Source organism: Micromonospora sp. KC723 (assembly GCF_004348595.1).
In the GTDB taxonomy this organism is placed as follows: Bacteria; Actinomycetota; Actinomycetes; order Mycobacteriales; family Micromonosporaceae; genus Micromonospora.
In genome coordinates this window covers 1-56812 of record NZ_SMKD01000013.1, presented here as the reverse complement: position 1 = coordinate 56812, position 56812 = coordinate 1, and the positions used below count along the sequence as shown (strand labels likewise).

Below are 56812 nucleotides of genomic sequence, written 5' to 3'. Positions count from 1 at the left end.
CCAGGCGATCGAGCAGCTCACCGTGACGACGTTGCGTAACGTGATCGGCTCGCTGGACCTGGAGCGGGCGCTGACCAGCCGCGAGGAGATCAACCGGCACCTCTCCGGGGTGCTGGACGAGACCACCGGCCGGTGGGGCATCAAGGTGACCCGGGTGGAGATCAAGGCGATCGAGCCGCCGCCGAGCATCCGCGACTCGATGGAGAAGCAGATGCGCGCCGAGCGGGACCGTCGGGCCGCCATCCTCAACGCCGAGGGGCACAAGCAGTCGCAGATCCTCACCGCCGAGGGTGAGAAGCAGGCCGCGGTGCTGCGCGCCGACGGTGACCGGCAGGCCCGGATTCTCCAGGCCGAGGGTCAGGCCAAGGCGATCCGGACGGTCTTCGACGCGATCCACCAGGCCAACCCGAGCCAGAAGGTGCTCGCCTACCAGTACCTCCAGGCGCTGCCGCAGATCGCCAACGGCTCGGCCAACAAGGTCTGGATCGTCCCGGCCGAGTTGACCAAGGCCCTGGAGGGGATGGGCGGCGCGCTGGGCGGGCTGAGCCGGATGGTCGGTGACGAGCCGTCGCCGGAGGCCTCCGACACCGCCAGCGAGGTCGAGCGGGAGGCCGCCGAGGCGGCCCGGGCCGCGGCCAACGCCGCGCAGGAGATCCACAACGAGGTACGCGTCGCGGAGGCGCAGGCCACCGGCGGCAAGACCCCGCAGGGGCTGCCGGCCCCGGAGCCGGTCTCCCCGGAGAGCCTGCTGGACGACCGGCCGGACCAGCGCGAGCGGGGCTGACCGGCGTCGTCCCCGACGGCGGGACGACAAATGCGAGAAACGCTCATGCGGTGCCCCGGCGCCTGCCACGATCGGTCCTGAGGACGGGTGGTGGCGAGGAGCCGGGGCACCGGTGCGTTCCCCGCCGCTCGTCGACGACCGAGCGAGGTGAGGCATGCAGGATCCGGCGAAGCGGCTGGTGCCCCGTACCCCCGTGCGTGGCGCCCACGATCCCACCGGTCCGCTGGGCAGCCGGCGAACCGGCGGCGGTTTCGCAGTGCTGCCCTTCGTCGGCGACCCCCCGCCCGCCGCCCCGGCCACCGACGCCAGTTGGGCCTGGTCGCTGCGACGGTTCGCCCGCGCCGCGGTGTGGCTCCTGCCGGCGTACGCGGTCCTCTACGGCGTGGTGGCGATGGCCAGCGACGGCGGCGTGGGCAACGACCCGTACCCGGCCGACGGTCGGCCGCTGTACCTGCTGGGATGGGTGGCGGCGGTCTGGCTGGGCCTACTCGCGCTGCTCGCCCTGACCGGGCTGCTCGCCGCCACCCGGGTCCGGCGGATCGCCGTGGCCGGCCTGCTGGTCAGCATCGCCGGTACGGTGCTGATGCTGCCGTTCGCGGGCTTCGAGGAGCAGACCCCGGTCTTCGGCACCACCGCCCGGATGCTGGTGCTGGCCGGCGCCAGCTGCTACAGCGCCGGCTGGCTGCTCACCGGCTGGTCGGTCGCCCGCTCCGGGACCTTCGCCATCGGCGACGGGACCATGCTCATGATCGCCGCCCCGCTGCTCGGCCTCGGTGGGGCGCTGGTCGGTAGCCTGCAGACCTTCGGCGCGATCTTCGTACTGATCGCCGGCATCGGCATCGGCTACCGTTCCGGCCGGTTGGTGCCCGCCACCATCGCCCGTGACGCCGCCGCCGCGAGCGTCTCCACGCCCGTCGCCACCGCCGACCCCCAGGGTCCGCTGCCCGCCGCCTGACCACCGGGCCCCTCCGTCCCACGTCGCTTCCGTGCGCGAACCTGCCGATCCATCCGGTGGGGGACGGCGGGGAGCCGAGGAGGAAAGGGGGAGAAACCAGACGGTGAGGCCGTGTGGCAAGGAAGTCGCTGGCAGGCGGCCGTGAGTTGGCTGACAATCGCGGTTCCGAGTGGCCTACTCCTCGCCGACCTGGTCATTCTGGGGTCCATGTCCCGCCCCCGGACGCCGCTGTCGCGGCTCTTCACCGTGCTGCTCGCCGGCGTGCTGGCCGGTCTCGCCCTGGCGGTCGCCGCGCTGCCGGGCAACCTGCTCGCCGGGTACGCCGCCAAGGCGGCGCTCGGGGCCTACGACGACCTGCCGGCGGCGCTGAGCACCCCGGCCACCCCGCAGCGCTCGTACGTCTACGCCAACGACGGCAGGACGCTGCTCACCACCTTCTACGACGTCAACCGCACCGACGTGCCGCTGGCCGAGATCGCCCCGGCGATGCGCCAGGCGATCGTGGCGGCGGAGGACCGGCGCTTCTACTCGCACGGCGGGGCCGACCTGCGCGGTATCGTCCGTGCCCTGGTCGCCAACGTGACCGGCGGAGACACGCAGGGCGGCTCCACGCTGACCATGCAGTACGTCCGCAACGTGCTCAAGAGCGACCCCCACCGCAGCGCCCAGGAGCAGCAGGCGGCCACCGAACAGACCATCGGCCGCAAGCTCCAGGAGATCCGGTACGCCACCGCGCTGGAGCACAAGCTCAGCAAGGACGAGATCCTCAACCGGTACCTGAACATCGCGTACTTCGGCTCCGGGGCGTACGGGATCGCGGCGGCCAGCCAGCGCTACTTCGGCAAGACACCGGCCGACCTGACCCTCGGCGAGGCCGCCCTGCTCGCCGGCCTGGTCCAGTCCCCGGACGCGTACAGCCCGATCGACGGCGACGCCAAGGCGGCACTGGCCCGGCGCGGGTACGTGCTGAACGCCATGGTCGGCACCGGCGCGATCACCCAGGCGCAGGCCGACCGAGCCAACACCGAGAAGCTGGTCCTGCACCCCACCGCCCAACCCAACGGCTGTGTGGCCACCCGACCCGCCGACGACGGCTTCTTCTGCGACTACCTGCGCCGCTGGTGGCTGGAGCAGCCCGCGTTCGGCGCCACCGGGCAGGAGCGGGAGCAGGCGCTGCGCCGGGGCGGCTACACGGTGGTCACCTCTCTCGACCCGCGGGTGCAGGCCACCGCCGTCGAGCAGGCCCGCAAGGTGTACGCCCCCGGCGACCGGCGGGCGCTGCCGATCGCGGCCGTCGAGCCGGGCACCGGAAAGATCCTCGCCATGGCGGTCAACCGCCAGTACGGCGTCGGGCCCGGCCAGACCGTCAACCCGTTGGTTTCCGGCGGCGGCAGCATCGAGGGCTACCAGGCCGGATCCACGTTCAAGCTCTTCACCATGCTCGCCGCGCTGGAGTCGGGGCGTACCCTCTCGACCGGCTTCGACGCCCCCAGCCGGTTGCCGACCCGCTACCCGGCCGAGGGCGAGGGCAGCTGCGACGGCAAGTGGTGCCCGGCCAACGCCAACCCGGAGCGGATGGACGGCTACCGCATGATGTGGGACGCCTTCGGCCGCTCGGTGAACACCTACTTCGTCTGGCTGGCCGAGCAGGTCGGCGAGGACAAGGTGGTGGAGATGGCGCAGCGTCTCGGCATCACCTTCCGGGCCGGGTCCGACGCGGCCTTCGCGGAGCACGACGCGGCGAACTGGGGCGCGTTCACCCTCGGCGTGGCCGCCACCACCCCGCTCGACCTGGCCAACGCGTACGCCACCGTGGCCGCCGAGGGCATGTACTGCACCCCGACGCCGGTGGTGTCGGTGACCGCGCCGGACGGTCGGAAGGTGCCGGTCGGTGCGCCGTCCTGCAAGCGGGTGCTGAGCCAGGACGTGGCCCGCGCCGCCACCGACGCCGCGCGCTGCCCGGTGGGGCAGCAGTCCGCGTACGGGCAGTGCAACGGCGGGACGGCCAGCGGGGTGGACGGGATCGTCAGCCGGCCGGTGGCCGGCAAGACCGGCAGTTCGGAGCAGAACGCCACGGAGACCTTCGTCGGGTTCACCCCGCAGGTCGCGGTGGCCGGTATCGCCGCCAACCCGGACAACCCGAGCGACGCGGTCGGCGCGGCCGTGCAGTCGCAGGTGATCGCGGCGGTCGCCCGGGTCATCCGTACGGCGGTCGACGGCCAGCCGGTGCGCGACTTCACCGCGCCGAGCCCCGAACTGGCCGGTGACATGCGCCGCCCGGAGCCGCCCGCGCCGTCGCCGTCTCCGTCGCCGTCGGCGACGATGCCGGGCATCCCGCCGGACCTGCTGCGCTGGCTCCAGGGCCGCCGCGGCTGAGCCGCCGTTCGACCAGCTGACACCCCGCGAGCGGGACATCCTGCGGCACCTCGCGGCCGGCGAGACCAACGCCCGCATCGCCCGGCGCTTCGGGCTCAGCGAGAAGACGGTACGCAACCAGCTTCCCGCGGTCTTCGCCCAGCTCGGAATGACCGACCGGGCGGTCGTAAGCTCCGGCACACCGCATTCGCGTTCATCCTCGGGCCCTGGCCCAGTTGAGGAAGCGGTCGGTCAGGTCCACGCGTCGGTCGGGGTTGAGTTGGGCGAACTGGTCGTTGGCCTCGGCCATCAGCGTGCCGAGGTAGATGATCAGCGCCGTCCGGTTCCCCCGATACTCGGAGAGTAGGGACAGCTTGGCCGGCTGGCAGGGCCACTCCCTCCCGCAGTTGCGGCACCGCCACAGCGGGCGCATGGCGACGTGTGGGACCAGTTGGCGGGCCGTCATCGCAGCCTCAACGCGATGGCTCTGGCCTCGTCGTCGCTCAGCGGCAGGAACCACACGAATCGCTGCACGATCTCCGGCGGTTCCGGCCCTTCGGGGCGTCCGCGCAGATCCTTGATGGCGCGGCTCAGCAGGAACGCCATGACGGGGATGAGGGTCGACGTGGTGAGCCGGTCTGGCGGGATCGTCTGGAAGTTCGGGCAGGGCCAGGGCTCACCGCACGCCTCGCAGTCCCAGCTCGGGGGGTAGCCGATGTGGCCGGTGACCGTGCGGATGCCGTCGAGAACGGTCACCAGCGGCCCCCGTTCGCGCGCCACTCCTGGCCCGGGGTCAGTCCGCCGGCGCGGCCGGGCCCCTGCTGGGGGTAGGGCTGCGTCGGTAGGCGCATCCACTCCGGCAGGTTGGTTCCGCGTACTCGACGCGGCAGCGTCGGTTGCTCCTTGGCCCGGCACCGGAAGAACGGGATACGCACGTCGACCTCCTTGCGACTGTGGAAGGGATCGCCCCCGCGACGGGGGAGGCGGGGGCGACCCACGGGCAGGACCCACCCCGGCTACGCTCAGCGAGGAGCAGGTCCGCATGAGTGACAGTCTGGTGAGGATCGGTCCGACTTCGACAGGCGCTCATGCCGACTGAGCTGGTGATACGCCAACAGTGAGCGCCGCCGGACAGCACAGAGAGACACGCCGCGGAGATTGGGCAGGAGTTGGGCATTCGATGGGCAGCGTGATGGATTACGTGGTGATGGAGCTTCGCCTGCTTCGAGCCACCCTTGGCCTCAGCCAGGAGGACTTCGGCAGGACCATCGGCTACTCGGCCTCGCACGTCAGCTCGGTGGAGACCGGCGGTCGTCCACCGACCATCGACTACGTCATGGCCGTCGACCGAGCGCACGACCCGGCATCCGACCGGCAGAAGGGCGGCCGATTCACGCGGATGCTGCGAGAGCTGTCCAAGGTCGACCCCGAGTGGCTGCGCGAGTGGATCGGGCTGGAGCGTGAGGCGACCCTGCTGCGCTGGTACGAGCCCGCCTACGTACCCGGCCTTCTGCAGACCGAGGCGTACGCGCGAGCGACGCTCGCGGACGGTTTACTGCTGCCAAACGAGATTGAGCAGCGGGTGGCGTCCCGGCTGGAGCGGCAGGCGATCGTGACGCGGGACGCGCCCACGCCGCTGGTGGCCGTCCTTGACGTGATGGTTCTTCGTCGGCAGATCAACGGACATGCCAGCGTCATGCGGGAACAGATCGATCACCTCGTCAAGATGGCCGAGCTTCCGCACGTGCAGATCCTCGTGGTGACGGACGACGCGGGGGTCTACCCTGGCTTGCAGGGAGGATTCATCCTGGCCACCCTGGGCGACGGATCGGTGGCTGCGCATCTCGACCACCAGGTGCGAGCACAGGTAGTGAACGGGGCCGATGACCTTGCTACTCTCCAGCGAACGTGGGAGTCGATCAGAGGCGAAGCTCTCCCCCGCAGGCAGTCCCTCGATCTGATCAAGGAAGCGGCGCAGACATGGACATGAGCGGTGCCAGGTGGCACAAGTCGACTCGCTCCGGCTCGAACGGCGGGTCGTGTGTAGAGGTGGCCGACAACCTGCCCGGCGTGGTGCTCGTGCGCGACACCAAGGACCGCGAGGGCGGCACGCTCCAGTTCGACCCGCAGGTCTGGCAGAGCTTCGTCAACTTCGCCAAGGCCCGCTGACGTCCCGTATGCCGCCTCGGCGGTTGATCTGCGGTCGGTGAGCGCCTCGCCGATGGTCGTGCGCGGTCGCACGCCGAGTGCGACCCCGACGGGTCCTCGGCTGTTCGCCGAGGCGAGTGGCACGTCGGGTATGCGTTGGGCGGGTGGGCAACCACCGATGTTTGGATCCTGCCTGGCGTCGAACACGGCGTCCGCGTGCGATTTCCCGATCCCTTGGCCAGTGCGGAGGTCTGGCGTTCGATGTGGGTGGGACCGGGCCGGCGTCGGACACAAGCCGGGCCCGCCGCCTCTGCTGATGACCGCGCACAACGCGCAGCCGGCAGGTGCTCCCGTTCGTGGGGCGCCACCGGCCCACTCGTACGCGCGTCCGATGTAGACCGCGATCGGTGGCTGGAGCGGTAGCCACTTCGCCGGTCCCGGCGGTGGTGGCCCTTCACTAGTGTGGGAGGCATGACATCGGCGAGGCGGCGTGGCGGTGTGCCACCGGTATCACCGGAAGATGTCCGGTTCCGCGTCTGGGTGGCGATCATATCCGGCATGATCGCCGCCGTCCTTTTGGCCTACTTCGCACACCGCGTGTACGTGGAAACGGCAGCGTACTCCGCGTATCGCGCGGGCGCCCTCGCGCCGGCGTCGGCGGCGGTCGTGGAGGTCAGCTACGCCAGTGCCGAGGGCGGCTTCGGCGGCAACGGCACCTCGCAAGAGGTCCGGTTCCGCCTGCCCAGCGGCGACGAAGGGGCGTCCTTGGCGCGGGAGCGAGAGGCGTTCCTCGATGTCGACGAGGGGCAGATCGTTCGGGTGGGCATGTGGCACGGGCACCTCGTCACCGTCGAGGGCCAGTACGTGCGCGCGCCGTGGACGCCGGGAGCCGCGTTGGTGTTCACGCTGCTGCCGCCGACGTTCGTACTCATGGTGCTGCAGCTTTACCGGCTGTGGCGGCTGCGCAAGGAGCGCCCGAACTCCCTCATCGGCGACAACTCCAGCGGTACGTACACGGTGGCGGCCGCTCTGCTGGCCTTCGGGACCAGCTTGGTCGCGTCGCTCGTTGACGGTGTTCCGTGGGTGCCGGTGCCGGCGTTCGTGGTGAGCGCCCTGGGGCCGCTGGCGTTGTTCACGCTTCGGGAGAACCTCGAACGCCGCGCCGCTCGACGTCGGTAGGCACAGGTCGGGGTACTAGCCCCGTTCCACCACGCCACTCGCCGCCGGGCCACGGCGAGCCTGGGCGACCCTCTCGTCCTGGCTTGACGCCCCAGCCGGCCGTCCGGTCCCGGCCACCGGGCAGAATCGGGCGGTGCCCGTCCACCAGATCACCGACCCCGACGACGCCCGAATCGCCGACTACCGCGCGCTGACCGACGTCGAGCTGCGTACCCGATGGGAACCGCCGCACGGCCTGTTCATCGCCGAGGGGGAGCTGGTGCTGCGGCGGGCGCTGCGGGCCGGCTACCCGGCCCGGTCGTTCCTGGTCGACGCCAAGCGGACCGACCAGCTCGCCGACCTCGACACCGGCGACGCCCCGGTGTACGCGGCGATTCCGGACGTGCTGGAGAAGGCCACCGGCTTCCACGTGCACCGGGGGGTGCTCGCCTCGTTCCACCGCAAGCCGCTGCCGGGCGCGGACGAGGTGCTGGCCGCCGCCCGACGCGTGGTGATCCTGGAGGACGTCAACAACCACACCAACCTCGGGGCTGTCTTCCGGGGTGCCGCCGCGCTCGGCATCGACGCGGTGCTGCTGTCGCCGTCCTGCGCCGACCCGCTCTACCGGCGCAGCGTGCGGGTCAGCATGGGGGAGGTCTTCGCGGTGCCGTACGCCAAGCTCGACCGCTGGCCCGTGGGCCTGGACCAGGTGCGGGAGGCGGGCTTCACCGTGCTCGCCATGACGCCGGCTCCGGACGCCGTACCGATCCAGCGGTTGACCGCGGCGCAGCGCGAGCGGGCGGCGTTGCTGCTGGGAGCGGAGGGCCCCGGTCTCACCGCGGCGGCCCAGTCCGCCAGCGACGTGCGGGTGGTCATCCCGATGCGGCGCGGGGTGGACTCGCTGAACGTGGCCGCCGCGGCGGCGGTGGCGTTCTGGGAACTGGGTCGCGACGATCCACCGTTCGGCGGCGGGTAGCCGCCCGTCCGTCGGACACTTCGGCTTGCATGACCATGCGTCCTGATGAATAATCTTTCCCGTGTCCAAGGTTCTGACCTCCCTGCCCATCGGTGAACGTGTCGGCATCGCCTTCTCCGGCGGCCTCGACACCTCGGTCGCGGTCGCGTGGATGCGCGACAAGGGCGCCGTCCCCTGCGCCTACACCGCCGACATCGGCCAGTACGACGAGCCCGACATCGCCTCGGTGCCCGGTCGCGCGCTCAGCTACGGCGCCGAGGTCGCCCGACTGGTCGACTGCCGCGCCGCCCTGGTCGAGGAGGGCCTGGCCGCGTTGACCTGCGGGGCGTTCCACATCCGCTCGGGCGGGCGGGCGTACTTCAACACCACCCCGCTGGGCCGGGCCGTGACCGGGACCCTGCTGGTGCGGGCGATGATCGCCGACGACGTCCAGATCTGGGGCGACGGGTCGACCTTCAAGGGCAACGACATCGAGCGGTTCTACCGGTACGGCCTGCTGGCCAACCCGCAGCTGCGCATCTACAAGCCGTGGCTCGACACCGACTTCGTCACCGAACTGGGTGGGCGTAAGGAGATGTCGGAGTGGCTGCTCGAACGCAACCTGCCGTACCGGGACAGCACCGAGAAGGCGTACTCGACCGACGCCAACATCTGGGGCGCCACGCACGAGGCGAAGACCCTCGAACACCTCGACACCGGCATCGAGACGGTCAACCCGATCATGGGGGTCCGGTTCTGGGACCCGTCGGTGGAGATCCCGACCGAGGACGTCACGATCGGCTTCGAGCAGGGGCGCCCGGTGACGATCAACGGCAAGGAGTTCGGCAGCCCCGTCGACCTGGTGCTGGAGGCCAACGCCATCGGCGGCCGGCACGGCATGGGCATGTCGGACCAGATCGAGAACCGGATCATCGAGGCCAAGAGCCGGGGCATCTACGAGGCGCCCGGCATGGCGCTGCTGCACGCCGCGTACGAACGGCTGGTCAACGCCATCCACAACGAGGACACCCTGGCGAACTACCACAACGAGGGTCGCCGCCTCGGTCGGCTGATGTACGAGGGTCGCTGGCTGGACCCGCAGGCGCTGATGCTGCGCGAGTCGTTGCAGCGTTGGGTCGGCACGGCGGTCACCGGCGAGGTGACGTTGCGGCTGCGCCGGGGCGAGGACTACTCGATCCTGGACACCACCGGCCCGGCGTTCAGCTACCACCCCGACAAGCTGTCGATGGAGCGTACCGAGGACTCGGCGTTCGGTCCGTCGGACCGGATCGGCCAGCTCACCATGCGCAACCTGGACATCGCCGACTCGCGGGCGAAGCTGGAGCAGTACGCCACCCTCGGCATGGTCGGCGGCGCGGCCCCCCAGCGGGTGATCGGCGCCGCGCAGGCAGCCTCGACCGGGCTGATCGGCGCGATGCCGCAGGGCGGCGCGGAAGCCATCGCGTCGCGGGGCGTCTCCTCCGCCGACGACGAGGCACTCGACCGCGCCGCGATGGAGTTCGGCGTCGACTGAGCGGCCTGCTGCCGCTCACCAGCAGGCTCGGGGATGTCTCAGGGTGATGCAGTACGGTCGGAGGTCGCCACGATCCGGCCTGTCGCTTCCGGCCGTAGTGCCGCATTCACCAGAATGTCAGGTACGCGGTTCGCTCTCGCCGGGCGGGGCCGTGCCCGGGTCGCGTCCTGAGCGGCCCCGTCCCGCCGAAGGAGGCCGACGTGCGTATCCCCTGGTACCGGTGCCCGATCACGGTCCTGCCGGTCCTGCCGAGGCGCGAGCCGGGGACCCACCTGCCGGAGTGGCTGCGCCAGCCGACCCGGCCGGCGCCGGCGCCGGCAGCGGACCTGCCCGGTCGGCTGACCCTGGCCCGGCAGTGGTGGACCGGCCGGCGGTCCGGGTGAGCGGCACCTGACCGGCTCCGCGCGGGGGGTCGGTCAGGTCAGGGTTTCGAGGACCTTGTGGTAGGCGGGGGGGACGTGGTTCGGGCCGCCGGGGGTGAAGACGTCGGAGTCGGCGGCCGTCGACCAGGCGCTCCCGGGCACCGCGTCGACGAGGGCGCGCACGACCGGGGCGTCGCGCCACTGGTCCTGGTCGGCCAGCAGCTTGAGCGCCACCACCGACTCCTCGACCTCCCCGACGCACTCGAACGGCTTGTGCCCGTCCACGCCGAGCAGCTCCCGGTAGCCCGGGATCTGGGCGGTGTCGGCCAGCAGGTCGCCGCCGAAGATGCGCACCACCCGTTCCCGGGGCATGAACGGCGCCATGGCCAGGAAGACGAACCGGCACTTCGGGCAGTCGCGGCACCACCGCTCGCTGGCGTCGCGCAGCCTGAACGCGGCATTGCAGCTGGTGACCACCGCGTCGTACCGGTCGATGGTGGCGAAGAGCCGGGCGATGTGCAGCTCCGACAGCGACCGCAGCAGGCTGAAGTACGGCTCGGTGAGGCCGGCGTGCTCCGCCAGCGCCGCCCGCAACAGGCCCTCCGCCTCGACCCCCTTGGACCACTGGTGGTTGATCTCGTGCCCGTTCCAGACCAGGTTCGGGTCGGAGGCCGAGCGCTCGTTGGACATCACCACCGGACCGAGGCCGTGCAGCACGGCGGTGGCGACCGCGATCAGCGAGTTGATCGCGGTGACCGGGATGTGGCCGTTGCGGGCGCCGGCGGCGTTCAGGTCGAACAGCGCCGGGTCGAGCCGCCGCCGGGCCGCCAGCGCGGGCAGACCGGACGCCTCGTTCACCGAGACGATCACGTGGTTCGGGTTGACCGAGAACGGCACCGGCTCGAACCCGGCGCGGCGCAGTGCCTCCAGGGTGACGATGGAGTCCTTGCCGCCGCCGACGGCCGACAGCGGCCGGCGGTCGGAGTCGTCGTACACCCGGGGCGGGGCGACCTCGCCGGCCGGCACCTCGGGCCGCAGCTGGAGCACGTGCGGCAGCTGGTTGCGGTAGGCGTACTCGGCCAGGCCCCTGGTGTAGACGGCGGTGACCAGCTCGGCGGCGGCCGTGCCCAGCGGCGCCGGCAGCACCAGCCGGGGTGGCGCCGCGGCCTTGTAGTAGCTGACCCCGGCGACGACGTGCAGCAGTTCCAGCACCCGGCCCAGGGTCGCCACGGTCTCGTCCGACGGCGGGTCGGCCGGCAACGGCAGCGTGATCACCTCGGTGAACCGCTGCTCGCCGTCCGGGCCGGTGAGCGCGTAGTCGAACAACGCCTCGCCGGTGGCGAGATCGATCGAGTAGGACGGGAAGGTGAAGGCGTCCATCCGCCGGAGCTGCTCGTTGGGCACACGCCATACTAGGCCCTGGTTCGTCCGGCCGTGCCCGGCTGCGCCGGACCGTGCCCACCACGGAAGTCGAAACGCCCTGAGGAGAGCCAGTGCGCCTGTCTGACCTGCGCGGACGTAGAGTCGCCGTCTGGGGGGCCGGCCGGGAGGGCCGGGCCGCCGTGACCGCCGTCGCCGCGCACGGCCCGGCCGACCTGGTCGCCGTCGACGACAGCGCCAACTTCCTCAGCCTGCCCTGGGAGGGGCCGCTCGCCGAGGCCGCGCCGCTGGTCACCGGCGAGGAGGGCTTCGCCCGGCTGCTCGCCGCCGACGTCGTGGTCCGCTCTCCGGGTGTGCCGTCCACCCACCCGTGGATGGTCGAGCTGCGCCGGCGCGGGACCACCGTCACCCAGGGCACCGCGCTGTGGATGGCCGACCACGCCGACCGGACCGTCGGGGTCACCGGCAGCAAGGGCAAGAGCACCACCTCCAGCCTGATCAGCCACTTGCTGGCGGCAGTCGACCGGCCCAACGTCCTCGGCGGCAACATCGGGGTGCCCACCCTCGACCTGCCCGAGGCGGACCTGTACGTGCTGGAACTCTCCAGCTACCAGTGCAGCGACCTAACCGACTCACCGCGGGTCGCGGCGGTCACCGCCCTGTTCCCCGAGCACCTGGACGCGCACGGCGGCGAGGCGGAGTACTACCGGGACAAGCTGAACCTCCTCGCGTACGGGCCGCGGACCGTGGTGGTCAACGGCCACGACCCGCGGCTGGCCGTGGAGCTGGGCGACCGGCCGGCGGTACGCGCCGGGCTGCCGGGCAGCGCGCACGTGACCGCCGGTCCCGACGGCACCCCCTGGTTCCACCTGGCCGACCGGCCGCTGTTCCCGCGTGCCGTGTTGCCGTTGGTCGGCCGGCACAACGAGGGCAACCTCTGTGTGGCGCTCGCCGTGCTCGACGCGCTCGACATCGACGTGGTGGCCCGGAAGGACACCCTGGCCGTCGCGGTCGCCGAGTTCCGGGGGCTGGCGCACCGGCTCACCGAGATCGTCGACCCGTCCGGGCTGACCTTCGTCGACGACACCCTCGCCACCAGCCCGTACGCGGCCATGCACGCGATCGACGCGTACGACGGCCGGCCGTTGACGGTGATCGTCGGCGGTGCCGACCGGGGCCTGGACTACGCGCCACTGGCCGAGCACCTCGTCGAGCGGGAGATCACCGTGATCGGCGTCCCGGACAGCGGCCCCCGCATCGTCGAGGCGTTGGCCGGGCTGCCGAAGGTACGCACCGAGACGGTGGACGACCTGGTCGACGCCGTACGGCTGGCCCGGGAGGTGACTCCGGCCGGCGGGGTGGTGTTACTGTCGCCGGCCGCGCCCAGCTACGGCCGGTTCCGCAACTTCGAGCACCGCTCGGAGGTCTTCGCCCGGGCGGTCCGGGACACCGCCGCCGGCTGAGCCGTCCAGAGCTGGTCCCGTACGCCCGGCGCGCCGGGACGAGGCCGGACCGCGCGTCAAGCCGGGGCGCGATGCTGGCCGGCGGGCCGGTCGGTGTGCTCACGTTCCGGGGTGGCCGGCGGGTCGGTCTGGTCCCGCCGGACGATGGCCAGCCCGTCGTCGCTCTCGGTGTCGGGCGCCGGTGCCGGGGGGCGGGGGCCGGGCGGTCTCTTGGCCGGCGTCCAGGCGAACGCGAGGCTGCCTCCGACCAGCGCCAGCAGCATGCCGACCACGAAGCCGCCGAGGTTGGAGGTCAGCCAGGAGGCCAGGGCGAGCACCAGGGTGAGCAGGGCGTAGAAGACCCGCTGCTGCGGGGTGGCCAGCAGCAGCACCCCGCAGAGCACCAGGACGGTGGGGACCAGGTACGCGGCCAGGCCCTGCGGCCCGACCTTCAGCACCACGCCCAGCGGGGCGCGCAGCGTCACCAGCATCTCCACCCCGGCGACGGTGATCAGCACGCCGGCGGTGAAGGGGCGGCTGCGCCGCCAGTCGCGCCAGCGGGCCCGGCGGGTGCCCGTCGGGCCCGGCATCGGTCCGTGGCTGGTCATCTCAGCAGCCGTCGGGGGTGAAACGCATCCGCAGGTCCGGCAGTGTGAAGACGGCGGCGGTGGTGGCGTAGTTGTTCTGCCGCAGGTTGGTGATGGTCACCGTCTCGGACTGCTGGGAGAAGACGCCCGGGGCGCCGGTCACGCCGGGCACCCGGGTGAGGGTGCTGGCGTCCTGGCCGACGTCGATGTTCTTGAACGAGGCGTTGCCGGCGACCTCGTCGCCGTCGACGATCAGGGTACGGGCGGTGACCGGGGTGCCCTTGGCGCCGGCGGTGATCTTCAGGTACGTGCCGCCGAGGTTGATGCTCTGGCAGAGGTTGGTCAGCTCGGCCTTGTCGATCGCCGACACCATGACCAGGACCTGACCGCCGGTGTCGCCCTGGTTGGGGCTGTCCGGGATCATCTCGTCGATGGTGGCGAACTGTTCGAAGCCGGTGCCGGTGAGCTTGTCCGCGGTGACCGTGAAGGGCATGCCGGAGATCGCGAACTGTACGCCGAGCGCACCCTGGGCGGTGGCCAGCACCATGCCGATGGCGCCCGCCCCGGTGACGCCGAGTGTGGCGGCGAAGCGGCGCCAGCGTACCCCGCTGCGGGGGACCGGTCCGGTGTCCACAGTCTCCTCCGGCATGGCTGCTCCCTCTTCGAGATCGATTCAGCGGCGACGATGCGATCGCTTCTTCCGGAAGTGTCGCGAAGAAGCGATCCGGGTGTGCCGACGTCAATGTCCGAGTCGACGTACGCCGAAGTTACCGCCGGGTAAAGGGGTGGTCAACGTCCTGTCGCCGGCTCCTGTTACGCGTAGTCTGCGAAACTCCGCAAAGGTTAGAAACCGCAGCGGTTTCCGACCCCGGTCAGGGGTGTGGACGCTCCGCCGCCGCGCACGGTGCGGTCACGCCCGCGCCTTCGCTGGCCCCGGTGGCCCGCGCGGCCCGCGCCGCGGCCTCTGGGCCGACGAACGGGGCGGTTACCGCGTAGGTCAGCACCGGCAGCAGTTCCGGCAGTCGCGCGGTGCGTTCCTGCGCCACCGCGGCCCGGATGGTGGCCTGCACGCCGCCGACCACCATGGTCACCAGCAGGTCGCGCTCGCTCGGGCTGAGGGTCGGGCCGGGGCCGTCGGCGGGGAAGAACCGGCGGAAACTCTCCGGTAGCCGGTCGCGCTCCTTCCGGGCGGCGGGGCCGGCCGCCTCGATTTCCACCAGCGCCATCCGGGCGAACGCGGGCACGCTGGCCAGCACCTCCAGCAGCGTGCGCAGCGCCGCGCGGGCCGCGTCGGCCCACTGCGGGCCGGCGTCGGCGTAGGCGTCCTCCATCAGGCGCAGCACCACGGCGATGCCGTGCCGGTAGGTGGCGAGGAAGGCGTCCTCCTTGCCGGCGAACAGCTCGTAGAAGGCCGGCCGGGTGACCCCGGCCGCCCGGCAGATGTCGGTCACCCGGGCGCTGTCGTACCCCTTCGACGCCACCTCGTGGACCAGGCCGTCGAAGAGGCGGTCGCGCTGGGTGGCGGCGACCGCCTCGGCGGGAACCCGGCGCGGCCCGCGCTTGATGGCGCGATCCGGGTCGCGTCCGGGGCGCGCTCCGGGCAGCGGGGTGGACGCCGGGCGGGGTGCGTGCGACAGGGCCAACCTATTTACCTTTCTGGATGCGTTGACTTTACGACTCTCCGGGGTTTATAACTTTCCCACGTTCAGTCCAGGGTCGGTCACCAGTCGTCGTCCAGCGGGACGGCCTGGTCGGGTGTCGCCGAAGGAGGGCTCGATGGTTGTCATTATGGCCGACCGCCGCCCGCTCCAGGCCGGAAGGTCGCAGGTGACGCGGCATCGCCGCAGGGCCACACCCGGCCCCTGACCGACCGGCCGGGTCGACGCTGACCCGTCCGCCGTCCACCACGGCACGCACGGTCGATCCCGGTCGTGCCCACCCCGGTCCGCCACCACCACGCCGGTCCGGGCGATCCATCCCCACACCGCTCCGGGAAGGAACCACCATGCCCAGGCTCCGCCGCCGCAGCGTGGCCGTTGTCGCCACCGCCCTGCTGGTCAGCCTCGCCGGCACGTCCCCCGTCGCCGCCGCGTCCCTCGACGACACCGTCCTCACCCACGGTGCCGTCGGCGGCGCCGCCGTCGCCGTCGGCGACGTCATCGAGTCCAACCTCGCCACCGGGACCACCGCCAACTTCTACTCCACCGCCACCGGCACCACCGGCGTCAAGTGTGCCGCCTCCAAGTTCAGCGCCACCGTGCTGACCAACCCCGCCGCGCCGGGCGTCGCCACGGAGAGCCTCGACGCGCAGAGCTTCAGCAGCTGCACCAGTAACGTGTTCGGCACCCTGCGCGTGAACCGGGTGAGCGTCGACAACCTGCCCTACAGCACCAGTGTGGACAGCGCCGGCACGGTGACCATCAGCGGTGGCGCGGCCGGCCCCATCCAGAGCACCGTCGTGCTCGCCACCCTGCTCGGCACGGTCACCTGCGTCTACCAGACCGCCGGCAACAGCCTCAGCGGGGTCTCCTCGAACGCCACCACCTCGATCAGCTTCGTCAACCAGCCGTTCACCAAGGTCGCCGGGCCGGCCACCTGCTTCAGCTCCGCGTACTTCTCCGCGACGTACGCGCCGGTGCAGGACGTCAGCCAGGCGGGCAGCCCGACCGTCTACGTCAACTGATCCCTCCCCCCGAGGCCGGTGCCGGGCGGTCCGCCCGGCACCGGCTCGACCACGCCGACCGTGGGCCGGAACCCGGGGCCCCACCGGGGGTGCGGCGGCGGGAAGCCCACCCCGGGCCCGTACGCCCGCCGCGAGCCGCGCCCCGGTCGCGCCGGTCGGCGGCGGGCTGCTCCGTCAACCTCGGCTTCCCCAGCCTGACCTGAGCAGCCGCAGCACACCCGCTCCGGCCAGGTACGCCACCAGGGCGGCCACCGGCACCCCGAGGGGTTCCGGGGCCTCCTTCGGGGTCACGGCGTTGTGCACCAGGGCGTACACCACGGCGGCGAAACCGGCGACGGCGAGCGCGCCACGGACGCCGGAGCGTCCGGTGCGGTCCGGACGCCGTCCGGTGCGTGCCTCGATCGGCCCGAAGAGGGCGACCAGCACGGCCAGCACGACCGTGAGCAGCAGCACCCAGGGCAGCCGCCAGGCCAGCCACGCGGCCGAGCCCACCGGTGGGGTGGGCAGCAGCCCGACGGCGTCGAGCGCGCCGACGAGCAGGACGGCGGCGGTCAGGTGCCAGAGGAAGACGGTGAGCACCACGGCGTTCACCGCGATCACCACCAGCCACGGGCGGCGGCGGTGCAGCCACCGCTCGACCGGGCGGCGTAGCAGCACGATCAACCCGAGCTGGGCGGTGGTCAGGGTGAGCAGCGCCAGGCTCGGCGGGGCGGCGTTGTCCAGTCGCTCGCCGGGCACGTTGAGCATCGCCACCGGGTACGGCCCGACACTGGTCAGCAGCACGGTCGCGGCCAGTCCGGCGAGCAGCATGGTCCACCCGGCGCGGCGGGACAGCGGCAGGCGGGTGGCGCGTGGGCCGCTGCGTGCCGGCGCTGCGGTGGACCGCGCACCATCCGCCGTGGCCGACGAGCGGGCGTCGTACCAGGCGAAGCCGAGTTGGTGCACGGCGAGCCAACCGAAGAGGTAGTTGCCCAGCGCGTACCGCTCGGGGCCCAGGGCCCGCCCGACATCCCCCGCCGCGACCAGCACCGTCAGCGCCACCGGCACGAGCAGGCCGAAGCGCCGGTGCAGCGCGTACGTCACCGGGGTCAGCGGCACCACCAGCAGGTAGGCGGCGAGGAACCACAGCGGGATGGTGGCGAACCAGACCACGGTGCGGACCTGGGTTGCCGGCACGCCGGCCAGCGAGGCGACCGCGGCCCCGCCGCAGAGCACCAGCAGCAGTGCGCTGGTGGGACGTAGCAGCCGGGCGGCCCGGTCCAGCAGCCAGCCGGTGGCGTCTCCGCCCCGGTCCCGTCGGGCGGTCAACGAGGCCGCGTTGGCGAACCCGCCCACCAGGAAGAAGATGGGCATCACCTGGGCCACCCAGGTCAGTGGGTACGCCCAGGGCAGGTCGGGCAGGGCCGACCGCCCGGTGGGTCGCCCGGCGGCGTCCGCGCCGATGACGCTCACGGCCCAGTGCCCGAGCACGACGACGGTGATCGCCAGCGCGCGCAGCAGGTCGACGTGACGCTCCCGGCCCGCCGGGGTGCGCTCGGCGAGCTGACCCAGGCGGCGCATGAGGTCAGGCTATGCCAGGCCGGCGGTCTCCGGGCGTCGGTCGGCTCCGGCCACCGGGACGTGTGCGGTCGGGTGAGGCGGATCCGGTGGCCGTTCCCGTCACCACACGCGCCAGGTAACAGTTTGAAAACTTCGTCCACGCCCTTGACAGCGGAGGCCCTTCAGTAAGAACTTTTACCACTAACAGTAAACACTCTTTTCCGAAAGGCGTTCGCCGATGACCGAGCACGAGGTGGAGACCGCCGCGAGGACCGCGGGGGTCGACGCCGACCCGGTCGACCACCGCGGCGTCGACGGTGTGCTGGCCCGGGTCCGGGCAGGCGCGGCGGAGCTGACCGGTGCGTTGCGTCGGGTCGCCGAGCAGGTGCTCAGCGACCCGGAAGCGGCGGCCCGGGCGACCATCGTGGAGCTGGCCGAACGCAGCGGCACCTCACCGGCCACCATCACCCGGTTCTGCCGGGCGATGGGCTTCGACGGCTACGCCGACCTGCGGCTGGGCATCGCCGTGGAGACCGGCCGGGCCCGCTCGGCCGGCTGGACCGTCGACATCGGACGAGAGATCCAGCCCAACGATCCCCTCGAACGGGTGCTCGGCCAGATCATCGCCGCCGACACCCGGGCCATGCACGACACCGCGGCCCTGCTCGACCTCGCCGAGGTGGAACGCGCCGCGGTCGCCGTCGCCGGCGCCGGCCGGGTCAACATCTTCGGCGCCAGCGGCAGCGCCCTCGTCGGCGCGGAGATGCAGTTCAGCCTGCACCGCATCGGGGTGGCCGCCTGGGCCTGGAGCGACGTGCACGGCGGGCTGGCCAGCGCCGCCCTGCTCGGCCCCGGGGACGTCGCGCTGGCCGTCTCGCACAGCGGCCAGACCCGGGAGACCATCGAGATGCTCGCCGAGGCGGGCAGCCGGGGTGCGACCACCGTCGCGGTGACCGGCTTCCCCCGCTCACCCCTGGCCGAACTGGCCGAGATCGTGCTGCTCACCGCCAGCCAGGCCACCACCTTCCGGCCCGACGCGCTCTCCGCCCGGCACCCCCAGCTCGTCGTGCTCGACCTGCTCTACATCGCCGTGGCGCAGCGCACCCACCACCGCGCCCACGCGGCCTTCCGGCGTACCGCCCAGGCCGTCGACGGGCACAAGGCCGCCAGGAGCACCCCATGACCGGCCCGGGGCACCGCCCCATCCGGCAGACACGAGGAGAGACGACGATGTCCGTTACCCCCGACAACCCGGCGGAGCTGAGCCGCCGTACGCTGCTCGGTCGCGCCGCCGCCGCGGGCCTGCTCGCCACCCCGGCGGTAGGCCTGCTCGGCGCCTGCGCCACCAGCGGCTCCGACCAGGGCTCCAGCACGCGGGCGGAGGGCACGAAGAGCGCCGGCAACCCGCTGGGTGTCGCCGAGGACGCACCGCTGGAGGTGGTCATCTTCAACGGCGGCTACGGCGAGAAGTACGCCACCGACGTGCACCAGCCGCTGTACCGCAAGGCGTTCCCGAAGGCGGAGATCAAGCACCAGTCCACCCAGGCGGTCTCCACCGTGCTCCAGCCCCGGTTCGCCTCGGGCAACCCGCCGGAGTTCGTCAACAACTCGGGCGAGAAGCTGATCGACTTCGGCTCGCTGGTCGCCGACGGTCAGCTCATGGACCTCACCGAGATGTGGGACGCCCCGTCGGTCGGCGACCCGACCAGGAAGGTGCGCGACACCGTCGTCCCCGGCACCGTCGAGGCCGGCTCGTTCAACGGCAAGCCGTACGTCCTGTACTACGTCTCCACGGTCTTCGGCATCTGGTACTCGGGCAAGTTGTTCCGGGACAACGGCTGGGCGCCGGCGAAGACCTGGTCGGAGTTCACCGCCCTGCTCGACAAGATCAAGGCCAGGGGCATCACCCCGTACGGCTACGCCGGCGCGAACGCCGCCTACTACCAGTGGAACGTCATCCTCACCCACGCCGCGAAGATCGGCGGCACCGACGTGCTCAAGAACATCGACAACCTCGAGGACGGCGCCTGGCAGCAGGACGCCGTCAGACAGGCCGCCGAGGCGTGGGCCGAGATCGGCGCCAAGTACGTCGACAAGAGCTTCGAGGGGCTCAAGCACACCGACGTGCAGCTCCGGCAGAACCAGTACAAGCTGGCCTTCTACCCCAGCGGCGACTGGCTGGAGGGCGAGCAGGAGAAGGACACCCCGCCCGGTTTCGAGTACCAGCTCATGCCGGTGCCGAGCCTGACCAGCTCGGACAGGCTGCCGGCCACGGCGCTGCGCGCCACCGCCGGTGAGGGCTACTTCGTCTCCGCCAAGTCGAAGAACCCACGCGGCGGCCTGGAGTACATGCGCCAGATGCTGTCGGTGGCCGGCGCGAAGGGCTTCACCGAGGTGGTCAAGGCCCCGACCGTGGTCACCGCCGGCAGCGAGGGCTTCGCCTTCCCGCCGGGCGTGGCCAGCTCGCAGGCCGCGCTGAAGGCAGCCGGCCAGGACGTGTTCAACCTGTACTTCGACGGCTGGTACAAGGAGCTCGACACGGAGGCACGCACCGCCACCAACGAGCTGATGTTCGGCCGGATCAGCGCCGACGCCTTCTGCGAGCGCCTCCAGAAGCGCGCCGACGCGATCGCCAAGGACAACTCCGTCGCCAAGTTCACGCGCTGACCGATCGGAGCGTGGATCATGCGGCACGGCAGGTATCCGTTCGTGGTGGGGTTCCTCGTCGCCCCGGTCACGCTGTACGTGGTCTTCGTCATCGCGCCGTACGCGCAGGCGTTCCAGATCTCGATGACCAACTGGCGGGGGCTGTCGGCCCCGCGGTGGGTGGGCTTCGACAACTACCGGCGGCTGCTCGACGACGGCAGCTTCTGGAAGGCCGTCCAGCACCACGGCGTACTCCTGCTCGCTCTGCCGCTGATCACCATCGCCATCGCGCTCTTCTTCGCCTTCCTGCTCAACGTCGGTGGAAAGAGCAGCGGCGGGCAACGGCAGGGCGTCCGGGGGGCGGGGTTCTACCGGGTGGTGTTCTTCTTCCCCCAGGTCCTCGCGGTGGCGATCATCGCGGTGCTGTTCCAGATGGTGTACCGGCCGAACGAGTCCGGCCTGGTCAACGGCGTGCTGATGAAGCTCGGTCTCGACCCGGTGCTCTTCCTGATCCGGCCCAACCTGGCGCTGTGGTCGATCATCGCGGTGCTGGTCTGGCAGGCGGTCGGCTTCTACGTGGTGCTCTTCTCTGCCGGGATGGCCGCCATCCCGGGCGAGATCTACGAGGCCGCCGAGATGGACGGGGCGAGCCGGGTGACCCTGTTCTTCCGGGTCACCCTGCCGCTGCTCTGGGACACCCTCCAGGTGGCCTGGGTCTACCTCGGCATCGCCGCGTTCGACGCGTTCGCCATCGTCGCGGTCCTGTCGGTGGACAGCGGCGGCCCCGACGGCGCGACCACCGTGCTGGCGATGGAGATCTACCGCAACGCCTTCGTCTACTCGAAGTACGGCTACGCCTCGGCGATGGGCGTGGCGCTGTTCTTCCTCACCATCACGTTCGCGGCGCTGACGCTGCGGCTGACCAAGCGGGAAAGCGTGGAGTACTGACATGACGTCGCAGACGCTGCCGCCGACCCCGGCGGCGCCTCCGCCGGCCCGGACCGCCGGGGCCGGCCGGTCTCGCCGGGCCACCGCCCACCGGGAGGTACGGCTGTTCGCCGGTCTCGGGCAGGTGGCGCTCGCCGGCTGGGCGGTGATCGTCATCGTGCCGATCCTGTGGACGTTTCTGGCCGCGTTCAAGGACACCGGCGAGATCTTCGGCAGCCCGTGGACGCTCCCGGCCGAGCTGCGCTGGCAGAACTTCAGCCGAGCCTGGACCAGGGCGAACGTCGGCCGGTACTTCCTCAACAGCGTGTTCGTCGTCTCGTGCGGCACCCTCGGCACCATGCTGCTCGGGTCGATGGCGGCGTACGTGCTGGCCCGGTACCGGTTCGTCGGCAACCGGGCGATCTACTACCTGTTCGTCTCCGGGCTGGCGTTCCCGGTCTTCCTGGCCCTGGTGCCGCTCTTCTTCGTGGTGCGGAACCTGGGGCTGCTGGACACCCACACCGGCGTGATCCTGGTCTACATCGCGTACTCGCTGCCGTTCACCGTCTTCTTCCTGGCGGCGTTCTTCCGGACGCTGCCGAACTCGGTCGCCGAGGCGGGGATGATCGACGGCTGCTCGCACACCCGGCTGTTCTTCCAGGTGATGCTGCCGATGGCGAAGCCCGGGCTGATCAGCGTGGCCATCTTCAACGTCATCGGCCAGTGGGCGCAGTACCAGCTTCCGCTGGTGCTGCTCTCCAACGCCAAGGACAAGTGGGTGCTCACCCAGGGCATCGCCGACATCTCGGTCAACGCCGGCTACCAGGCCGACTGGTCCGGCCTGTTCGCCGCCCTGACCATCGCCATCCTGCCGATGATCGTCGTGTACGCGGTCTTCCAGCGCCAGATCCAGTCCGGCCTCACCTCGGGCGCGGTGAAGTAGCCCGGGGCCCCGGGGCCCCGCCGCGCCGCTCGGCGTGCCACGAGCGCCAGAGGTAGGCGTACGCCCCACCGGCCCGCAGCAGGTCGTCGTGGCTGCCGATCTCGGTGATCCGCCCGCCCTCCAGCACCGCCACCCGGTCGGCGTCGTGCGCGGTGTTGAGCCGGTGCGCGATCGCGATCACGGTACGCCCGGCGAGCAGCGTCGCGAGCGCCCGCTCGGTACGCCGGGCGGTGGTCGGGTCGAGGGCGGCGGTGGCCTCGTCGAGGATCAGCGTGTGTGGGTCGGCGAGCACCAGCCGGGCGAGCGCGAGCTGCTGGGCCTCGGCCGGATCGAGCTGCCGGGCGCCGTCGCCGAGCGGGGTGTCCAGCCCGTCCGGCAGCCGGGCCGACCAGTCGGCGCCCACCGTGGCCAGCGCCGAGCGCATCCGCTCGTCGGAGGCGTCCGGCGCGGCGAAGGCGAGGTTGTCGCGCAGCGAGCCGATGAACACGTGGTGCTCCTGGGTGACCAGGGCGATCCGCCGCCGCCGCTCGGCCGGGTCCAGATCGGTGACAGGGCAACCGCCGATACTCACCACGCCGCGCCGTGGCCGGTCGATCCCGGCGAGCAGCCGAGCCAGGGTGGACTTGCCGGCACCCGACGGACCGACCACCGCCAGCCGCTCACCGGGGCTCACCTCCAGGTCGATGCCGTGCAGGACGTCCGGCCCGTCGACGTACGAGAAGCGGGCGTCGCGGACCACCAGCCGCTCGCCGCCGGGCGGGGACGCCCGGCCGGGCGGCTCCGGCGGCACCAGGCCGACGCCGAGCACCCGGGCGAACGAGGCGAAGCCCCGCTGCGCCTGCTCCGTCCACTGCAACAGCCGGTCCAGCGGCTCGATCGCCTGTTGCAGGTAGAGCGCGGCGGCGACCACCGCGCCGAGCGGAACCGACCCCGCGTGCAGCAGGTACCCGCCGACGAGCAGCACCGCGGCGACCGGCAGCGGGTAACTGGCCTCCACGACCGTGAAGAAGACGGTGCGCAGCGCCAGGGTCGCCCGTCGGGCCCGCCACACCCGGTCTATCCGGGCGGTGCCGTGCGCGATCCGGTCGTCGGCGAGGCGCAGCGCCTCGACCGTACGCGCGCCCTCGGCCGTGCTGGTCAGCGCCTCGGTCAGGTCGGCGGCCGCCGCGCCCTCGGCCAGGTAGGCGGGGCTCGCCCGGCGCAGGTACCAGCGGGTCACCAGCCAGATCGACGGCAGCCCGGCCAGCGCCGCCAGGCCGAGCAGTGGATGCAGCAGGAAGATCGCCCCGAACAGCAGCGCCAACTGCACCGAGGAGATGACGATGGTGGGCACCACGTCCCGCACGGTGGTCCCGACCGTCGACACGTCGACCGAGCTGCGGGTGGCCAGGTCCCCGGCGCCGGCCCGTTCGACGACGGAGACGGGCAGCCGCAGCGTGGACCGGACGAACTCCTCGCGCAGCTCCGCGACGGCCCGTTCGCCGAACCGGTGGCCGGCGTACTGCGCGTACCGGGAGAGCAACGCCTGCGCCACGACGGCGCCGCCGATGGCCAGGGCCAGCCGGTCGACGGTGGCGACCCCGGCGCCCGCGCCGACCCGGTCGATGATGACGCCGAGCAGCCACGGTGGGGCGAGCCGGGCGATCGCGGCGGCGCCGTGCAGCGCCAGCAGGAGAGCCACCGTACGCCGGTCCCGGCGCAGCAGGCCGCGCAGCGCCCGGCGCACCGTGCCGCGGTCGGCCACCGGCAGGCCGTTCACGGGTGGACCCCCTGCGGCTCGGCGGGTTCGTCGGCGCTGTCCCGGTCGACCAGGGCCCGGTAGCCCGGGTCGCGGTCGAGCAGCTCGAGGTGGGTGCCGGTGGCGACGACGCGGCCGGAGCGCAGGTGGGCGACCGTGTCGGCCCGGCCGAGCAGCAGCGGCGAGGTGGCGAGCAGCACGGTGGTCCGTCCAACCCGGGCGGCGCGCAGCCGCTCGGCGACCCGTGCCTCGGTGTGCGCGTCCACCGCCGAGGTCGGGTCGACGAGGATCAGCACCTCCGGTTCGGCCAGCAGCGCCCGCGCCAGGCGTACCCGCTGCCGCTGGCCGCCGGAGAGCGTCCGGGCCCGGACGTCGACCGGGGAGTCCAGACCTGCCGGCAGGGAGTCGGTGACGTCTTCGGCCGACGCGACCCGCAGGGCCTCGGTGATCTGCTCGTCGCCGGTTTCCGGGCCGGTACGCAGGATCTCCCGCAGCGTTCCGGCGAAGAGGTACGAGTCGTGCTCGGCGACCAGGATCCGGTCGCGGACCTCGTCCAACGGGCGCGCGGAGAGTGGCCGGCCGCCCCAGGTGACGTCGCTGACGACGTACCGGCCGAGCCGGTCGGCCAGCGCGACGGCGTCCGCCGGGTCGTCGGCGGCGACAGCGGTCAGCCGGCCGGCGTGGACGGTCAGCCCGGTGACCGGGTCGTGCAGGTCGGCGGGGTGCGCCGGAGGGGGTTCGGGCCGGCGGGCGTCGGGGATCGCGCCGGGAGCGTTCGCCCCGGCCAGGCCGCCGCGCGGCGACGACGGACCGCCGTCACGCGGCCCGCCGACGTCGTCGGGGGCCAGGACGAGCAGGGCGATGATCCGGCGGGCGGCGACCCGGCCCCGGATGAACTGGTGGCTGCCCTCCAGCAGGAACCAGACCGGCACGATGAGGGCCGCCACGTAGCCGTACACGGCGACCAGCTCCCCGACACTGATCTGGCCGGTCACCGTCATCCGGGCCCCCAGCCACACCACGGCCGCGAGGAACAGCCCCGGCACCGCGATCGTCGCCGCGTCGATCCAGCTGTAGACCGCGCCGACCCGGTACCCCTCGGTGAGCAGGTCCCGGGAGCGGGCGGCGTACCGGCGGGCGAACAGGTCGCGGCCACCGACCCCGGCGAGCACCCGCAGCCCGGCGACGATGTCGCCGGAGCGGGCGGTGAGTGCGCCCTGGTGCTGCCGGTAGACCGACTCCGCCCCGTCGAGCCGGCGCAGCAGCGGACCGACGACCAGCCCGACCGCCGGCACCCCGACCAGCACGCAGAGCGCGAGGAGGGGGGAGATCGACCAGAGCACGCCGGCGACGACCGCGTACGCGACGACCGCGCCGACGCCCGGGCCGGTCAGGGTGAGCACCTGGGCCGTCCAGTCGATGTCGGAGCCGCCGACGGTGGCCACCTCGCCGGCGGCGACCCGGCGTCGCAGCACCGCGCCGATCCGGGCGAGCTGTCGCAGCACCAGCGCGGCCGAGCGGGCCTTCGCGTCCTCCCGGATGTACGTCATCGTGCGGTGCCGCATGATGCCGAGCCAGGACAGCCCGAGGCCCGCGGCGACGATGGCCGCGACCCAGGCGGTCAGGGCCCGGATGTCGCCGGCCCGCAGCCCGTCGTCCACCGCCCGGGAGATCAGGTACGGCCGGACCGACAGCCCGACCATCCAGGCGGTGCCGAGCAGGCTGCCGCGCAGGGCCCGCCAGGGCTGGCAGCGGACCAGCCACCACAGGTAGCGCAGGGGTCCGCCGAGGTCCGGTGTGCCGGGGTCGGGATGCGGGATCTGCGGGGGCATCCGGCCCACGCTACCGACTCGATCCGTGCCTCACTGCCCTGTTTTCCGCCGCGGAACGGTGATGCCGGCCAGCTTGCCGCCGGAGCCTGCCGGCGGGCGGGCCGGTGTGTCACAGGGGCGGGGCAGAATCGCAGCCGTGCTGGTGGCGGTGGTGGCGGACGAGCGGGGCGGGGGCGTGCTCCAGTCGCTCGACGGCGCCGGCCGCCCCGCCGGGCCGGCCGAGCCGGTCGCCGACCTGGTCGCCGCCGTCGCCGCCCGCGAGGCCGCCGGGCGTCCGCGCTGGGTCCTCGCTTCGGCGGCGGCACTCTACCCGGTGCTGCTGCGCGCCGGGGTGCGGCTGGAGCGCTGCCACGACGTCGAGCTGACCGAGGCGCTGCTGCTCGGTCACGCCGGCCGTTGGGGTGAGCCCCGGTCGCTGGCCGCCGCTTACGCCCGGCTGGTCGGGTCCGCTGTCCCCGTCGATCCACCGCCCCGGCCGCCGGCCCCGCCCGGGCACGGCCAGGGCGCGCTCTTCGACGCCGTTTCCGGGCCGCCGGGCCCGGGCGGCGCGGCGCTGGCCCGGGTGTACGCCGACCAACTGGCCCGGATCGCGGCCACCGCGCATCCCGGCCGGTTCCGGCTGCTGGTGGCCGCCGAGTCGGCCGGCGCGCTGATCGCGGTGGAGATGGGCGCGGCCGGGCTGCCCTGGCGGGCCGACGTGCACGACGCGATCCTCGCCGAGCTGCTCGGCGAGGTGTCCCCGGTGGGCGGGCCGCCCCGCCGGCTGGCCGAGTTGGCCGCCCGGATCGCCGACGCGTTCGGCGTACGGCAGGTGCACGCCGACTCGCCGGCGGAGCTGTTGCGGGCGTTCGCCCGGGCCGGGGTGGAGCTGCCGAACACCCGGGCCTGGGTGCTGCGCGGCGTCGACCATCCGGCGGTGCCGCTGGTGCTGGAATACAAGGAGCTCTACCGGATCTGGACGGCGCACGGCCGGGCCTGGCGGGATGCCTGGGTCCGCGACGGCCGCTTCCATCCCGAGTACGTCCCGGGCGGGGTCGTGTCCGGCCGGTGGGCGACCCGGGGCGGGGGAGCGTTGCAGATCCCGAAGGTGATCCGCCGGGCGGTGGTGGCCGACCAGGGCTGGCGGTTCGTGGTCGCCGACGCCGGCCAGCTGGAGCCGAGGGTGCTCGCCGCGGTCTCCGGTGACGCCCGGCTCGCCACGGCGGGCGCGGCGGGTGACCTCTACGCCGCCCTGGCCCGGGACGCCTTCGGCGGTGACCGGGCCCGAGCCAAGCTGGCGCTGCTGGGGGCGATGTACGGGCAGACCGGTGGGATGGCCGTGCCCGCCCTGGCGGTGCTGCGGCGTCACTACCCGACGGCCTTCGCCTACGTGGAGGCGGCGGCCCGCACCGGTGAGGCGGGCGGCCTGGTGCGGTCCTGGTTGGGGCGTACCTGCCCGCCGGGGACGGTGGGCCTGGCCGACGGTGAGGCCGTCGACCAGGTGCCCGGCGGCGACGACCGGCAGTCGCCGCGGGCCCGGGCGGCCCGGTCCCGGGGCCGGTTCACCCGCAACTTCGTCATCCAGGCCACCGCCGCCGAGTGGGCCTCGACGCTGCTCGCCACGCTCCGTGGGGAGCTGGCCGGCACCGGGGCGGAGCTGGTCTTCTTCCAGCACGACGAGGTGATCGTGCACTGTCCGGCCGGGCAGGCGGGCGTGGTCGCCGAGGCGGTGACCCGGTCCGGCGCTCGGGCGTCGGCGCTGCTGTTCGGCGATTCCCCGGTCCGGTTTCCGCTGGATCTGTCCGTTGTCGACTGCTACGCCGACGCGACCTGACCGGCCGGGGTTCTGGCGGGGTCGGCGCTGGCCGTTGGTGTCGCCGCCGTGCTGGTCACGACCAGGCCGGGCGATGAGTGGTGACGGGGAATCTATCTAGAATGTGGCGATTTGCCCCGCCACCCCGTGCCCCGGGTCGTCGTTGGGTCCGGTGTGCGCAACGGACCGGGCAGCCCTGCTCGGTCCGTCTTCACGACGGAGGTGGCACCGCTGAACCGGATCGCAGGCATGATCATCGCGGCGGGCGGGGGGCGCCGGATCGGCGGCCCGGAAGCCCTTCTCCACCAGGGGGAGCGGCCCCTGGTGGACCAGATGGTCGACACGATGACCGAGGCGGGTTGCGGGCAGATCGTGGTCGTCCTGGGCGCCGCCGCCGACCAGGTGCGCCAGACCGCCGACCTGTCCCGGGCCACCGTGGTGGTCAACCAGGCCTGGAGCACCGGCGTCGGTTCCTCCATCCGCGCCGGCCTGGCCGCGATCACCGACGAGGACATCGAGGCGGTCGTGGTGGTCCCGGTGGACATGCCCGGCCTGACCGCCGCGGCGGTACGGCGGGTCACCGCGCTGCCGTACCCGGACGTGCTGGTCTGCGCCACCTACGACGGTCTGCGCGGCTACCCGATGCTCTTCGGCCGGCGGCACTGGTCGGGCATCGCGACGCTGGCCAGCGCGGACGTCGGGGCCCGCCCGTACCTGCTGGCCCACAAGGACCAGATCGTCGACATCTCCTGCGACTCGGTGGCCGACGGCAGCCGGGTGGACACCCCGGAGTTGATGGCGCTCTACGGCCTGACCGTCCCGCCGCAGCGGGTCGGCGCCTGACCCCGCGCCGTCAGACCTCGATGTTGAACCGTTGCAGCACCGACGGCGCCATCAGGCCCATCGCGGCCAGCACGGAGAGCACGGTCAGTGCGGTACGCAGCACGACGACCTCCGCCTTGCTGCCGGTCCGCAACGCGATGCTGTTCGGCAGGCCGACCATCATCCACATCCGTCGTTTGATCGGGATCGGCCAGAGGATCGGCACCCCCGCCTTGGTGATCATGTCGCCCAGGATGTGCACGAAACAGCCCACCCCGACGGCCAGCCCGATCATCGGATAGCCCCGGTCGCCGGGCAGGTTGGCGAAGGTGTACCAGGCGGCGGCGGCCGAGGCGAGGGTGACGATCACCCAGCCCGCCCGCTCCGCCCACCGGTCGAACAGGCCGCGTAGGGCCAGCCCGATCATGAAGAACAGGATGCCCACCACCGCCCACTTGCCGTACGCCGTGCACAGCGTGGTGGTGCCCCAGCCGACCAGGGTGGTGAACGGGATGGTGTGGGTCAGGGTCCGGTGCCCGTTGTTGCGGCGGGGATCACGGCTGAGCTTGGTGGCGTAGTAGACGCCGAGCGAGACCTTCTCCATCACCTCGGCGAGGAAGAGGGAGAAGACGCCGAAGGTGCGGGCCACCGTCGCGCCGCCCTGGTTGCGGGTGACCTTTCCGGAGAGGTCCAGGTCGGGGAAGAGGGCCCCGCCGGCGCAGACCGCGGTGCCCACCGCCAGCGCCAACGGCGACTGGTGGTAGTCCGCGAACTGGTCCAACGCCCACGAGCCGGTCAGCCACACCGCCGCGCCCGACAGCGCGTGGGACGGTCCCATCATGGCGTATCGCCCTCCCCAGGTCCTTGATCGACAAACTACGCCACTGTGTCAGAGCCGCCGCCGACGGGGCAATCAACCGGTCGGTCCACTGGGGAGAGTTACTGGTCAGGTCAGGAGCCGGGCCGCGCCCAGGGCGCGGGCGGCAGGGCGCCCGGGTACGACCGGGGAGCGCCGCGCGGCGGGAACGCCGCGGGGGAGGTCGCGGGTTCTCCGGTGGCAGGCGGCCGGGACGCTCCGGGCCACGGCGGCGGGGGCGGCGGTCGTTCGATCCGCAGCATCGTCGTCGGCTCCTCCTCGTCGGCCGGTTCCGGTTCCGGACCGCGCTCGGCGGCTATCAACCGCCGTTCGGCCTCGTCGTGACCGATGCGCCGGCGGGGATCCCGGCACAGCAGGCCGGCGAGCACGGGTGCGAGCGGCCCGGCGTGGGGGGCGGGGTCGGGCGGGTCGGCGGCGAGCGCCGCCAGGGTGGCCACCGCGGTGCCCCGGGCGTACGGCGGGCGTCCCTCGACGGCGGCGTACAGCGTGGCGCCGAGGGACCACAGGTCCGCCTCGACACTGGACACGCCCTCGGCGGCGCGTTCCGGGGCGACGAACTGGGGCGAGCCGAGCACCATCCCGGGGCGGGTCAGCACCCCCTCCTCCCCGCTGAAGGTGGCCAGCCCGAAGTCGGTGAGCATGATCTGCCCGTCCTGCGTCACCAGCACGTTCTGTGGTTTGACGTCCCGGTGCAGCACGTTGGCGGTGTGGGCGGCGCGCAGCGCGGCCAGCAGCGCCCGCCCGACGCCGGCGGCCCGGACCGGGTCCAGGGGGCCGTCGCGGTCCAGGACGGCCTGCAACGTCCGGGAGGGGATGTACTCCATCACGATCCACGGGTGCCCGGCGACCGGAACGACGTCGTAGACCCGGACCACGTTGGGGTGGCGGAGCCGGGCCGCGGTACGCGCCTCGCGCAGCGTCCGCAGCCGCAACTCGTCGCCCTCGACCTCGGACAGCCAGTGCGGCGGAACGACCTCCTTGACCGCCACCTCACGGTGCAGCACCTCGTCGACGGCCCGCCACACCCGACCCATGCCGCCCTGGCCCACCGGTTCCACCAGCCGGTACCGGCCGGCGATCACTACGTGCTGCACCGCTCTCCTCACCCTTGGCTGACGCACCACGGTAGCCAATGGATCGGGGCGGGCCTATCGCTTGTCCGGTCGGCCTCAGCAGGCGGCGCCGTCCATCGCCAGCAGGTTGCCCTCCGGGATGAGGATCCGCGACCGCCCGCCGAGCAGCGCGCCGGCCCGCCGGGCCTGGAACGACCCGTGTTCGCGGCGGGCGGCGGCGTAGCTGCCGGCCGTCCGGGCGGCGATGGTGGCCCAACCGTACCGCTCGCTGACCATGCTGCGGGCGCGGCGGGCCACCCGGCGGGCGAAGACCTCGTCACCGATGAGCCGGTCGACCGCGCCGGCCAGCGCGTCCGGGTCGCTGTGCGGGAAGGTCACCCCGGTCACGCCGGGCTCGACGATCTCGGCCAGCCCACCGGTGTCGGCGACGGCGAGCGGCGCGCCCGCCGCGGCGGCCTCCAGCGCGATCATGCCGAACGGCTCGTAGAGGCTGGGGATCACCGTGGCGTCGGTGGCGGCCAGCACGGCCGGAAGCTGGGTGGAGTCCAGGAATCCGGCGAAGCGGACGGTCTCGTCGAGGCGCAGCCGCCGCGCCTGGTCGACCAGTTCGTCCTTGTACGGCCCGTCCCCGGCGATGACCACCCGCAGCCCCGGGTGCCGCTCGCGCAGGTACGGCACGGCGTGCACGAGGTGCTGCACGCCCTTCTCGTACACCAGCCGCCCGGCGTACCCGACCAGGGGCCCGTCCCCGGCGAACCGGGCCCGGGCCGAGGCGACGGCCCGGGGTCGGGCGCGCCACGCGCGGTCGTCGACCCCGTTGGGCACCACGTCGACCCTGGTGGCCGGCACGTCGAACAGCCGGGTGACCTGGTCCCGCATGTACCCGGAGCAGGCGATGACCCGGGCCGAGGCGTTGCTGATCCAGTGTTCGACGCCGTGGATGGTGCGGTTCATCTCGTCGGGGAGCCAGCCCTGGTGTCGGCCGGCTTCGGTGGCGTGGATGGTGGTGACCAGTGGTATGTCGAGGTGTTCGGCGAGGGTGATGGCGGTGTGGGCGACGAGCCAGTCGTGGGCGTGGACGACGTCGTAGGTGCCGGCTTCGGTGGCGCGTAGGGCGGTGCGGGTGAGGGTGTGGTTGAAGGCCATGGTCCAGGCCAGGAGGGAGTTGGTGGCGAGGGGGAAGGTGACGGGGTCTTCGGGGGCGCGGAGGATGCGGACGCCGTCGGCGTACTCCTCGAGGGGTGCGCCGTCGGCGTGTCGGGTGATGACGGTGACCTCGTGTCCGGCGGCGGCCAGGGCCACGGACAGGGCGTGCACGTGGCGGCCGAGTCCGCCGACGAGCACGGGCGGGTACTCCCAGGAGAGCATCAGCACGCGCTGGTGCCGGGCGGGGTTGATGTCGATCACGTCGGCGTCAGGTGACATGCGGCCCCCTTTGAGTTGTGTCCGGGGCACGCGCGGTCGGACACCGAAGGGGTGCCGTCGCCTTGGCCCAAGGTGGGGCCCATCCTGCCGACTGGTGGATAACCAGCGGAGACGTGGTGATTGCCGGTGTGTAACGCGTGCCTATCCGGCCTTCCGGACGCGCAGCAGTTCGGCCACCGACCACGCCTGGAACGGGCAGCCGGTGGCGGCGTGCGGCGCGGTGCCGTCAGCCGTCTCACTGACTGATCCTAGGCCATACTCCCCCAAATGGCCTACAAGTCCGACCAAAAGGTCATCGGTGGGTAGTCCGGCCTTCCGGTGCGCCTCGACGAACGGACCGACCAGCCACGGCCAGACGGTCCCCTGGTGGTAGGCGGTGTCCCGCTCCGCCGGGCCACCCCGGTGCCGGGGCGCGAAATCGGGCGAGTCGGGGGAGAGGCTGCGCGGCCCCAACGGGGTGGCCAACCCGGCCGCCAGCCGGCGCAACACCGCCGGGTCCGGCTCCAGCGGGGCGTACGGCAGCGACCAGGCCAGCAACTGGTTCGGCCGGAGCAGGTCGTCGTCGTGGTGCGCCGCCCCGCCCAGCGGGTACGCCGGGGCCGGCGCGTCCACCACGTCGTGCAGCCACCCGGTCGGCGCCGGGAACCGCTTGCCGAACGCCTCCTCGGCGCGGGCGTGCAGCCGCCACAGCTCGGCGGCGTCCGCCCCGGCCAGCTCGGTCAGCTCCGCCAGGCCGGCCAACCCGCTCACCCAGAGCGCGTTGACCTCCACCGGCTTGCCGGTGCGCGGGGTCACCGGCACCCCGTACACCCGGGCGTCCATCCAGGTCAGCGCCGCGCCCGGGGTGCCGCCCTGGGTGATCAACCCGTCGGCCGGGTCCACCCCGATGCCGTACCGGGTGCCGGCCACGTGCGCCCGCACCACGCCGTGCAGCGCCGGCAGCAACTCGTCACCGAGATCCGTGTCGCCGGTGACGGTGACGTGCCGACTCACCGCGTGCAGGAACCACAGGGTGGCGTCGACGGTGTTGTACTCCACCCGCCCGGTGTCGGCGGTGTTCGCCAGCATCCCCTCCGACAGCGTCGCCGCGTACGACCGCAGCAGCTCCCGTCCCTCGTCGGCCCGACCCGTGCAGAGGAACAACCCCTCGTACGAGGTCATCGTGTCCCGCGACCAGGCGCCGAACCACGGGTACCCGGCCACCACGTCCGGCCCGGGGGCGGTACGCACCACGAACGCGTCGGCGGCCAGCGCGAGGGTGGCCTCGACGTCGTCGGCCGGTCGGGCCGCGGCCACCACCTGCCGGTTGCGCCGCCGGGCGGCCTCGACCACCTCCACCGCAGGCGGCGGCTCCGGGCCGAGATCCAACGCCCAGGCCCGTACCGACACCGTGTCGCCGGGGCGCTCCAGAGCGCCCGAGAAGCGCCCCGCGTACCAGAGGTCCTCCTCCGGGTGCAGGCCCCGGGCCGCCTCCTCACGGTGGCGCACGCCCAGCCACCACTGCCCCTCCGGCCGCCAGTCCGGCCCGGACAGCCGGTACGCGCCCTCGATCACCGCGCCGCCGTCGACCGGCTCCATCCGCAACGGCGGGCCGTCGGCGCGCCGCTCGCCGTGCGCGTCCCGCCAGGTGCACGCCGCGCTCAGCTCCAGCCGGACCGGTCCGCCCGCGACCAGCCGGTGCACCACCGCCACGCACGACCGCCCGGCCAGCATGGCGATCTCCCGCTCGATCACCACGTCGCCGATCCGCCACCGCCAGCGCGGCAGCCCGTCGACGAGGTCGAAGCGTTCCAGCAGCTCGAAGCCGCGCGGATCGACCACCCGGGAGGACCACTCGTGCGTGCCGAGGCGCACCCGCGTGCCGGAGGGCAGCAGCACCGCCGGGTCCAGGCTGACCAGTCCCACCTTGCGGGCGGCCGGTGTCTCCCCGGCGGTCACCAGCAGCCCGTGGTAGCGGCGGGTCCGCAACCCGCTCACCGTGCCCATGGCGTACCCGCCGAGACCGTCCGGCACCAGCCACTCCCGGGTCGCCCCGGTGGACAGCTCGGCGCAGACCTGAGGCCCGAAACCGATGTCGATCAACTAGTTTCCTCCCACCGCGGCGAGGTGTAACACGACACGACGACAATGGCCGCTGTGGTCAAGTACCCCGACGGCGTCCAAGATTGGCACGTGTTCACCGACAGTTCGCCCTCCGACGTACCCTCCGCCGACGCCGAACGGCTCCGGCTCGCCCAAGCCGACGCCGGCGAGCAGGACTGGCGTGCATGGGGTCCCTATCTGTCCGAGCGGGCGTGGGGGACGGTACGGGAGGACTACAGCGAGCACGGTACGGCGTGGGACTACTTTCCCCACGACCACGCGCGGTCCAGAGCCTACCGGTGGAACGAGGACGGCATGGCGGGCGTCTGCGACGACCGGCAGACGTTCTGCTTCGCGCTCGCCCTGTGGAACGGCCAGGACCCGATCCTCAAGGAGCGGATGTTCGGCCTCGGCGGCGACGGCGGCAACCACGGCGAGGACGTCAAGGACTACTGGTGGTACGAGGACTCCACCCCCACCCACTCCTGGATGCGCTGGCGCTACCACTACCCGCACGCCGCCTTCCCGTACGACGAACTGGTCGCGGTCAACGCGCTGCGCGGCCGGGACGAGACCGAGTACGAGCTGGTCGACACCGGCGTCTTCGACGACGACCGGTACTGGGCGGTCACCGTCGACTACGCCAAGGCGTCCCCGACCGACATGTGCATCCTGGTGACCGTGGCCAACCGGGGTGACGAGGCGGCCACCCTGCACGTGCTGCCGCACCTGTGGTTCCGCAACACCTGGGCCTGGGGGCTGCCCGGCGCCGGCCGGGTGCCGAAGCTGGTCGGCGAGGGATCCCGGCTGGTCGGCGAGCACTGGGTGCTCGGGCAGATCACGCTCGAGGGCGACGGCGACCCGACCCCGCTGCTCTGTGACAACGACACCAACGCCGAGCGGCTGTGGGGGCTGCCGGGCCGGTCGCCGTACCCGAAGGACGGCATCAACGACCACGTCGTGGCCGACGCGGCCACCGTCAACCCGGCGGGTGAGGGGACGAAGGGCGCACTGCACTACGTCCTCGACGTGCCCGCCGGCGGCCAGCGGCAGATCCGGCTGCGGCTGACCCGGACCGCCCCGCCACCCGGCGGCCCGACCCCACCGCGAGCCGATCTCGGCGCCGGCTTCGACACCGTGGTCTGGGCGAGGCGGGCCGAGGCGAACCGCTTCTTCGCCGGCGTCATCCCCGCCTCGGCCACCGCCGACGAGGCCCTGGTCGCCCGCCAGGCCATCGCCGGGCTGATGTGGGGCAAGCAGTTCTACCACTTCGACGTCAAACGGTGGCTCGAGGGCGACCCGGGGTCGACGCCCCCGCCGCCCGGTCGCCGGCACGGGCGTAACAGCGCCTGGTGGCACATGAACAGCTTCGACGTCATCTCCATGCCCGACCCCTGGGAGTACCCCTGGTACGCCGCCTGGGACCTGGCGTTCCACTGCGTCACCATCGCCCGCGTCGACCCGGGCTTCGCCAAGGAGCAACTGTTGCTCCTGCTCCGCGAGTGGTACCTGCATCCCAACGGGCAGATCCCGGCGTACGAGTGGGCCTTCGGCGACGTCAACCCGCCGGTGCACGCCTGGGCGGCGCTCAAGGTGTTCGAGATCGACGGGAGCCGGGACCACGAGTTCCTCGCCCGGGTGATGCACAAGCTGCTGCTCAACTTCACCTGGTGGGTCAACCGCAAGGACACCGGCGGCAACAACGTCTTCGAGGGCGGTTTCCTCGGGCTGGACAACGTCGGCCCGTTCGACCGGTCCGCCGCGCTGCCGGTCGCCGGGGTGCTGGAGCAGTCCGACGGCACCGGCTGGATGGCCATGTACGCGCTCAACCTGCTCGACATGGCGATCGTGCTCGCCGAGCACGACCGGGCGTACGTGGACACCGCCACCAAGTTCTTCGAGCACTTCGCGTACATCGCCGCGGCGGCGTACGAGCAGGGGCTCTGGGACGACGAGGACGCCTTCTTCTACGACGTGCTGCGGCTGGCCGACGGCAGCAAGGTGCCGCTGAAGGTCCGCTCGGTCGTCGGGCTGCTGCCGCTGGCGGCCACCACCCGGCTCACCGCGCGTACCCTGCACCGCCTGCCCGAACTGGGCGCCCGGCTGCGGTGGTTCCTCAGCCAGCGCCCCGAGTACGCCGACGTGATCGGCGCCCGCCGGATCGGCCCGGACGGCCGACAGCAGCGGCTGCTGTCCATGGTCGGCCCGGAACAGGTGGTCCGCCTGCTCGCCCGGATGCTCGACCCCGACGAGTTCCTCTCCGAGTACGGCCTGCGGACACTCAGCCGCGCCCACCTGGACAAGCCCTTCTCGGTGACCCTGGGCGGGCACGAGTTCAGCGTCGGCTACGAGCCGGCCGAGTCGACCAGCGGCCTGTTCGGCGGCAACTCCAACTGGCGCGGGCCGATCTGGATGCCGACGAACTTCCTGCTGGTCAACGCGCTGCGCGACTACGCCGCTTTCTTCGGTGACGACCTCCAGGTCGAGTACCCGACCCGCTCCGGGCGCAAGTGCACCCTGGAGCAGATCGCCGACGACCTCTCGGCCCGGCTGATCTCGCTGTTCACCCGGGACGGCTGGGGTCGGCGGCCGATCTACGGCGCCGCCCAGCTCTTCCAGACCCACCCGGACTGGCGGGATCTGATCTGCTTTCCCGAGTACTTCCACGGCGACAACGGCGCCGGCCTGGGGGCCTGGCACCAGACCGGTTGGACGGCGCTGGTCGTCGACCTCATCCTCACCCTGCGCCGGCCGCCCGGGCAGAACCCGGCTGACCCGGTCGGCGGCGTGCAGTAGCGTGTCCCGGACACGGTGACCGGGAGGGCGAGAATGGAACAGCGGCGGGACGCGGCGGTGCTCGTCTTCGACGCCGACGACACGCTCTGGGAGAACAACGTCCTCTTCGAGCGGGTGATCGACGACTTCCTGGACTGGCTGGACCATCCCACCCTGGACCGCCGTGAGATCCGCGCCGTCCTGGACGACATCGAGGCCGCCAACGCCGTCGTCCACGGCTACGGCAGCAAGGTCTTCCTGCGTAGCCTCGGCGAGTGCCTGGAACGGCTGCGCGAGCGTCCGGCCACCGACCGGGAACGCCGGGAGATCGACGGGCTGGCCGCCGCGCTCGTCGCCCACCAGGTCGAGCTGATGCCAGGGGTCGCGGACACTCTCGACGCCCTCGCCGGCCGGTACGACCTGCTGCTGCTCACCAAGGGTGAGCGGGAGGAACAGCAGCGCAAGCTCGACGCGTGCGGCCTGCTGCACCACTTCGACGCCGCGCACGTCGTGCCGGAGAAGAACGAGGCGACCTACCGGTGGCTGGCCCGCGAGCACGGCTTCGACCCGGCGCGCGCCTGGATGGTCGGCAACTCCCCGAAGTCGGACATCCTGCCGGCCCGGTCGGCCGGCATGAACGCCGTCTTCATCCCGAACGACAACACCTGGGTGCTCGAACACGACGAGCTCGACCCGGACGACCCCGGCGTGCTGCGCCTGAAGGAGTTCCCCGAGCTGCTTCGGCACTTCTGAGCGGGGCGCGCCGGGTAACGTCCGGCTCGTGCCGCTGACGTTTCCCTCGCACCTGGCGCCGGTGCTGCCGCTGAAGCTGTGGCGACCGCGCTGGTTCGACGGCGTGGCCCTCGCCACCGGCTCGGTGTCGCCGGACGTCGCGTACCTGTTCAGTGGCACCCGCATCGACCTCGGGCTGCGTACCCACACGCTGGGCGGACTGCTCTGGTGGTGCCTGCCGGTGGCCTTGGCGTACGCCTGGGTCGTCCGCCGCGTGGTCGCCGGGATCGCCGTGCACCTGCCGGCCCGACACGCGTTCGCCTGGCTGGACTACGCGGCCCTCGGTGCGGTCCGGCACCGCTGGCAGGTGACGGTCTGCTCGGCGCTGCTCGGCGCCTTCAGCCACGTCGTCTGGGACCGGGTCAACCAGTCCGAGCGGTGGCTGCTGCTGATGGGTGGGCGGGACTTTCAGGCGACCGTCGGCGTGCCCTGGTGGTTCTTCTCCGACCTGGTCGGCAGCGCCGTCGGCGGTGCCGTCGTGGTCGGCCTGGCGCTGCGGGCCGCCCGCCGGGGCCGGATCTTCGACGGGGTGCGCCCGCCCGCCCCGCCGGCCAGGCCGGCGGTGTTCTGGGCCGCGGCGCTCGTCGTCACCGGTGTCGGGTCGCTGGTGCTGCCCGGCCTGCCGGCTGCCGGGGTGCCCGGCCCCGCCGGGGTACGCCTGCTGCACCTCGCGGCCCTCGCGCTGATCGTCGGGGCGGCCGCCACGGGTACGCTCTCCGCCCGTCCCCGGGGGCAGGCTGGCCCGACGGGCCGACTCGACCACAGGCAGCGCCAGCCCGGCTGACCGCGACAGGACTTCGCCATCCCGGCGACCCGCGTCCGTCGGCGGGCCCGGGCAGGTGTCAGCCGACCTCGCCGCGGACGATCGCCACGGCCACCCGACAGAACTCGTCCATGTCCGGCTGGAAGCCGGCCGCGATGTCGGGGTGCAGGCCGGAGCGGGTCTCGTCCAGCAGCCGCTGGCAGACCTGCTCGACCGGCTCACCGGCGTAGCCGGCGCGGACCCGGTCCGTGGCGGCCTGCAACGCCGAGGTCAGCTGCTCCTCCAGCGGGCCGCGCAGCTTCTCCTGCACGGGGTCGAGCCCGCGGGGGTCCAACGTGACATGTGGCTCTGACATCGGCGCTCCCTTCGTCGGCGTCCGCGGTACCCCACCGCGGACGTCGGTCAAACCACGGTGGACACCGCGGCCACCCGCACCTGGTAGGAGAAGTCCTCCGCGGGCTCCTCCCGGTACGACAACCGGCGGATCTGCCGGTCGTCGCCGTAGAGCGCGACGTCGACCAGGACGCCGAGGTGGGCCAGCCCGATGGTGGTGACCCGCTTCTTGTCCTGGAGCACCGCGCACACCCCGCCGAGCAGGGTGCTGGCGTCCGAGGTGCGATGCCCGGGCGGGCACCGCAGGGTCAGGTCGACCTCGACCGGCCCGTCCAGCGGCGTCCAGCCGGTGCGCTGGGCCGCGGTGCAGGCCGCCTGGAGCAGGGCGCGGACCCTCGTCGCCTGCCGATGCCCGGCGGCGAAGATGGACAGCGCCTCGGTCTTGACCGGTGGCAGGCCGCTCACCTCGAACGTCAGGGCGAGAGCGCGGGTGTCCTGCACGACGGCACCTCCTCGTGAAGAGGATCCTGCCCAACCGGTGGATTGGCAGAGGGCGGTTCGCGCGAGAACCAACCGATCGGGCGGGTGTGGGTCGGCCGGCGGCGTATCGACTTCGACGGCGACGCGCTGGCTGGGGGAGTCCCCTCTGACGCTAGTCCACGGGCGGGGCGCGGGGTAGCCGGCCCGTGTTACAAGGTGGGACGGGGTGGTCGGTCAGTCCGCCGGGCGCGGCGGGAAGGCGCAGAACTCGTTGCCCTCCGGGTCCGCCAGGATCCACCAGCTGATCCGGTCGTCCGGTTCGCGTAACAGGGTCGCTCCCGCCGTGATGAGCGTGGCGGCGGTCGGACCGGTCAGCGTGACGTCCCAGTGCACCCGGTTCTTCACCCGCTTTCGTTCCGGTACCGGGTCGAAGACCCAGTGGTCCCACGGGAAGCCGGCGGCGCCGGTCACCGAGGCGTGGCCCTGCTCGGCGACCGACACCTCGCCGCCGACGGCCCCGGCCCACCAGGTGGCCTGGGCAACCGGGTCGGCGGCATCCACCACCAGCTCGAAGACGCCCGGCCGGGTGTCCTCGCCCGGGGCGAAGGCGCAGAAGTGGTTGCCCTCCGGGTCGGCGAGGACCCACCAGCCGATCTCGGTGTCCGGCTCGCGGACCAGCCGGGCGCCGGCGGCCAGCAGCGCGTCCGGCCCGTTCCCCGCCAGCCGCAGGTCCAGGTGGACGCGGGTCTTCCCGGTACGCGGCTCGGGCACCCGGTTGACCCAGATCGACTCCGCGTCGGAGCGGGCGGCGCGCGGGTCGATCCGGGTGTCGCCGTCGCCGGTGTCGACCAGCTCGCCGTCGAGCATCCGGGTCCAGAAGCCGCCCAGCGCGTGGGGGTCGGCAGCGTCCATGCAGAGGTCCTTGAAACGGGCGATCATCCGGCCATCATGCCGGGCCGGGGCCGGCGGCGCAGCGCCCCGGAACCCGGGCCGGCGTCACGGTCGCCGCAGCCGTCGCCCCCGCCGCCCACCAGGGCCGCCGCGGTCGCTGATGTTTCGCGACCTCACCGCTCGGGCAGTGTAGGCGCACGAAACGTCCGGGGGCCGCAATCTCCACAACCCGCCTGTCCCGGGCCGTCTCGCCGTGCACCGGGGCACGGGTGCCTCCCCGGTTTCTCGCCGAAGGAAGGGGGAGGGCGATGACGGACCCCGAAGCGCCTGGACACCGACGCCGACCGGGCGTACGGGTCGGCGCGGCAGCCGCCGCGCTGGCGCTGGTCGCGCCGCTGGCCGCGTGCGGCTCCGGCGACGACGGCGGTACGCCCATTATCAACCTGTACTACCCGCCGGAGCAGAACCTGCAACAGGTGGTCGACGACTGCAACGCCCAGGCCGGGGGCCGCTACACGATCGCCTACCGGGTGCTGCCCCGGCAGGCCGACGACCAGCGGGTGCAGTTGGTCCGCCGGCTCGCCGCCGAGGACAGCGGCATGGACGTGCTCGGCCTCGACGTCACCTGGACCCAGGAGTTCGCCAGCGCCAACTGGATCCGCGAGTGGACCGGCCAGGACCGGGCCGAGGTGGAGCAGGGCACCCTCGCCGGCCCGCTGGACACCGCCCGGTACGAGAACCGGCTCTACGGCGCGCCGAAGAACACCAACGTCCAACTGCTCTGGTACCGCACCGACCTGGTTGCCCAGCCGCCGGCCACCTGGGACGAGATGATCTCCGCCGCCCAGGAGCTGAAGCGGCGGGGCCAGCCCTACCAGGTGCTCACCATGGGCGCCCAGTACGAGGGCCTGGTCGTCCTCTACAACACCCTCGCCGCGAGCGCCGGCGGCAGGATCATCAGCGACGACGGCCGGCAGGCCGTCATGGACGAGGGCACCGTCAAGGCGCTCGACCTGCTCAAGCGGTTCGCCACGTCGGGCGTGACCTCGCCGTCGTTCAGCAACGCCACCGAGGACCCGGTCCGGCTGGAGTTCCAGTCCGGCGGCGCTGCCTTCCAGGTCAACTGGCCCTTCGTCTACCCCGCGCTCCAGGAGGCCGACCCGGCGCTGGCGCGGAAGGTGCGCTGGGCCCGCGTCCCCGGCGTCGACGCCGGCACCCCCAGCAAGGTCACCATCGGCGGGATCAACCTGGCGGTCAGCGCCTACTCCAGGCATCCCGCCGAGTCGTTCGAGGCCGCGAAGTGCCTGCGCGACGCGGAACACCAGAAGTTCTCGGCGGTCAAAGACGGCGTCCCGCCCACCATCGAGAAGGTCTACGACGACCCGGAGATGGACGAGGCGTACCCGATGAAGGACACCATCCTGGCGGAGCTGAAGGAGCCGGCGGTACGCCCGCTGAGCCCGGCGTACCAGAGCATCTCCACCGTGATGTCGGCGATCCTGTCACCGCCCTCGGCGATCGAACCCCAGCGGACCGCTGCCGAGCTGCGGCGGGCGATCGCAGACGCGCTGGAGTCGAAGGGGGTCCTGCCGTGAGCATCAACGTCACCCCCGCCGGCGCGGACGTGAGCGCCGCCGCGGAACATGGCACCGGCCGGCACGCCGCCGTCCCCGCGCAGCGGGCCCGCCGCCGGGCGAAGACCCCGCTGAGCGAGAACAAGAAGGCCGAACGCCGGCTGGGCTGGCTGCTCTGCGCCCCGGCCGCGCTGGTCATGGTCCTGGTCACCGCGTACCCGATCGTCTACTCGGTCTGGCTGTCGCTGCAGCGCTTCGACCTGCGCTTTCCTGACCAGCGTGAGTTCGTCGGGCTGGAGAACTACGCCACCGTCCTCACCAACGAGTTCTGGTGGACCGCGTTCGGCGTGACCATGCTGATCACGGTGGTCACCGTCGCGGTCGAACTGGTGCTCGGCATGGGACTGGCGCTGATCATGCACCGGACCCTGGTCGGGCGCGGCATCGTCCGCACCGCCGCCCTGATCCCGTACGGCATCGTCACGGTCGTCGCCGCGTTCTCCTGGCGGTACGCCTGGACGCCCGGCACCGGCTACCTGGCCAACCTGTTCGGCGACGGGGCGCCGCTGACCGAACGGGCCAGCTCGCTGGCGATCATCATGCTGGCCGAGATCTGGAAGACCACTCCGTTCATGGCGTTGCTGCTGATGGCCGGCCTCGCGCTGGTCCCCGAGGACCTGCTCAAGGCGGCCTCCACCGACGGGGCGACCGCCTGGCAGCGGTTCACCAAGGTGATGCTGCCGGTGATGAAGCCGGCGATCCTGGTCGCGCTGCTGTTCCGCACCCTGGACGCGTTCCGGGTCTTCGACAACATCTTCGTGCTGACCGCGGGCGGCAACGAGACCTCCTCGGTGTCGATGCTCGCCTACAACAACCTGATCCGGGGCCTCAACCTCGGCATCGGCTCGACGATGTCGGTGCTGATCTTCCTCACCGTGGCGATCATCGCCTTCGTGTTCGTGAAGCTGTTCGGTACCGCTGCCCCCGGCAGCGACGACGGGGAGAGGCGCTGAGATGGCAGTCGACACCACCACCCGGACGAAGCTGCGCTGGGGGCTGCTGGACGTCATCGTCGTCGTCTTCGCGCTGGTCCCGGTGCTCTGGATCGCCTCACTGTCGTTCAAGACCCCGGCCACCCTCACCGACGGCCGGTTCTGGCCCCGGGAGTGGACGCTGGACAACTACCGGAGCATCTTCGCCACCGACCAGTTCGTCCGGGCCCTGGTCAACTCGATCGGCATCGCCCTGATCGCCACCGCGATCGCGGTGGTGCTCGGTGCGATGGCCGCGTACGCGATCTCCCGGCTGGACTTCCCCGGCAAGCGGCTGCTCGTCGGCGTCTCCCTGCTGATCGCGATGTTCCCGCAGGTGTCGCTCGTGTCGCCGCTGTTCGAGATCGAGCGCCAGCTCGGTCTCTTCGACACCTGGCCGGGACTGATCCTGCCGTACATCACCTTCGCCCTGCCGCTGGCGATCTACACCCTGTCGGCGTTCTTCAAGCAGATCCCGTGGGACCTGGAGAAGGCGGCGAAGATGGACGGCGCCACCCAGGGGCAGGCGTTCCGGCGGGTCATCGCCCCGCTGGCCGCGCCGGGGCTGTTCACCACCGCGATCCTGGTCTTCATCTTCTGCTGGAACGACTTCCTGTTCGCCATCACGCTCACCTCCACCGAACGGGCCCGGACGGTGCCGGTGGCGCTGTCGTTCTTCACCGGCGAGTCGCAGTTCGAGGACCCCACCGGGGCGATCTGCGCCGCCGCCGTGGTGATCACCATTCCGATCATCCTGTTCGTGCTCTTCTTCCAACGCCGCATCGTCTCGGGCCTGACCTCCGGCGCCGTCAAGGGATAGGTGACAACAATGGCTGACATCGTGCTGGACAAGGTGAGCAAGCGCTTCCCCGACGGCACCGCCGCCGTACGCGACGTCGACCTGGAGATCGCCGACGGCGAGTTCGTCATCCTGGTCGGCCCGTCGGGCTGCGGGAAGTCCACCACCCTGAACATGATCGCCGGGCTGGAGGACATCAGCTCCGGCGAACTGCGCATCGGTGGGCAGCGGGTCAACGACAAGGCCCCCCGGGACCGGGACATCGCCATGGTGTTCCAGTCGTACGCGCTCTACCCCAACATGACCGTGCGGGAGAACATGGCCTTCCCGCTGCGGCTGGCGAAGCTGGACAAGCAGACCATCGACTCGAAGGTCGAGGAGGCCGCGAAGGTCCTGGAGCTGACCTCGCTGCTGGACCGCAAGCCGGCCAACCTCTCCGGCGGCCAGCGCCAGCGGGTCGCCATGGGTCGGGCGATCGTCCGGCAGCCCAAGGCGTTCCTGATGGACGAGCCGCTGTCCAACCTCGACGCCAAGCTGCGGGTGCAGATGCGTACCGTGGTGTCCCGGCTGCAGAAGCAGCTCGGCACCACCACCGTCTACGTCACCCACGACCAGACCGAGGCGATGACCCTCGGCGACCGGGTGGTCATCATGCGGGGCGGCGCGATCCAGCAGGTCGGCCCCCCGCAGGAGCTGTACGACCACCCCCGCAACCTCTTCGTCGCCGGCTTCATCGGCTCACCGTCGATGAACTTCCTGCACGCCGCCGTCGAGGACGGGAAACTGCGGACGGCCCTGGGCGACGTGCCGATCGGCGAGCGGATCCGCCGGCAGCTCGAGGGCGCCGACGCGCCCCGCGAACTGATCCTCGGCGTGCGCCCCGAGCACTTCGAGGACGCCGAACTGGTCGACGACGACACCCGCCGGCGGGGCATGGAGTTCACCGCGCCGGTCGACATCGTCGAGTCGATGGGCTCGGACAAGTACGTCTACTTCACCGTCGATGGACAGCGGGCCAGCGCCGCCGAACTGGAGGAGTTGGCGGCCGACGCCGGGGCCGACTTCAGTGGCGGCGGTGCCAGCCTGGTGACCCGGCTGTCGGCCGAGTCGTCGGTGCGGGAGGGGGAGGACCGGCGGGTCTGGTTCAACCTGGAGAAGATCCACCTGTTCGACCCGAGCACCGGCCACAACCTGACATTGCACGAGGGCCGGTCGGGCGGCGCGCTCGCCGACTGAGCCGCGGCCCGGGACCGGTCACCAGGGCCGGCCTCAACAGTCCGCCCACTCCACCCGCGCCGGCAGCCCGAGGAAGACGGCGTACGAATCTACCGCCGCCGCCACCCGCTCGCGCGTCGTCGTATCGAGACCGACCAACGGACGCACCGCCACCCGGACCCGGGTCTTCGTCACGGTGCGCTTCCAGGTGCCGATCACCCGGCCGGCGCGTACGACGGTGGGTTGGAAGACGCCGTTGCCACCCGGGATGATCGCCTGCTTGTGCGCCGGGTCGAGCATCAGCGCGCGGTCCTTGTAGCCGAGCAGGTACTCGTCGAAGCCGGGCAGGGCCAGCACGTCGTCGAGCGGTGCCCGGGGGGCGTCGAGCAGGGCCGGGTCGAGCAGGGCCTCGACCCCGTCCACCTTAACGGTGGCGAGCGCGTCCGCGGCGACCGCGACCGCCCGCCTGGCGTCGGCGGCGGTGAGGCCGGTCCAGCCGGCGAAGTCCTGCCGGGTGGTCGGCCCGTGGCCGCGGAAGTACCGGGTCGCGAGGATGCCCAGCGCCTCGTCACGTTCGGGCCGGTACGGGTCGGGCGCCCACTCGTCGAGCAGGGCGAACGTCTGCTCGGTGCCGATGTGCGGGGCGACGCAGGTCACGCCGCGCTGGCTGGCGTACCAGAGCAGGTGATAGCCGCGTTGGTCGGCGCAGTCGATGCCGGCCCCGGCGAGTGTGGCCAGGCACTCGGCCCGGGTCAGCCGGCCGCCCCCGGCCAGCGCCGTGCCGAGCACGTCGGCGGCCCGGTCGGCCTCGGCCTCGGTGAGGCCGAGCACCTCGCGCCGCCGCTGTGCCCCGGCCAGCGTCCGCACGCCGGTGACCTCCAGCATCCACCGGGCGTCCCGAGGAGGTACGAGGTGCACCGTCCCCCGCATCGGCCAGGTGCGCAGCGCCTCCCGCCGCTCCAGCGCCGCCTGTACGTCGGCCGCCGTGCGCCCGGGCAGCCGGACACCGAGTGACCACATGCCGCTCGCCACGTCCTGGGCCTGCATGGCGCCGAACCACTCCACGACGCCGGCCACGGTCTCCGGCCGGTCCCGTGGGTGCTCCCGCAGCAGCAGGCTGGTCATCCGCAACGCCAGTGCCTCGTCACCGGTCAACCGCACATCGGCCGCCCTTCTCGGAATCGACCGTCAGCCTAGGTGGCACCACCGACACGCGGCCGACGTCACGGCCGCCGGACGCGGGAACGACGACGCCGGGCGGACGGGCTCCCGCCCGTCCGCCCGGCCGCCACAGCGCGCCGTGACCGTCGTGGTCAGCGGCGCCGTCGCGCCGGTTCCGGCACGTCGACGTCGATTCGCTCGCGGCGAACCTGCTCGTCGATCGGCTGTTCCTCGACCACCTCGTCCTTGGCCAGCCGGACCCGCTCCACCGGGACCTGTTCCTTGCTGACCACCGGACGCTCGGCGCGCAGCTCCATCTCCCGCTGCTCGTCGCGGATGTCCGGGCGGATGTCGCCCCGGTTGGCATCGGTGATCGGCTCGCGGACCACCCGCACCTCGTCGTGCTCGACCGGCACGGTGGTGTGCACGTCCTCGGTCACCACCTGCTTGCGCAGCTGCGCGGTGCCCGCCGGCTGACTTTCGGTGCCAACCCGCAGCCGCTCCTCCGACCGGGTCAGCTCCGGCGAACCGGACATCCGCTGCGGCGGACGCTCCTGCTGCTGGAGCTGGTAGTGCCGATAGAGCTGGGCGAGCTGGTCGGCGCCGAGCGGCTGGTCGGTGCCGGCCTCGACGGTCGGCGCGCTCTTGACGGTGGCCTTGTCGTACGGCACGGTCACCTTGCCCTCGGACATGCCGGCCCCGGTCAGCGGGGCCATGGGCTCGTGGTGGCCCATCACGCCGGTCTTGACACTGACCCAGGTAGGTTCGCCGGCGGCGTCGGCCCAGACCTGCGCCACGCTGCCGATCTTCGCGCCCGAGCGGTCCTGGACGTCCTGCCCATACAGCGAGCGGACCTGCTGTTCGGTCAGTCGCATGGTTCGTCCTTCCTCTCGTGGGTCACCACCCGCCTACCCGACGGGCCGGGGCAGCATTCGCCCGAGCCGGCGCGGATGGCGCCACGACCGGTGGCTTCCAGGCCGGGACGTGCGGGTCAGTGCCCCCGGGGGTCGGAATGCGCCCAGCCGGCGCGCTGCGACGACCTGCGAGGTGACGACGGGAGAGGCACGCGATGGCCACCCGGCGGGCTGCTTCCGCAGCGGGTCGACGACCTGCACGACAAGCTCACCGGATGAGCGGTATCAGGCCGTCGACCCGCTGGCGGATCCCAGGTGGAACGGGCCCCCTGATCGCGCTACGCCCGCCGTTCCGCGAGCGGAGCGCGATCCCCCGTTCAGGTCCCCCCGGCGTGCCGGCGACCGCTGCGGACCGTCGACACCCGTGCGAACAGGATCCCGGGTCGACGGCGACCGTGGCACCGCTCCCACGCGGAACTTGCGGAAATCTTGAGCTGTGCCGGGCGGGACGGTCAGAGCCGCCGGTGCATCACCAGCAGGTCGACCTCACCGTCGGCCGGGTGCCGGAAGCCCGCCGGCACCCGGCCGACCACCTGGAAGCCCAGCGAGCGCCAGAGCGCGACGGCCCGGGTGTTGGTCGCCACCACCGCGTTGAACTGCATCGCCCGGTAGCCGTCGGCGCGGGCCAACTCCAGCACGTGTACGCCCAGGGCCCGCCCGACACCGCGGCCGGCCGCGGCCGGCGCCACCATGAAGCTGGCGTTGGCGACGTGGTCGCCGGGGCCGGCCTGGTTCGGCACCAGTTTCGCCGAGCCCAGCACGGTGCCGGCCGAGTCCACGGCCACCACGGTCCGCCCCGGTGGTCGGACGAGCCACATCCCGCGGGCCTCCTCCTCCGGTACGTCCCGGGGCCACGTGTAGGTCTCCCCGGCCGCGACGATCTCGCGCAGGAAGGGCCAGATGCCAGGCCAGTCGGTGTCCGTTGCCGCCCTGATCTCCACCTTCCGAGCATGACACCGACGTTTGACGGCGCAAGCAACGGGTAGTCGCCGAAGCTGACCCGAGATGAGGAGGAATCATCTGATGGACGGCCAGGTCAAGGTCGCGGTGATTTACTACAGCGCCACCGGCATCACGTACCAGATGGCACAGGCCGCCTGCGAGGCTGCGGGCGAGGCCGGTGCCGAGGTCCGCCTGCGCAAGGTGCGCGAGCTGGCGCCCGACGAGGCGATCCGCTCCAACGCGGGCTGGCAGGCGCACCGGCTGGAGACCCAGGACGTCATGGAGGCCGAGATCGACGACCTGGCCTGGGCCGACGTCGTCATCTTCGGCTCGCCCACCCGCTACGGCATGATCGCCGCGCAGCTCAAGCAGTTCATCGACACCACCGGCCCGCTCTGGGCCAACGGCGCGCTGGCGAACAAGGTCTACAGCGCGTTCACCTCCACCGCCACCGAGCACGGCGGGCACGAATCCACCCTGCTGTCGCTGTTCACGGTGTTCCACCACTGGGGCGGTGTCGTGGTGACGCCCGCCTACACCGACCCCAGCCAGTTCGTCGCCGGCAATCCCTACGGCGCCTCGCACACCAGCAAGAACGGGGAGGTCCCCCCGGACCACGTGGCGCTGGCCGCGACGGCGTTGACCGCCAAGCGGGCGGTGCAGATCGGCACGGCCCTCAGGCACGGCCTGGCCGCCGGCTGACCACCCGCCGGCCGGTGGCCCGGCGGGGACGCAGGACCCGTCCGGGCGACCGGTCGCCGCCGGCCCTAGCCGCGACCCGGCGAACCCGGCCCGATCAGTGCCGGATGCGCCAGCAGGTGGCCCAGCAGGTCCGCCAGGACGGCCATCCCGTCCCGGCTGAGCACCGACTCCGGATGGAACTGCACGCCGGCGAAGCCGGGCCCACGCAGCGCGTGCACCGCCGCGTCGACCGGGTCGCGGGACAGCTCCACCGGCCCGTACGGGGTGGCGACGCGGTCGGCGTCGGCCAGGGCGGTGAACGTGGCGTAGAAGCCCACCCGCCGGGGCGTGCCGAAGACCGTGATCTCACGTTGCAGCCCCTGGTAGGGGGCCTCCCGCCGGTGCAACGGCAGTCCGAGCAGGCCGGCGAGCAACTGGTGGCCGAGGCAGACCGCCAGCGTCGGCAGGCCGGCGGCCAACCGCGTGGTCAGCAGCCCCCGTAGCGCCGCCATCTTCGGCTCGCCCGCCGCCCGTGGGTCACCCGGCCCGGGGCCGACGACCACCAGGTCGTACGCCTCGGTCGGGCCGGGCCGCCGCCACGGGCGTACCTCGACGGCGAGGCCGAGCGCACCGAGCTGGTGGGCCAGCATCCCGGTGAAGGTGTCCTCGCCGTCGACGATCAACGCCCGCCGGCCGACCAGCCCGGGCAGGGTGGTCGCCCCGGGCACCCGCTGGTCGAGCCAGAACCGGGCCAGCGGGGCGTTGCGCTCGGCGAGCGCCGCCCGCACCTCCGGGTCGTTGGCGAGCACCGCCTCCGGGGCGCGCCCAGGTGGGCCGGCCGGGTGCACCGCCGGGCCGGCCGGGCGATGGCGGGCGGGCGTGGTGGGAACGGAGACCCGCGGGTGCAGGCCGAACGCGGTGAGTACCCCGGCCGCCTTCGCGTGTGTCTCGGCCACCTCACCGGCGGCCGTCGAGTGCCGTACCAGGGTCGCCCCCACCGGTACCCGCAACTCGCCGGCGGGGGAGATCTCCGCCGTCCGGATCAGGATCGGCGCGTCCAGCGTCTGCCGGCCCCCGGCATCACGGCCCAGCAGGGCCAGCACCCCCGAGTAGTAGCGGCGGCCGGTGCGCTCGTGCCGGGCGATGACCCGGCAGGCGTTCTCCATCGGGCTCCCGGTCACCGTCGGGGCGAACATCGTCTCCCGCAGCACCTCCCGGACGTCCCGCGTCCCCCGCCCCGCGAGCAGGTACTCCGTGTGCGTGAGGTGGGACATCTCCTTCAGGTACGGTCCGACCACCTGGCCGCCGTGCTCGGCGACCGTGGCCATCATCTTCAGCTCCTCGTCGAGGACCATGTACAGCTCCTCGACCTCCTTCGGGTCGCGCAGGAAGCGCAGCAGCCCCTCCCGGTCCGTCGCGGCCCCGGTGTGCCGGAACGTCCCGCTGATCGGGTTCATCATCACCAGGCCGTCGTCGACGCTGACGTGCCGCTCGGGGCTCGCCCCGACCAGGACGCGGGTGCCGGTGTACACCAGGAAGGTCCAGTAGGCTCCCCGTTCGGCGAGCAGCAGCCGGCGCAGCGCGGACGCCGCCGCCGCCAACGGTGGGCCCTGCACGGTCGCGCGCAGGGTGCGGTGGATGACGAAGTTCGCCCCCTCGCCGCGCCCGATCTCCTCGGCCAGGACCCGCCCGACGACGCCGGCGTACTCCGCGTCGGTGACGTCGAACGCGGCGCCGGTGGCGACCACCGGTGCCTCCGGCAGGGCGGCGAGCGCGTCGGCCAGCGCGATCGGGACGTGTCCGGTGATCTCCAGGTACTCCAGCGGGGCGCTGTCGTCGACGCACGCGAAACCGCGCTCGACGACCTGCCGGTACGGCACCAACGCCAACGTGCGGGGGCCGGCCGGACCGTCCGGCAACGGCAGGTCGGCGAGCCGGCCGGCGACGCGTACCGGGCCGGTGAAGAGGTCCAGGTGAGCGGCGCCCTCGCGGCGGACCAGCGCGAACGGACCGGGGTCGGCACCCCGGGCGAGGGCGGTGAGCAGGTGGTGCGGGCGGATCATCGGGGTCTCCTCGAAGGACGTCGCCGTCCGCCGGGGCGGCTCGGGAGCCGGGAGAGACCGGCGGCCGCCTCGTCGGGCGGCCGCGGGAAGCTACGCGCGGAAGGTGGCCGCCGGGTCGGCGGGCCACCAGCAGGACAGGGGCGCGAGCATGCCGTCACCCTACGCGGGCCCGTCCGACCCCGGTAGCCGTTCCCACTTCGTGGGGTGCGCTCCGGGGGCCGATCACGGCGTCGCCGGCCCCCGGGTTGGGTACCGTGACCCGGGATGAACATTCTCGCTCTCGACCTCGGCACCTCCTCGGTACGCGGGCTCGTGCTCGACGCCGACGCGGACCCGCTGCCCGGTGTGCTGGCCCGCCGCAAGGTGCGCGTGGCGGTCGCCGACGACGGCACCGGGACCCTCGACGCGGCCCGCTACCTCGCCTGCCTCGTCGAGTGCCTGGACGAGCTCGCCGACGGCGGGCACCTGCGTGACGTGGCGCTGGTCGCGGTCTCCGCCCAGTGGCACTCGGTGGTGCCGCTCGACCCCGCCGGCACGCCGCTCGGACCCGTGCTCACCTGGCTGGACACCCGTCCCGAGCCGCTGCCCGGCGCGGTCGGTCCGGCCGACCCGGCCGACTTCCACCGGCGTACCGGCACCTGGTGGCACCGCTCCTACTGGTCGGTGCGGCTGCCGTGGTTGCGCGCGCGGGGCTGCGGCCCGGCCGGCCGCTTCGTCGGCCTGGCGGAGTACGTCCTGGGTGAGCTGCTCGACGCGGCCCCCACGTCGGTGTCGATGGCCTCCGGCACCGGGTTGCTCGACCTGCGCGCGATGGACTGGGACGCCGAGGCCTGCGCGCTGGCCGGCGTACGCCCCGGCGAACTGCCCGAGCTGGCCCCGTCGGGTTGGCGCGGTCGGCTGCGCCCGGAACACGCGCGGCGCTGGCCACCGCTGGCCCGCGCCGACTGGGCGGCGGCGATCGGTGACGGGGCTGCCTCCAATGTGGGCTCGGGCTGCGTAGACGCGCGTCGGGCCGCGGTCACCGTCGGCACCTCCGCCGCGGTGCGCCTGGTGCAGCGGGTGCCCGCCGACGCCGACCTGCCGCCGTTGCCCGAGCAGCTCTGGCGGTACCGGGTGGACCACCAGCACGTGGTGACCGGCGCCGCCTACTCCTGCGGCGGCAACCTGTTCGCCTGGGCCAACCGCGAGCTGCGGCTGCCGCAGGGACCGGACCTGGAGGTGGCCCTGGCCCGGGTGCCCCCGCAGGGCGGGGTGGCGGCCAACCCGCGCCTCGGTGGTGACCGGCCGCCCGGCACCGTCCGTGCGGGGGCGGGTGAACTGCGGGGGCTGAGCTTCTCCACCACCGGGGTGGAGATCCTGGCCGGGCTGATGAGCGGGCTGTGCCGGATGGTCGCCGACGACCTGGCCGTGCTGGAGTCCGTGGTGGACGACCCGGTCGACGTGGTGCTGGGTGGGGGCGCGGTGACGGCGTCCGCCTGGTGGCGGTCGGCGTTCGCCGCCGCCCTCGCTCCCCGTCGCGTCCGGCACCGCTCCGAGCCGGAGATCGGGGCCACCGGCGCGGCGTTGGTGGCTCTCGGGCGGGTCGCCGCGGCGGAGCGGCTCGCCGGCTCCGGCCGGACGGAGGAGGAGCCGTCCCCGACCTTGCCCGCACATCCCGCCGCTCCGGCCGCCGGTGGGAGCCCCGGGGGCCGTTGACACAGTTCGCCGGCCTGGTTGGATGGACCCCGCTCCCCGACGAGGGGGAGCGAGGGACCGAGGAGGCAGGTGTGGGCGCAGGTCCCGATCCGACCGGGGGTGGGCAGATCGGCGGCGGCCGGTCCAGTGTCGGGGTCGCCCCGCACCGGCGCCGGTCGCCGTTGCGGCTGCGGGACTGGCGCATGCGGACGAAGCTCGCCACCGTCCTGGTCATCCCGTCGGTGGCCTTCCTGGTGCTGGCCGGGGTGCAGACCACGACCCTGGTGGGGCGGACGACCGCGTTGAGCGACTTCGCCCAGCAGGTCGGCATCGGCCGGGAGATCAGCGCCCTGGTGGACGGGCTCCAGCAGGAACGCGACCGGACGGCGGGCGAGTTGGCCGAGCTGCGGCGGGACGGCCTGTCCTCGGACCGGGCGGCGTCGGCGCTGGCGTTGCGCCCGTTCCAGGACGCCACCGACGCCGCGGCCGGCGAGCTGCGTCGGGCCGCCGCGCCGTTGGCCGACGCCGACGCCTCCTGGCGGGTCTCCTACGGCAAGGCGCTGGAGGCGTACGACCAGGTCCGCTATATCCGCGCGGCGATCCTGCCGGCGGTGCTGAACCCCGAGACAATCCTGAGCAACTACCACCGGGCGGTCGACGCGCTGCTTGGCCTGCTGGCCGAGCCCTCGCCCGGCGAGGAGCAGCCGGAGCTGACCGACGCGGTGTTGCGCTACGTGCAGCTGGCCCGGGTCAAGGAGCTGTCGTCGCGGGTCCGCGCCCAGCTCTACGCCGCCGCCCGTGCCGGCCGGTACGACATCGACGACCAGATCACCCTGACCGACCTGCGGACCCAGCAGTTGGCCGCGCTCGGCGCGTTCCGTGTCGCCGCGACCACCGGGCAGATCCAGCTGTACGACCGCGCCTCCGTCGACCCGGGGTTCGTCGAGGCGACACGGTTGGAGGAGAAGAGCCTGGCCAGCGGCGGTGCCCGGCCGGCGGTGCTCCCCGCCGAGCAGTGGTGGGACGCCAGCGCCCACCGGCAGGAGCTGCTGCGGCAGTTGGAGACGCGGGTGCTCGACGACGCGGCGACCCGGGCCGACGAGGTCAGTGGCGAGCAGTTGCGGGCCACCCTGGCGGTGGTGAGCGGCATTCTGGTGGTGCTGGGGCTGGCCGTGCTGCTCGCCCTGTTGATCGGACGTTCCATCGCCAACTCGATCAGGCTGCTGCGCGGGCAGGCCCTGCAGATCGCGCAGGTGGAGCTGCCGCACGCCCTGGACCGGCTGCGCTCGGTGCAGGGCAACCTGCCCACGATCGAGGTGACGCCGCCGGTGGTGACCTCCCTCGACGAGCTGGGGGAGCTCGCGGAGGCGTTCGTCGCGGTGCACCGCAGCGCGGTCAGCGTCGCCGTCGAGCAGGCCGAGACGCGCCGTAGCGTGAACGCGATGTTCGTCAACCTGGCCCGACGCAGCCAGGTGCTGGTGGAACGGCAGCTGGAGCTGTTGGACGACCTGGAGCGGGAGGAGACGGACCCGGACCAGTTGGAGAACCTGTTCAAGCTCGACCACCTGGCGGCCCGCATGCGCCGCAACGACGAGAGCCTGCTGGTGCTGGCCGGCACCGAGTCGACCCGGCGGTGGAACCGGCCGGTCGGCCTCGGCGCGGTGCTCCTCGCGGCCAGTGCCGAGATCGAGCAGTATCAGCGGGTCCGCCACGACTCGGTGGCCGACGTGCACGTCATCGGGCACGCCGTGGGCGAGATGGTGCACCTGCTGGCCGAGCTGCTGGAGAACGCGACGGTCTTCTCCCGACCGGACACCCTGGTCCGGGTGAGCGTGCGGCGCGAGGGCGCCGGCGCGCTGGTGGAGATCATCGATCAGGGGATCGGGATGAGCCGGGCCGCTCTGGAGCGGGCCAACGCCGTGCTCGCCGCGCCGCCGGCCGCGGACGTGGCCGCGTCCGAGCGGATGGGGCTCTTCGTGGTCAGCCACCTCGCGGCCCGGCACGGGGTGCGGGTGCGCCTGTCCGCCGCGGACGAGGGGTTGGTCGCCCGGATCCTGGTGCCACCCGTGCTGCTGAGCCCGGCGCCCATGCCGGAGCTCGACCCGCCGGCGACTCGAATGATCACCACGGGAGGCGCCGGCACCACCCGGCGTCGACGTACCGTGCCCCGCGCGGGTCGTGCCCAGCACGGAGACCTGCCGGTGGCGGGTCGGCGTCCCGACCCGACGCCCAGCTCCGCCCGTCCGGTGCCGCTGCGTGCCGAGGACGTGCTGGCGCCGGCGGGCTCGCCGGACCCGGCCGGTGGGGGCTGGTGGTCCCGGCAGGGGCCGGCCCCTGCCTCGCCCGCGTCCACCGGGCATGTGACGCCGGAGCCGCCTGTGACGCCGGTGATCGGAGGCACCAGTGCTCGCGGACTTCCCGTCCGGGTGCCGATGGCACAGCTGTCCGCCGTCACCGAGCCTGCCCGGCCCACGGTCCCCGTCGCGCGCGAGGACCCGGACCCGGAGGCGGTCGGCGGAATGCTGTCCAGGTTGTACAGCGGCGTCCGCCGGGCGGAGGCCGAGGAGAACAGTGGGATGACCCTGCCGCAGGGCGGGGTGCACAGCGAAGGGGGACGACAGTGACGACGTTGAGCCAGGAGGCACGGGACCTGAGCTGGCTGGTCAACGCGTTCGCCGAGCGGGTGCCGGGGGTCGCCCACGCGGTGGTGGTCTCCTCCGACGGGCTCCTGGTCGCGATCTCGGCGCACCTGCCCCGTGACCATGCCGACAAGCTCGCCGCGGTGACCTCGGGGCTGATGAGCATCACGGCCGGGGCGGCGCAGATGTTCGACGGCGACGTGGTGAAGCAGACGGTGGTCGAGATGGGGCGCGGCTACTTCCTGGTCATGCAGATCCGGGACGGCTCGATTCTGGCGACCCTGGCCGGAGCCGAGGCCGACATCGGCGTGGTGGGGTACGAGATGGCCCGGCTGGCCAAGCAGGCCGGCGAGATGCTCACCCCGGCGTTGCGTGCCGAGTTGCAGCAGGCGCTGCCGCGCTGACACGACGGCCCCCGGGCGTCCGGACCGCACCTTCGGGGTGTGGTCCGGACGCACCGGTTGGCGTTCGGCTCAGAGTCCGTTGTCGCGGATGACGTCTCGGTACCAGTGGGCGCTGCGCTTGGGCACCCGGCGTTGGGTGGTGTAGTCCACGTAGACCAGCCCCCAGCGCTGCTCGTATCCCTCGGCCCACTCGAAGTTGTCCAGCAGTGACCAGACGTGGTAGCTCTCCACCGGCACGCCGTCGGCGATGGCGCGGTGCGCGGCGGTGATGTGGTCGCGCAGGAACGCGATCCGGCCGGTGTCGTCGACCACGCCGTCGGGGCCGGGCACGTCCGGACAGGGCAGCCCGTTCTCGGTGACGGTGATCGGGACCGGGCCGTAGTCGCGGGTGATCCGGGTCAGGATGTCGTACATCCCGTCGGGGTAGATCTGCTGCCAGTCGGCCTGGGAGGTGGGCCAACGCCGGGTGGTGAGGCCGTCGGCGGTCACGTAGTACGGCGTGTAGTACTGGACGGCGAGCAGGTCCACCGGGGTGGAGATGATCTCCATGTCGCCGTCGGCGATGCCCTGGGCCATCCGGCTGCCGGCGCCGAGGTCGGCGAGCACGTCCTCGGGGTAGCCGCCGCTGAGGATCGAGTCCAGGTAGAGGCGGTTCTCGTAGCCGTCGTACAACCGGGCTGCCGAGGCGGCGGCGGGGGTGTCGTCGGCCGGGTAGCAGGGGTGCAGGTTCAGCGCCGGGCCGATCCGGGCGGTGGAGCCGCTGGCGCGCAGGGCGCGTACCGCCAGCCCGTGCGCGAGTTGGAGGTGGTGGGCCACCAGGTACGCGGCGTCCGGGTCCTGGCGTCCGGGAGCGTGGTGCCCCTGGAGGTAGCCGTTCTGCACCACGGTCTTCGGTTCGTTGACGGTCAACCAGACCGGGACCTGGTCGCCCAGGCCGCGGTACACCGCCTCGGCGTAGTCGGTGAAGCGGTACGCGGTGTCCCGGTTCTCCCAGCCTCCGGCGTCCTGCAGCGACTGGGGCAGGTCCCAGTGGAAGAGGGTGACCATCGGCGCGATCCCGCGATCGTGCAGGCCGTCGATGAGGCGGCGGTAGAAGTCGAGGCCGCGCTGGTTGGGCTGGCCGGTGCCGTCGGGCTGGACGCGGGGCCAGGATACGGAGAACCGGTAGCTGTGCAGGCCCAGGTCGCGCATGAGGTCCAGATCTTCGGACCAGCGGTGGTAGTGGTCGGCGGCCACATCGCCGGTGTCGCCGTTGCGGGTCCGTCCGGGGGTGCGGCTGAAGGTGTCCCAGATCGACTCGCCTCGGCCGTCCTCCTTGGCGGCGCCCTCGATCTGGTACGCCGAGGTCGCCGCGCCCCAGCCGAAGTCGCTCGGGAAACGCAGCGTGGGAGTGCCGGGGGAGCCCGTCGGGTCGATGCCTGGCGGGGTGCCGTCGCCGGCCGAGACCGCGGCGGAGGGTGCGGCGCGGCGCGGCAGTCGCTGTCGGGGGTGCATCGACATGGGAGCTCTCCTCACGGTGCGGGCCACCCGACGGCCGGGAGCGCTCCCACGGCGGGCGCGCGACGGTCCGGCCGTCTCCTCGGGCGGCTGCCAGCCTAGATGGGCCGGACCCGCGCCGGTGGCCGGGGATGGGGGTCTGGGG

50 protein-coding genes and 1 pseudogene (1 of these 51 cut by a window edge) are annotated in these 56812 nt (G+C 72.8%); 29 read left to right on the top strand and 22 right to left on the bottom strand.

Annotated features, from left to right (window positions below; genetic code table 11):
• From E1165_RS05550 to E1165_RS30330, 4 genes and pseudogenes are all read left to right on the top strand, one after another.
• Window positions 1-784: the 3' portion of an SPFH domain-containing protein gene (locus tag E1165_RS05550; protein WP_132388377.1), read on the top strand. Its footprint begins 323 nt before the window's first position; only the last 784 of its 1107 coding nucleotides appear in the window; its start codon lies beyond the left edge, outside the window; the stop codon is at window positions 782-784.
• Between the two features lie 154 nt (window positions 785-938).
• Complete coding sequence (locus E1165_RS05545; RefSeq protein ID WP_132388375.1) at window positions 939-1739, top strand: hypothetical protein; 801 nt, start codon at window positions 939-941, stop codon at window positions 1737-1739.
• Window positions 1740-1880: 141 nt separating this feature from the next.
• Window positions 1881-4115 (top strand): transglycosylase domain-containing protein, encoded by a 2235-nt coding sequence (locus tag E1165_RS05540; RefSeq protein WP_132388373.1) that lies wholly within the window; start codon window positions 1881-1883, stop codon window positions 4113-4115.
• Window positions 4003-4269 (top strand): annotated as a pseudogene (locus E1165_RS30330) (response regulator transcription factor); the annotation flags it as partial. The gene E1165_RS05540 and the pseudogene E1165_RS30330, both read left to right, overlap by 113 nt.
• Window positions 4270-4308: 39 nt before the next feature.
• Here E1165_RS30330 and E1165_RS05530 read toward each other — a convergent pair.
• From E1165_RS05530 to E1165_RS05520, 3 genes are read right to left on the bottom strand one after another with little or no spacing between them, the layout of a single operon-like run.
• The gene (locus E1165_RS05530) at window positions 4309-4560 is read right to left on the bottom strand and encodes a flavin reductase (RefSeq protein ID WP_132388371.1); all 252 of its coding nucleotides are present in this window, start codon (window positions 4558-4560) and stop codon (window positions 4309-4311) included.
• Window positions 4557-4850 (bottom strand): hypothetical protein, encoded by a 294-nt coding sequence (locus tag E1165_RS05525; RefSeq protein ID WP_243704599.1) that lies wholly within the window; start codon window positions 4848-4850, stop codon window positions 4557-4559. Before E1165_RS05525 ends, E1165_RS05530 begins: the two co-directional genes overlap by 4 nt.
• Window positions 4847-5029, bottom strand: a complete 183-nt coding sequence (locus tag E1165_RS05520; RefSeq protein WP_132342812.1) for a hypothetical protein — start codon at window positions 5027-5029, stop codon at window positions 4847-4849. The genes E1165_RS05525 and E1165_RS05520 overlap by 4 nt, the downstream gene beginning before the upstream one ends.
• Before the next feature lie 245 nt (window positions 5030-5274).
• On the opposite strand from E1165_RS05520, the gene E1165_RS05515 reads away from it, so the two are divergent.
• The 6 genes from E1165_RS05515 to E1165_RS05490 all read left to right on the top strand — a co-directional run bounded on the left by E1165_RS05515 (window position 5275) and on the right by E1165_RS05490 (window position 10272).
• Complete coding sequence (locus E1165_RS05515; protein WP_132388367.1) at window positions 5275-6084, top strand: helix-turn-helix transcriptional regulator; 810 nt, start codon at window positions 5275-5277, stop codon at window positions 6082-6084.
• Window positions 6081-6263 carry a DUF397 domain-containing protein gene (locus E1165_RS05510; RefSeq protein WP_132388407.1) on the top strand — a complete coding sequence of 61 codons (183 nt, stop codon included), beginning with the start codon at window positions 6081-6083 and terminating at the stop codon, window positions 6261-6263. The genes E1165_RS05515 and E1165_RS05510 overlap by 4 nt, the downstream gene beginning before the upstream one ends.
• Window positions 6264-6800: 537 nt before the next feature.
• Window positions 6801-7421, top strand: a complete 621-nt coding sequence (locus E1165_RS05505) for a hypothetical protein (RefSeq protein WP_132388365.1) — start codon at window positions 6801-6803, stop codon at window positions 7419-7421.
• 133 nt (window positions 7422-7554) lie between these two features.
• On the top strand, window positions 7555-8376 hold the full coding sequence (locus E1165_RS05500; protein ID WP_132388363.1) for an RNA methyltransferase: 822 nt from the start codon (window positions 7555-7557) through the stop codon (window positions 8374-8376).
• 61 nt (window positions 8377-8437) lie between these two features.
• The gene (gene argG / locus E1165_RS05495; RefSeq protein WP_132388361.1) at window positions 8438-9889 is read left to right on the top strand and encodes an argininosuccinate synthase; all 1452 of its coding nucleotides are present in this window, start codon (window positions 8438-8440) and stop codon (window positions 9887-9889) included.
• Between the two features lie 200 nt (window positions 9890-10089).
• The gene (locus E1165_RS05490) at window positions 10090-10272 is read left to right on the top strand and encodes a hypothetical protein (protein WP_132388359.1); all 183 of its coding nucleotides are present in this window, start codon (window positions 10090-10092) and stop codon (window positions 10270-10272) included.
• A gap of 33 nt (window positions 10273-10305) precedes the next feature.
• On the opposite strand, the gene E1165_RS05485 is transcribed toward E1165_RS05490, so the two are convergent.
• Window positions 10306-11655, bottom strand: coding sequence for a hypothetical protein (locus tag E1165_RS05485; RefSeq protein WP_132388357.1), 1350 nt, complete (start codon window positions 11653-11655; stop codon window positions 10306-10308).
• An 89-nt stretch (window positions 11656-11744) separates the two neighbouring features.
• Between E1165_RS05485 and murD the strand changes: the two genes are divergently transcribed.
• Window positions 11745-13094, top strand: coding sequence for a UDP-N-acetylmuramoyl-L-alanine--D-glutamate ligase (murD, locus tag E1165_RS05480; protein WP_132388355.1), 1350 nt, complete (start codon window positions 11745-11747; stop codon window positions 13092-13094).
• A 56-nt stretch (window positions 13095-13150) separates the two neighbouring features.
• Here the strand turns inward: murD and E1165_RS05475 are convergent, their stop codons facing one another.
• From E1165_RS05475 to E1165_RS05465, 3 genes are all read right to left on the bottom strand, one after another.
• On the bottom strand, window positions 13151-13681 hold the full coding sequence (locus tag E1165_RS05475; RefSeq protein WP_243704598.1) for a DUF6114 domain-containing protein: 531 nt from the start codon (window positions 13679-13681) through the stop codon (window positions 13151-13153).
• A 1-nt stretch (window position 13682) separates the two neighbouring features.
• Window positions 13683-14309 carry a DUF6230 family protein gene (locus E1165_RS05470; protein WP_132388353.1) on the bottom strand — a complete coding sequence of 209 codons (627 nt, stop codon included), beginning with the start codon at window positions 14307-14309 and terminating at the stop codon, window positions 13683-13685.
• A 223-nt stretch (window positions 14310-14532) separates the two neighbouring features.
• Window positions 14533-15303: a TetR/AcrR family transcriptional regulator gene (locus tag E1165_RS05465; protein WP_132388351.1), complete on the bottom strand. Its 771-nt coding sequence runs from the start codon at window positions 15301-15303 to the stop codon at window positions 14533-14535.
• Window positions 15304-15665: 362 nt separating this feature from the next.
• On the opposite strand from E1165_RS05465, the gene E1165_RS05460 reads away from it, so the two are divergent.
• Complete coding sequence (locus E1165_RS05460; protein WP_132388349.1) at window positions 15666-16343, top strand: Tat pathway signal sequence domain protein; 678 nt, start codon at window positions 15666-15668, stop codon at window positions 16341-16343.
• A gap of 174 nt (window positions 16344-16517) precedes the next feature.
• Here E1165_RS05460 and E1165_RS05455 read toward each other — a convergent pair whose 3' ends face one another.
• Window positions 16518-17903, bottom strand: a complete 1386-nt coding sequence (locus E1165_RS05455; protein WP_132388347.1) for an acyltransferase — start codon at window positions 17901-17903, stop codon at window positions 16518-16520.
• Between the two features lie 217 nt (window positions 17904-18120).
• Between E1165_RS05455 and E1165_RS05450 the strand changes: the two genes are divergently transcribed.
• From E1165_RS05450 to E1165_RS05435, 4 genes are read left to right on the top strand one after another with little or no spacing between them, the layout of a single operon-like run.
• On the top strand, window positions 18121-19065 hold the full coding sequence (locus tag E1165_RS05450; protein WP_132388345.1) for a MurR/RpiR family transcriptional regulator: 945 nt from the start codon (window positions 18121-18123) through the stop codon (window positions 19063-19065).
• A gap of 47 nt (window positions 19066-19112) precedes the next feature.
• Window positions 19113-20549, top strand: coding sequence for an N-acetylglucosamine/diacetylchitobiose ABC transporter substrate-binding protein (ngcE, locus tag E1165_RS05445; protein WP_132388343.1), 1437 nt, complete (start codon window positions 19113-19115; stop codon window positions 20547-20549).
• A gap of 18 nt (window positions 20550-20567) precedes the next feature.
• Complete coding sequence (locus tag E1165_RS05440) at window positions 20568-21476, top strand: carbohydrate ABC transporter permease (RefSeq protein ID WP_132388341.1); 909 nt, start codon at window positions 20568-20570, stop codon at window positions 21474-21476.
• A gap of 1 nt (window position 21477) precedes the next feature.
• Window positions 21478-22398, top strand: a complete 921-nt coding sequence (locus E1165_RS05435) for a carbohydrate ABC transporter permease (protein WP_132388339.1) — start codon at window positions 21478-21480, stop codon at window positions 22396-22398.
• Here the strand turns inward: E1165_RS05435 and E1165_RS05430 are convergent.
• Window positions 22376-24157 carry an ABC transporter ATP-binding protein gene (locus tag E1165_RS05430; protein ID WP_132388337.1) on the bottom strand — a complete coding sequence of 594 codons (1782 nt, stop codon included), beginning with the start codon at window positions 24155-24157 and terminating at the stop codon, window positions 22376-22378. The two genes, E1165_RS05435 and E1165_RS05430, sit on opposite strands and share 23 nt — an antisense overlap.
• The gene (locus E1165_RS05425; protein ID WP_132388335.1) at window positions 24154-25968 is read right to left on the bottom strand and encodes an ABC transporter ATP-binding protein; all 1815 of its coding nucleotides are present in this window, start codon (window positions 25966-25968) and stop codon (window positions 24154-24156) included. Before E1165_RS05425 ends, E1165_RS05430 begins: the two co-directional genes overlap by 4 nt.
• 61 nt (window positions 25969-26029) lie before the next feature.
• Between E1165_RS05425 and E1165_RS05420 the strand changes: the two genes are divergently transcribed.
• Both E1165_RS05420 and E1165_RS05415 read left to right on the top strand, forming a co-directional pair.
• Complete coding sequence (locus tag E1165_RS05420) at window positions 26030-27781, top strand: bifunctional 3'-5' exonuclease/DNA polymerase (protein WP_165945146.1); 1752 nt, start codon at window positions 26030-26032, stop codon at window positions 27779-27781.
• Window positions 27782-28009: 228 nt separating this feature from the next.
• On the top strand, window positions 28010-28603 hold the full coding sequence (locus E1165_RS05415; RefSeq protein WP_132388333.1) for an NTP transferase domain-containing protein: 594 nt from the start codon (window positions 28010-28012) through the stop codon (window positions 28601-28603).
• 10 nt (window positions 28604-28613) lie between these two features.
• Here the strand turns inward: E1165_RS05415 and E1165_RS05410 are convergent, their stop codons facing one another.
• From E1165_RS05410 to E1165_RS05395, 4 genes are all read right to left on the bottom strand, one after another.
• On the bottom strand, window positions 28614-29423 hold the full coding sequence (locus E1165_RS05410) for a metal-dependent hydrolase (RefSeq protein ID WP_132388331.1): 810 nt from the start codon (window positions 29421-29423) through the stop codon (window positions 28614-28616).
• A 110-nt stretch (window positions 29424-29533) separates the two neighbouring features.
• A complete protein-coding gene (locus E1165_RS05405) occupies window positions 29534-30553 on the bottom strand; it encodes a serine/threonine-protein kinase (RefSeq protein WP_132388329.1) in 1020 nt (339 codons plus the stop codon).
• Window positions 30554-30628: 75 nt separating this feature from the next.
• Complete coding sequence (locus tag E1165_RS05400) at window positions 30629-31957, bottom strand: glycosyltransferase family 4 protein (RefSeq protein ID WP_207916608.1); 1329 nt, start codon at window positions 31955-31957, stop codon at window positions 30629-30631.
• 141 nt (window positions 31958-32098) lie between these two features.
• Window positions 32099-34039 carry an amylo-alpha-1,6-glucosidase gene (locus E1165_RS05395; RefSeq protein WP_132388325.1) on the bottom strand — a complete coding sequence of 647 codons (1941 nt, stop codon included), beginning with the start codon at window positions 34037-34039 and terminating at the stop codon, window positions 32099-32101.
• Window positions 34040-34084: 45 nt separating this feature from the next.
• On the opposite strand from E1165_RS05395, the gene E1165_RS05390 reads away from it, so the two are divergent.
• Genes E1165_RS05390 through E1165_RS05380 form a run of 3 tightly spaced genes read left to right on the top strand, consistent with a single transcriptional unit; the run spans window position 34085 to window position 38390 of the window.
• Window positions 34085-36835 (top strand): glucosidase, encoded by a 2751-nt coding sequence (locus E1165_RS05390; RefSeq protein ID WP_132388323.1) that lies wholly within the window; start codon window positions 34085-34087, stop codon window positions 36833-36835.
• Between the two features lie 33 nt (window positions 36836-36868).
• On the top strand, window positions 36869-37567 hold the full coding sequence (locus E1165_RS05385; protein WP_132388321.1) for an HAD family hydrolase: 699 nt from the start codon (window positions 36869-36871) through the stop codon (window positions 37565-37567).
• Window positions 37568-37595: 28 nt separating this feature from the next.
• Complete coding sequence (locus tag E1165_RS05380; RefSeq protein WP_132388319.1) at window positions 37596-38390, top strand: DUF4184 family protein; 795 nt, start codon at window positions 37596-37598, stop codon at window positions 38388-38390.
• Window positions 38391-38448: 58 nt separating this feature from the next.
• Here the strand turns inward: E1165_RS05380 and E1165_RS05375 are convergent, their stop codons facing one another.
• From E1165_RS05375 to E1165_RS05365, 3 genes are all read right to left on the bottom strand, one after another.
• Window positions 38449-38724 carry a hypothetical protein gene (locus E1165_RS05375; RefSeq protein WP_132388317.1) on the bottom strand — a complete coding sequence of 92 codons (276 nt, stop codon included), beginning with the start codon at window positions 38722-38724 and terminating at the stop codon, window positions 38449-38451.
• A gap of 47 nt (window positions 38725-38771) precedes the next feature.
• On the bottom strand, window positions 38772-39203 hold the full coding sequence (locus E1165_RS05370) for a hypothetical protein (RefSeq protein WP_132388315.1): 432 nt from the start codon (window positions 39201-39203) through the stop codon (window positions 38772-38774).
• Window positions 39204-39416: 213 nt separating this feature from the next.
• Window positions 39417-40121, bottom strand: coding sequence for a VOC family protein (locus E1165_RS05365; RefSeq protein ID WP_132388313.1), 705 nt, complete (start codon window positions 40119-40121; stop codon window positions 39417-39419).
• A 260-nt stretch (window positions 40122-40381) separates the two neighbouring features.
• On the opposite strand from E1165_RS05365, the gene E1165_RS05360 reads away from it, so the two are divergent.
• The 4 genes from E1165_RS05360 to E1165_RS05345 are packed head-to-tail and all read left to right on the top strand — an operon-like array spanning window position 40382 to window position 44713.
• On the top strand, window positions 40382-41668 hold the full coding sequence (locus E1165_RS05360; RefSeq protein ID WP_132388311.1) for an ABC transporter substrate-binding protein: 1287 nt from the start codon (window positions 40382-40384) through the stop codon (window positions 41666-41668).
• Window positions 41665-42660, top strand: coding sequence for a carbohydrate ABC transporter permease (locus E1165_RS05355; protein WP_132388309.1), 996 nt, complete (start codon window positions 41665-41667; stop codon window positions 42658-42660). Before E1165_RS05360 ends, E1165_RS05355 begins: the two co-directional genes overlap by 4 nt.
• Before the next feature lies 1 nt (window position 42661).
• On the top strand, window positions 42662-43498 hold the full coding sequence (locus E1165_RS05350) for a carbohydrate ABC transporter permease (protein ID WP_132388307.1): 837 nt from the start codon (window positions 42662-42664) through the stop codon (window positions 43496-43498).
• 9 nt (window positions 43499-43507) lie between these two features.
• Window positions 43508-44713, top strand: a complete 1206-nt coding sequence (locus tag E1165_RS05345; RefSeq protein WP_132388305.1) for an ABC transporter ATP-binding protein — start codon at window positions 43508-43510, stop codon at window positions 44711-44713.
• Window positions 44714-44746: 33 nt separating this feature from the next.
• On the opposite strand, the gene E1165_RS05340 is transcribed toward E1165_RS05345, so the two are convergent.
• The 3 genes from E1165_RS05340 to E1165_RS05330 form a co-directional block, all read right to left on the bottom strand.
• Window positions 44747-45817, bottom strand: coding sequence for a winged helix DNA-binding domain-containing protein (locus E1165_RS05340; RefSeq protein ID WP_132388403.1), 1071 nt, complete (start codon window positions 45815-45817; stop codon window positions 44747-44749).
• 188 nt (window positions 45818-46005) lie between these two features.
• Window positions 46006-46728 (bottom strand): PRC and DUF2382 domain-containing protein, encoded by a 723-nt coding sequence (locus E1165_RS05335; RefSeq protein WP_132388303.1) that lies wholly within the window; start codon window positions 46726-46728, stop codon window positions 46006-46008.
• Window positions 46729-47219: 491 nt separating this feature from the next.
• Window positions 47220-47708, bottom strand: coding sequence for a GNAT family N-acetyltransferase (locus E1165_RS05330; RefSeq protein WP_132388301.1), 489 nt, complete (start codon window positions 47706-47708; stop codon window positions 47220-47222).
• Between the two features lie 82 nt (window positions 47709-47790).
• Here E1165_RS05330 and wrbA point away from each other — a divergent pair, with 82 nt between their 5' ends.
• Window positions 47791-48411 (top strand): NAD(P)H:quinone oxidoreductase, encoded by a 621-nt coding sequence (gene wrbA, locus E1165_RS05325; RefSeq protein WP_132388401.1) that lies wholly within the window; start codon window positions 47791-47793, stop codon window positions 48409-48411.
• 65 nt (window positions 48412-48476) lie between these two features.
• Here the strand turns inward: wrbA and E1165_RS05320 are convergent, their stop codons facing one another.
• The gene (locus E1165_RS05320) at window positions 48477-50453 is read right to left on the bottom strand and encodes an anthranilate synthase family protein (protein WP_132388299.1); all 1977 of its coding nucleotides are present in this window, start codon (window positions 50451-50453) and stop codon (window positions 48477-48479) included.
• Between the two features lie 264 nt (window positions 50454-50717).
• On the opposite strand from E1165_RS05320, the gene E1165_RS05315 reads away from it, so the two are divergent.
• The 3 genes from E1165_RS05315 to E1165_RS05305 all read left to right on the top strand — a co-directional run bounded on the left by E1165_RS05315 (window position 50718) and on the right by E1165_RS05305 (window position 55170).
• Window positions 50718-52148 carry an FGGY family carbohydrate kinase gene (locus E1165_RS05315; protein ID WP_132388297.1) on the top strand — a complete coding sequence of 477 codons (1431 nt, stop codon included), beginning with the start codon at window positions 50718-50720 and terminating at the stop codon, window positions 52146-52148.
• A gap of 71 nt (window positions 52149-52219) precedes the next feature.
• Window positions 52220-54751, top strand: a complete 2532-nt coding sequence (locus E1165_RS05310; protein ID WP_243704597.1) for a nitrate- and nitrite sensing domain-containing protein — start codon at window positions 52220-52222, stop codon at window positions 54749-54751.
• Between the two features lie 5 nt (window positions 54752-54756).
• Window positions 54757-55170 carry a roadblock/LC7 domain-containing protein gene (locus E1165_RS05305; protein ID WP_207916605.1) on the top strand — a complete coding sequence of 138 codons (414 nt, stop codon included), beginning with the start codon at window positions 54757-54759 and terminating at the stop codon, window positions 55168-55170.
• A gap of 69 nt (window positions 55171-55239) precedes the next feature.
• Here the strand turns inward: E1165_RS05305 and E1165_RS05300 are convergent, their stop codons facing one another.
• The gene (locus E1165_RS05300; RefSeq protein WP_132388291.1) at window positions 55240-56670 is read right to left on the bottom strand and encodes a GH1 family beta-glucosidase; all 1431 of its coding nucleotides are present in this window, start codon (window positions 56668-56670) and stop codon (window positions 55240-55242) included.
• Between the last annotated feature and the right edge of the window lie 142 nt (window positions 56671-56812).

What these genes read in the sequence shown, in the direction of transcription:
- E1165_RS05545 (WP_132388375.1), top strand. Translation starts at nt 939, where the DNA reads ATGCAGGATCCGGCGAAGCGGCTGGTGCCCCGTACCCCCGTGCGTGGC.
- E1165_RS05530 (WP_132388371.1), bottom strand. Translation starts at nt 4,560, where the DNA reads ATGACGGCCCGCCAACTGGTCCCACACGTCGCCATGCGCCCGCTGTGG.
- E1165_RS05515 (WP_132388367.1), top strand. Translation starts at nt 5,275, where the DNA reads ATGGGCAGCGTGATGGATTACGTGGTGATGGAGCTTCGCCTGCTTCGA.
- E1165_RS05510 (WP_132388407.1), top strand. Translation starts at nt 6,081, where the DNA reads ATGAGCGGTGCCAGGTGGCACAAGTCGACTCGCTCCGGCTCGAACGGC.
- E1165_RS05505 (WP_132388365.1), top strand. Translation starts at nt 6,801, where the DNA reads ATGATCGCCGCCGTCCTTTTGGCCTACTTCGCACACCGCGTGTACGTG.
- E1165_RS05475 (WP_243704598.1), bottom strand. Translation starts at nt 13,681, where the DNA reads ATGACCAGCCACGGACCGATGCCGGGCCCGACGGGCACCCGCCGGGCC.
- E1165_RS05470 (WP_132388353.1), bottom strand. Translation starts at nt 14,309, where the DNA reads ATGCCGGAGGAGACTGTGGACACCGGACCGGTCCCCCGCAGCGGGGTA.
- E1165_RS05460 (WP_132388349.1), top strand. Translation starts at nt 15,666, where the DNA reads ATGCCCAGGCTCCGCCGCCGCAGCGTGGCCGTTGTCGCCACCGCCCTG.
- E1165_RS05455 (WP_132388347.1), bottom strand. Translation starts at nt 17,903, where the DNA reads ATGCGCCGCCTGGGTCAGCTCGCCGAGCGCACCCCGGCGGGCCGGGAG.
- E1165_RS05450 (WP_132388345.1), top strand. Translation starts at nt 18,121, where the DNA reads ATGACCGAGCACGAGGTGGAGACCGCCGCGAGGACCGCGGGGGTCGAC.
- ngcE (WP_132388343.1), top strand. Translation starts at nt 19,113, where the DNA reads ATGTCCGTTACCCCCGACAACCCGGCGGAGCTGAGCCGCCGTACGCTG.
- E1165_RS05440 (WP_132388341.1), top strand. Translation starts at nt 20,568, where the DNA reads ATGCGGCACGGCAGGTATCCGTTCGTGGTGGGGTTCCTCGTCGCCCCG.
- E1165_RS05435 (WP_132388339.1), top strand. Translation starts at nt 21,478, where the DNA reads ATGACGTCGCAGACGCTGCCGCCGACCCCGGCGGCGCCTCCGCCGGCC.
- E1165_RS05425 (WP_132388335.1), bottom strand. Translation starts at nt 25,968, where the DNA reads ATGCCCCCGCAGATCCCGCATCCCGACCCCGGCACACCGGACCTCGGC.
- E1165_RS05420 (WP_165945146.1), top strand. Translation starts at nt 26,030, where the DNA reads ATGCCGGCCAGCTTGCCGCCGGAGCCTGCCGGCGGGCGGGCCGGTGTG.
- E1165_RS05415 (WP_132388333.1), top strand. Translation starts at nt 28,010, where the DNA reads ATGATCATCGCGGCGGGCGGGGGGCGCCGGATCGGCGGCCCGGAAGCC.
- E1165_RS05410 (WP_132388331.1), bottom strand. Translation starts at nt 29,423, where the DNA reads ATGATGGGACCGTCCCACGCGCTGTCGGGCGCGGCGGTGTGGCTGACC.
- E1165_RS05400 (WP_207916608.1), bottom strand. Translation starts at nt 31,957, where the DNA reads ATGTCACCTGACGCCGACGTGATCGACATCAACCCCGCCCGGCACCAG.
- E1165_RS05390 (WP_132388323.1), top strand. Translation starts at nt 34,085, where the DNA reads ATGGCCGCTGTGGTCAAGTACCCCGACGGCGTCCAAGATTGGCACGTG.
- E1165_RS05385 (WP_132388321.1), top strand. Translation starts at nt 36,869, where the DNA reads ATGGAACAGCGGCGGGACGCGGCGGTGCTCGTCTTCGACGCCGACGAC.
- E1165_RS05375 (WP_132388317.1), bottom strand. Translation starts at nt 38,724, where the DNA reads ATGTCAGAGCCACATGTCACGTTGGACCCCCGCGGGCTCGACCCCGTG.
- E1165_RS05365 (WP_132388313.1), bottom strand. Translation starts at nt 40,121, where the DNA reads ATGATCGCCCGTTTCAAGGACCTCTGCATGGACGCTGCCGACCCCCAC.
- E1165_RS05360 (WP_132388311.1), top strand. Translation starts at nt 40,382, where the DNA reads ATGACGGACCCCGAAGCGCCTGGACACCGACGCCGACCGGGCGTACGG.
- E1165_RS05350 (WP_132388307.1), top strand. Translation starts at nt 42,662, where the DNA reads ATGGCAGTCGACACCACCACCCGGACGAAGCTGCGCTGGGGGCTGCTG.
- E1165_RS05345 (WP_132388305.1), top strand. Translation starts at nt 43,508, where the DNA reads ATGGCTGACATCGTGCTGGACAAGGTGAGCAAGCGCTTCCCCGACGGC.
- E1165_RS05340 (WP_132388403.1), bottom strand. Translation starts at nt 45,817, where the DNA reads ATGACCAGCCTGCTGCTGCGGGAGCACCCACGGGACCGGCCGGAGACC.
- E1165_RS05335 (WP_132388303.1), bottom strand. Translation starts at nt 46,728, where the DNA reads ATGCGACTGACCGAACAGCAGGTCCGCTCGCTGTATGGGCAGGACGTC.
- wrbA (WP_132388401.1), top strand. Translation starts at nt 47,791, where the DNA reads ATGGACGGCCAGGTCAAGGTCGCGGTGATTTACTACAGCGCCACCGGC.
- E1165_RS05320 (WP_132388299.1), bottom strand. Translation starts at nt 50,453, where the DNA reads ATGATCCGCCCGCACCACCTGCTCACCGCCCTCGCCCGGGGTGCCGAC.
- E1165_RS05315 (WP_132388297.1), top strand. Translation starts at nt 50,718, where the DNA reads ATGAACATTCTCGCTCTCGACCTCGGCACCTCCTCGGTACGCGGGCTC.
- E1165_RS05300 (WP_132388291.1), bottom strand. Translation starts at nt 56,670, where the DNA reads ATGTCGATGCACCCCCGACAGCGACTGCCGCGCCGCGCCGCACCCTCC.